The organism is Nocardioides sp. NPDC004968 (assembly GCF_040608935.1).
Classification (GTDB): domain Bacteria; phylum Actinomycetota; class Actinomycetes; order Propionibacteriales; family Nocardioidaceae; genus Nocardioides.
The window spans coordinates 57,400-98,479 of sequence record NZ_JBEXJF010000019.1; the positions used below are offsets into that span (position 1 = coordinate 57,400).

General features: G+C 70.0%; 40 protein-coding genes and 1 riboswitch (1 of these 41 cut by a window edge). Of the genes, 19 read left to right on the forward strand and 21 right to left on the reverse strand.

Features of this window, described 5'->3' with window-relative positions:
* On the reverse strand, positions 1 to 424 hold the 5' portion of the coding sequence (locus ABZU72_RS17925) for an ABC transporter ATP-binding protein (protein ID WP_355020182.1). 368 nt of this gene lie to the left of the window's left edge; only the first 424 of its 792 coding nucleotides appear in the window; its start codon is at positions 422 to 424; its stop codon lies off the left edge, out of view.
* A gap of 110 nt (positions 425 to 534) precedes the next feature.
* Here ABZU72_RS17925 and ABZU72_RS17930 point away from each other — a divergent pair, with 110 nt between their 5' ends.
* Positions 535 to 1,809 (forward strand): sensor domain-containing protein, encoded by a 1,275-nt coding sequence (locus tag ABZU72_RS17930; protein ID WP_355020183.1) that lies wholly within the window; start codon positions 535 to 537, stop codon positions 1,807 to 1,809.
* Positions 1,788 to 2,450, forward strand: a complete 663-nt coding sequence (locus ABZU72_RS17935) for a response regulator transcription factor (protein WP_355020184.1) — start codon at positions 1,788 to 1,790, stop codon at positions 2,448 to 2,450. The genes ABZU72_RS17930 and ABZU72_RS17935 overlap by 22 nt, the downstream gene beginning before the upstream one ends.
* A gap of 16 nt (positions 2,451 to 2,466) precedes the next feature.
* Here the strand turns inward: ABZU72_RS17935 and ABZU72_RS17940 are convergent, their stop codons facing one another.
* From ABZU72_RS17940 to thrS, 5 genes are all read right to left on the reverse strand, one after another.
* Entirely contained in the window at positions 2,467 to 3,528 is a 1,062-nt protein-coding gene (locus tag ABZU72_RS17940) for a M36 family metallopeptidase (protein WP_355020185.1), read from the reverse strand.
* A gap of 48 nt (positions 3,529 to 3,576) precedes the next feature.
* Positions 3,577 to 4,284 (reverse strand): TetR/AcrR family transcriptional regulator, encoded by a 708-nt coding sequence (locus ABZU72_RS17945; protein WP_355020186.1) that lies wholly within the window; start codon positions 4,282 to 4,284, stop codon positions 3,577 to 3,579.
* A 57-nt stretch (positions 4,285 to 4,341) separates the two neighbouring features.
* Positions 4,342 to 6,024 carry an FAD-dependent oxidoreductase gene (locus tag ABZU72_RS17950; RefSeq protein WP_355020187.1) on the reverse strand — a complete coding sequence of 561 codons (1,683 nt, stop codon included), beginning with the start codon at positions 6,022 to 6,024 and terminating at the stop codon, positions 4,342 to 4,344.
* Between the two features lie 37 nt (positions 6,025 to 6,061).
* Positions 6,062 to 7,057, reverse strand: coding sequence for a diiron oxygenase (locus ABZU72_RS17955; RefSeq protein ID WP_355020188.1), 996 nt, complete (start codon positions 7,055 to 7,057; stop codon positions 6,062 to 6,064).
* A gap of 193 nt (positions 7,058 to 7,250) precedes the next feature.
* The gene (thrS, locus tag ABZU72_RS17960) at positions 7,251 to 9,239 is read right to left on the reverse strand and encodes a threonine--tRNA ligase (RefSeq protein WP_355020189.1); all 1,989 of its coding nucleotides are present in this window, start codon (positions 9,237 to 9,239) and stop codon (positions 7,251 to 7,253) included.
* Between the two features lie 126 nt (positions 9,240 to 9,365).
* Between thrS and ABZU72_RS17965 the strand changes: the two genes are divergently transcribed.
* From ABZU72_RS17965 to ABZU72_RS18000, 8 genes are all read left to right on the forward strand, one after another.
* Positions 9,366 to 10,364 carry a hypothetical protein gene (locus ABZU72_RS17965; RefSeq protein ID WP_355020190.1) on the forward strand — a complete coding sequence of 333 codons (999 nt, stop codon included), beginning with the start codon at positions 9,366 to 9,368 and terminating at the stop codon, positions 10,362 to 10,364.
* Positions 10,365 to 10,424: 60 nt separating this feature from the next.
* Entirely contained in the window at positions 10,425 to 11,579 is a 1,155-nt protein-coding gene (locus ABZU72_RS17970) for a zinc-binding dehydrogenase (RefSeq protein ID WP_355020191.1), read from the forward strand.
* A 157-nt stretch (positions 11,580 to 11,736) separates the two neighbouring features.
* Entirely contained in the window at positions 11,737 to 13,035 is a 1,299-nt protein-coding gene (locus ABZU72_RS17975; protein ID WP_355020192.1) for a DEAD/DEAH box helicase, read from the forward strand.
* A 58-nt stretch (positions 13,036 to 13,093) separates the two neighbouring features.
* Positions 13,094 to 14,458: a histidine kinase gene (locus ABZU72_RS17980; protein WP_355020193.1), complete on the forward strand. Its 1,365-nt coding sequence runs from the start codon at positions 13,094 to 13,096 to the stop codon at positions 14,456 to 14,458.
* The gene (locus tag ABZU72_RS17985) at positions 14,455 to 15,126 is read left to right on the forward strand and encodes a response regulator transcription factor (RefSeq protein ID WP_355020194.1); all 672 of its coding nucleotides are present in this window, start codon (positions 14,455 to 14,457) and stop codon (positions 15,124 to 15,126) included. Before ABZU72_RS17980 ends, ABZU72_RS17985 begins: the two co-directional genes overlap by 4 nt.
* 86 nt (positions 15,127 to 15,212) lie before the next feature.
* Positions 15,213 to 16,094: an ATP-binding cassette domain-containing protein gene (locus ABZU72_RS17990; protein ID WP_355020195.1), complete on the forward strand. Its 882-nt coding sequence runs from the start codon at positions 15,213 to 15,215 to the stop codon at positions 16,092 to 16,094.
* Entirely contained in the window at positions 16,091 to 17,275 is a 1,185-nt protein-coding gene (locus ABZU72_RS17995; RefSeq protein ID WP_355020196.1) for an ABC transporter permease, read from the forward strand. The genes ABZU72_RS17990 and ABZU72_RS17995 overlap by 4 nt, the downstream gene beginning before the upstream one ends.
* Before the next feature lie 173 nt (positions 17,276 to 17,448).
* Complete coding sequence (locus ABZU72_RS18000; protein WP_355020197.1) at positions 17,449 to 18,342, forward strand: SMP-30/gluconolactonase/LRE family protein; 894 nt, start codon at positions 17,449 to 17,451, stop codon at positions 18,340 to 18,342.
* Here the strand turns inward: ABZU72_RS18000 and ABZU72_RS18005 are convergent.
* From ABZU72_RS18005 to ABZU72_RS18015, 3 genes are all read right to left on the reverse strand, one after another.
* Positions 18,339 to 19,307 (reverse strand): lipid kinase, encoded by a 969-nt coding sequence (locus ABZU72_RS18005; protein WP_355020219.1) that lies wholly within the window; start codon positions 19,305 to 19,307, stop codon positions 18,339 to 18,341. The genes ABZU72_RS18000 and ABZU72_RS18005 overlap by 4 nt on opposite strands.
* A gap of 85 nt (positions 19,308 to 19,392) precedes the next feature.
* Positions 19,393 to 20,154: an MOSC domain-containing protein gene (locus tag ABZU72_RS18010; protein ID WP_355020198.1), complete on the reverse strand. Its 762-nt coding sequence runs from the start codon at positions 20,152 to 20,154 to the stop codon at positions 19,393 to 19,395.
* Between the two features lie 8 nt (positions 20,155 to 20,162).
* On the reverse strand, positions 20,163 to 21,020 hold the full coding sequence (locus ABZU72_RS18015) for an isocitrate lyase/phosphoenolpyruvate mutase family protein (RefSeq protein ID WP_355020199.1): 858 nt from the start codon (positions 21,018 to 21,020) through the stop codon (positions 20,163 to 20,165).
* Between ABZU72_RS18015 and ABZU72_RS18020 the strand changes: the two genes are divergently transcribed.
* Complete coding sequence (locus ABZU72_RS18020; protein ID WP_355020200.1) at positions 21,013 to 21,924, forward strand: cation diffusion facilitator family transporter; 912 nt, start codon at positions 21,013 to 21,015, stop codon at positions 21,922 to 21,924. The genes ABZU72_RS18015 and ABZU72_RS18020 overlap by 8 nt on opposite strands.
* Positions 21,925 to 21,936: 12 nt before the next feature.
* Here ABZU72_RS18020 and ABZU72_RS18025 read toward each other — a convergent pair whose 3' ends face one another.
* On the reverse strand, positions 21,937 to 22,620 hold the full coding sequence (locus ABZU72_RS18025; RefSeq protein WP_160022780.1) for a helix-turn-helix domain-containing protein: 684 nt from the start codon (positions 22,618 to 22,620) through the stop codon (positions 21,937 to 21,939).
* Between the two features lie 108 nt (positions 22,621 to 22,728).
* Positions 22,729 to 23,043 carry a multidrug efflux SMR transporter gene (locus ABZU72_RS18030; protein ID WP_160022778.1) on the reverse strand — a complete coding sequence of 105 codons (315 nt, stop codon included), beginning with the start codon at positions 23,041 to 23,043 and terminating at the stop codon, positions 22,729 to 22,731.
* Positions 23,044 to 23,053: 10 nt separating this feature from the next.
* Positions 23,054 to 23,117: riboswitch (guanidine-III (ykkC-III) riboswitch) on the reverse strand.
* 104 nt (positions 23,118 to 23,221) lie between these two features.
* On the opposite strand from ABZU72_RS18030, the gene ABZU72_RS18035 reads away from it, so the two are divergent.
* The 4 genes from ABZU72_RS18035 (at position 23,222) to galK (ending at position 27,663) form a co-directional block, all read left to right on the forward strand.
* Positions 23,222 to 23,797, forward strand: coding sequence for a LysR family substrate-binding domain-containing protein (locus ABZU72_RS18035; RefSeq protein ID WP_355020201.1), 576 nt, complete (start codon positions 23,222 to 23,224; stop codon positions 23,795 to 23,797).
* A gap of 533 nt (positions 23,798 to 24,330) precedes the next feature.
* Positions 24,331 to 25,614, forward strand: coding sequence for a VWA domain-containing protein (locus ABZU72_RS18040; RefSeq protein ID WP_355020220.1), 1,284 nt, complete (start codon positions 24,331 to 24,333; stop codon positions 25,612 to 25,614).
* Entirely contained in the window at positions 25,601 to 26,431 is an 831-nt protein-coding gene (locus ABZU72_RS18045; protein WP_355020202.1) for a hypothetical protein, read from the forward strand. The genes ABZU72_RS18040 and ABZU72_RS18045 overlap by 14 nt, the downstream gene beginning before the upstream one ends.
* A gap of 47 nt (positions 26,432 to 26,478) precedes the next feature.
* A complete protein-coding gene (gene galK, locus ABZU72_RS18050; RefSeq protein WP_355020203.1) occupies positions 26,479 to 27,663 on the forward strand; it encodes a galactokinase in 1,185 nt (394 codons plus the stop codon).
* Here galK and ABZU72_RS18055 read toward each other — a convergent pair.
* From ABZU72_RS18055 to ABZU72_RS18070, 4 genes are all read right to left on the reverse strand, one after another.
* The gene (locus ABZU72_RS18055; RefSeq protein ID WP_355020204.1) at positions 27,644 to 28,570 is read right to left on the reverse strand and encodes a patatin-like phospholipase family protein; all 927 of its coding nucleotides are present in this window, start codon (positions 28,568 to 28,570) and stop codon (positions 27,644 to 27,646) included. The two genes, galK and ABZU72_RS18055, sit on opposite strands and share 20 nt — an antisense overlap.
* A gap of 74 nt (positions 28,571 to 28,644) precedes the next feature.
* The gene (locus ABZU72_RS18060) at positions 28,645 to 29,181 is read right to left on the reverse strand and encodes a nucleosidase (protein ID WP_355020205.1); all 537 of its coding nucleotides are present in this window, start codon (positions 29,179 to 29,181) and stop codon (positions 28,645 to 28,647) included.
* Positions 29,182 to 29,200: 19 nt separating this feature from the next.
* Complete coding sequence (locus ABZU72_RS18065) at positions 29,201 to 30,415, reverse strand: acyl-CoA dehydrogenase family protein (protein WP_355020206.1); 1,215 nt, start codon at positions 30,413 to 30,415, stop codon at positions 29,201 to 29,203.
* Entirely contained in the window at positions 30,415 to 31,779 is a 1,365-nt protein-coding gene (locus tag ABZU72_RS18070) for an acyl-CoA dehydrogenase family protein (RefSeq protein WP_355020207.1), read from the reverse strand. Before ABZU72_RS18070 ends, ABZU72_RS18065 begins: the two co-directional genes overlap by 1 nt.
* A 94-nt stretch (positions 31,780 to 31,873) precedes the next feature.
* On the opposite strand from ABZU72_RS18070, the gene def reads away from it, so the two are divergent.
* Complete coding sequence (def, locus tag ABZU72_RS18075; protein ID WP_355020208.1) at positions 31,874 to 32,491, forward strand: peptide deformylase; 618 nt, start codon at positions 31,874 to 31,876, stop codon at positions 32,489 to 32,491.
* Here def and ABZU72_RS18080 read toward each other — a convergent pair.
* Positions 32,449 to 33,441 carry an NmrA/HSCARG family protein gene (locus ABZU72_RS18080; RefSeq protein ID WP_355020209.1) on the reverse strand — a complete coding sequence of 331 codons (993 nt, stop codon included), beginning with the start codon at positions 33,439 to 33,441 and terminating at the stop codon, positions 32,449 to 32,451. The genes def and ABZU72_RS18080 overlap by 43 nt on opposite strands.
* 193 nt (positions 33,442 to 33,634) lie before the next feature.
* Between ABZU72_RS18080 and ABZU72_RS18085 the strand changes: the two genes are divergently transcribed.
* Positions 33,635 to 33,988 carry a metalloregulator ArsR/SmtB family transcription factor gene (locus tag ABZU72_RS18085; RefSeq protein ID WP_355020210.1) on the forward strand — a complete coding sequence of 118 codons (354 nt, stop codon included), beginning with the start codon at positions 33,635 to 33,637 and terminating at the stop codon, positions 33,986 to 33,988.
* Positions 33,989 to 34,005: 17 nt separating this feature from the next.
* On the opposite strand, the gene lhgO is transcribed toward ABZU72_RS18085, so the two are convergent.
* The 3 genes from lhgO to ABZU72_RS18100 form a co-directional block, all read right to left on the reverse strand.
* The gene (gene lhgO / locus ABZU72_RS18090; RefSeq protein ID WP_355020211.1) at positions 34,006 to 35,190 is read right to left on the reverse strand and encodes an L-2-hydroxyglutarate oxidase; all 1,185 of its coding nucleotides are present in this window, start codon (positions 35,188 to 35,190) and stop codon (positions 34,006 to 34,008) included.
* On the reverse strand, positions 35,187 to 35,534 hold the full coding sequence (locus ABZU72_RS18095; protein ID WP_355020212.1) for a YciI family protein: 348 nt from the start codon (positions 35,532 to 35,534) through the stop codon (positions 35,187 to 35,189). The genes lhgO and ABZU72_RS18095 overlap by 4 nt, the downstream gene beginning before the upstream one ends.
* Positions 35,535 to 35,643: 109 nt before the next feature.
* The gene (locus ABZU72_RS18100) at positions 35,644 to 36,537 is read right to left on the reverse strand and encodes a patatin-like phospholipase family protein (protein WP_355020213.1); all 894 of its coding nucleotides are present in this window, start codon (positions 36,535 to 36,537) and stop codon (positions 35,644 to 35,646) included.
* A gap of 228 nt (positions 36,538 to 36,765) precedes the next feature.
* Here ABZU72_RS18100 and ABZU72_RS18105 point away from each other — a divergent pair, with 228 nt between their 5' ends.
* Positions 36,766 to 37,458, forward strand: a complete 693-nt coding sequence (locus ABZU72_RS18105; RefSeq protein WP_355020221.1) for a Pr6Pr family membrane protein — start codon at positions 36,766 to 36,768, stop codon at positions 37,456 to 37,458.
* Here the strand turns inward: ABZU72_RS18105 and ABZU72_RS18110 are convergent.
* Complete coding sequence (locus ABZU72_RS18110; RefSeq protein WP_355020214.1) at positions 37,445 to 38,416, reverse strand: GNAT family N-acetyltransferase; 972 nt, start codon at positions 38,414 to 38,416, stop codon at positions 37,445 to 37,447. The genes ABZU72_RS18105 and ABZU72_RS18110 overlap by 14 nt on opposite strands.
* Before the next feature lie 41 nt (positions 38,417 to 38,457).
* A complete protein-coding gene (locus ABZU72_RS18115) occupies positions 38,458 to 39,609 on the reverse strand; it encodes a substrate-binding domain-containing protein (RefSeq protein ID WP_355020215.1) in 1,152 nt (383 codons plus the stop codon).
* Between the two features lie 46 nt (positions 39,610 to 39,655).
* On the opposite strand from ABZU72_RS18115, the gene ABZU72_RS18120 reads away from it, so the two are divergent.
* Positions 39,656 to 40,924 (forward strand): extracellular solute-binding protein, encoded by a 1,269-nt coding sequence (locus ABZU72_RS18120; RefSeq protein WP_355020216.1) that lies wholly within the window; start codon positions 39,656 to 39,658, stop codon positions 40,922 to 40,924.
* Positions 40,925 to 41,080 lie beyond the last annotated feature (156 nt).

The following is a 41,080-nucleotide window of genomic DNA, read 5'->3' on the forward strand; positions in this document are numbered from 1 at the left end:
GCGCCCCGACCACCTCGGCGCGATCCGGACGCCGCCCGGCGAGGCGGGTGGGAAGGGCGACGTTGTCGTACGCGGTGAGAGCGTCCAGCAGGTTGTACTGCTGGAACACGAAGCCCATCATCTGTCGGCGCAGCTTCGTCAGCGTCGTCCGGTTCAGGCCGGCCAGGGCGGTGCCCGCGACCCGGACGGTGCCCCGGGTGGGCCGGTCCAGGCCGGCGGCGATCTGCATCAGCGTGGACTTGCCCGATCCCGACGGGCCCATGATCGCGGTGAACGTCCCGGAGGCGAAGGCATGGCTCACGCCGCGCAGGGCGTCGACCTTGCCGGAGCGGGAGCGATAGGTGCGGGTGACGTCGTCGAGAACGACGGCGGGCGGGCCGGGCGGCCGAGGCGCGTGGACGGCGTCCGGGATGGTGGCGGTCATGGTTTCCAGCAAACGCCTCGTACGCGGCGCGCACACGGGCGCAGACGCCACGGCGAGGTAGCGCGTGCGCTACCCCACCGCGGGGTCACAAGTGCCTAGGCTCGAGAGTCATGAGACCTCCACCCGACGTCTGGGCCGCGCTGCGCTCCTCCCCCTGGCGGCTGCTTGCCTCCAGCTGGCCCTGGCGCGCCCTGGCCTACCTGGCCTCCGGCGCTCTGATCGGTCTCGTAGTCGCCTTCCTCCTGTTCGTGCTGATCGGCGTCGGACTGCTCACCCTGGTCCTCCTGGTCGGGGTGCTGGTCCTGGCCGGTATCCCGCTGCTGGCGGCGCTCGTCGCCGACGTGGAACGGGTACGCCTCCGGCTGATCCTCCCCGAGGTCCGCCCAGGACCCGCCGAGCCGCTGGAGCCGATCGCCTGGAGCGACCGCCTCCGGGCGCTGCGCCGGCTCCGGGTCTCCGGACCCGAGGTCGGCTACACCGTGCTGGTCGCCACGGTGCTGTGGGTGGTCGACGCCGTCGTGCTCAACCTGATCATCACCATCCCGGGTGTGCTCGTGCTCGCCCCGGTCCTGGTCCGACTCGACGCTCCCGTCTCCTTCGGCCCCTGGCAGCTCACCACGCCCACCGAGGCCTGGATCGCCGTGGCCCCTGGGCTGGTGCTGCTGATCGCCGGCCTGTACGCCGCGACTCTCCTCGCCGCCGCCCAGGCCAGCCTGGCGCGGCTCCTGCTCGAACCGGCGCAGACCCGGATGGCCGCAGCCGTCGCCGACCTGCGCCGGTCCCGGGTGGACCTCGTCGACGCCTTCGAGACCGAGCGCAGCCGGATCGAGCGCGACCTCCACGACGGCGCGCAGCAGCGGCTGGTCGCGCTGACCATGACCCTCGGACTGGCCGAGCTGGAGGTGCCCGAGGGTTCCGGGCTCGACCTCGTCCGGCAGGCGCACACCCAGGCCGAGACGGCGCTGGCCGAGCTCCGCGCCACCGTCCGCGGGATCCATCCGCGGGTGCTGGTCGACCACGGGCTCACCGCTGCCGTCCGCGAGCTCGCCGACGCCGCCGGGCTGCCGGTCTCGGTCGATCTGCAGATGGGCGGCCGGCTGCCGGCGCCGGTCGAGGCCGCGGCGTACTTCGTGGTCGCCGAGGCGCTCACCAACGCGGTCCGCCATGCCGGTGCCCGATCGGCCCGCGTCCAGGGGCAGGTCACCGGTGGCCGGCTGGAGGTCGGCGTACGCGATGATGGGGTCGGCGGCGCCACCCTGCGTCCCGGGGGCGGGCTCGCCGGTCTGGCCACGCGTCTGGCCGCCCTGGACGGCCACCTGGAGGTCACCAGCCCACCGGGCGGACCGACGGAAGTGAGGATGACGTGCCCGACCGTGCTCCCCTGAGGATCGTCCTGGCCGAGGACGCCGCGCTGCTGCGCGAGGGCCTCCTCGCCATCCTCGAGCGAGCCGGCCATGAGGTCATCGCCGCGGTCGGCGACGCGGAAGCCCTGCTCGCGTTCACCGACCACACCCGCCCCGACGTGGTCATCACCGACATCCGGATGCCGCCGACCCACACCGACGAGGGGCTGCGCGCCGCCGCCGAGCTGCGGCGGCGGCACCGCGACCTGGCCGTCCTGGTGCTCTCGGCATATGTCGCCGACGCCTACCTCGCCGAGCTCCTCGACACCACCGGTGGCGGCGGCATCGGCTACCTGCTCAAGGACAGGGTCGGCCACGTCCGGGACTTCCTCGACAGCCTGGACCGGGTGGCCGGCGGCGAGACGGTCGTCGACCCCCAGGTCGTACGCGGCCTCCTCAGCCGGCACCAGCCCGACGGTCCGCTCGACGTGCTCTCGGAGCGCGAGCGCGAGGTCCTCGCCCTGATGGCCGAGGGCCGCACCAACGGCAGCATCGCCGCCGCACTCTTCGTCTCCGAGGCTGCCGTACGCAAGCACGTCGGCAACATCTTCGCCAAGCTCCGGCTCGACCCCACCACCGACCGACGCGTCTCCGCCGTCCTCGCCTACCTGCGCGAGGCCTAGCGGAGCCGCGTGATGATCAGAAGGTGATCCCCCGGGCGGCGAACCGGTCGCGGACCAGGTCGGCGGCGGCCTGGCCGTCGCGAGCGGCCGCTGCGGCGTACGTCTCGGCGGCCGCGGCCTGGAAGCTGGTGTCCGGGGCGTAGGAGAACTGGGAGTAGATCAGTGTGGTGTCCCAGTCGCGGGTGGAGAGGCCGAGTGCCTCGTAGCCCTCGCGGATCTCCCACAGCGCCTGGCTCCAGATCTGGCCGTCGTAGTGGACCTGGTTGCGGCGGTCCTCGAGGGTGAGGTCGAGGTGGAAGCTGCGGATGCAGTGCGGGGCGTCGGTGTAGGAGGTCGCGTCCCAGTCCATCGGGCAGGAGGGGTCGGCGGCGACCGGCCAGCCGTACTCCGAGGCGGCGTCGAGCCCGACGGTGACGGCGAGGTAGTCGCCGAACGACTCCCCGATCGCGCCGGCGTCCAGGCTGCTGCCGTAGCCGGGCACCTGGCTGGCGTGGACGGCGTGGCCGTACTCGTGGACGATCACCTCGGCGTCCTCGGCGTCGTCGACACCACCCTTGCCCAGCCGGATCCGGAAGGGCTTGTCGGTCTGGTAGGAGTTGTCGCCGCCGTACTGGTTGATCTTGACCGAGAACGGCTGGTTCAGGACGCCCGGGAGCGTCTCGCCGAAGCCGAGGGTGTGCAGGTAGGTCTGCGCGCGGGTGACCCAGAAGTAGCCCATGACCTGCTCGAACTGGTCCTGGTGGCGGTCGTAGGAGTAGCTGTTGGTCGTGGAGTACGCCGGCGTGCCGGTGCTCGACTCGACGACGGCGTAGTCGCCGCGGAGGTAGCCCGAGCCGTCCAGGTGGGTGAGCGGAACCTGGGCATAGGCGCTGTCCGGGACGGCGCTCGCGGCGTCCTTCTGGTCGGTCAGGCCCTGGTCGTTGCTGGACTGGACCGGGTTGACCATGAAGACGCTGGCCGTGCCCTCGGAGGAGCCGCTGCCCGGAGCCGCGGTCACCGGGCTCAGCGGGACGGCGAACCCGGCGGTGGCCGCCAGACCGGCGGTGACGGCGATCGAGAGTCTGCGCATGTGGGGCATGTCTTCTCCTGGGCTGAACGGCCGTGCGGCCGGGCGATACCCGAGAGGCTATACGGCCAAGATGTCCTTGGTGAGGAGTTCCTCTAGAGGCAGGTCGGGGTCGAGCTCGATCCCGAAACCGCGGGCGTGGCCGTCGATGACATACCAGATGGACTGGGCGGTGAGCCGCTCCAGCGTCTCGGCGGGCAGGCGCTCGCCGGTGCGGGTCAGCCAGCGGCGTACGGCACCGAAGACGGCGCCGACCAGGCCGTAGATCAGCGGGTCGAGAGCCTCGGCCTCCTCCTCGGTGGGCTTGCCACCGAGAGCGAGGACGGCGGTGCCGACGATCGCCGCGATCCGGCCGGCGAGCTGCTCCATCCCCTGCTGGAAGGGACCGTCGTCGCCGCCGTCGATGTCGTGGTCGGCGGCGAGGTGGAGCGCCGGATGGGCCCGGGCCCAGCGGACGTAGGTGCCGATGATGCGTTCGATGATCTCCGGCACGGTGCCGTCGAGGGTGATCCCGGGCATCAGGTCGGACCAGAGCCCGTCGAGGATCGCCTGCTGTACGGCTCGGTCGAGGTCGGCGCGGTCCTCGAAGTGGCGGTAGATGACCGTGCGGGAAAGTCCGGCGCGAACCGCGATCTGCTGCACCTGCACGTCGCCGCCGGGCTCACCGGCCTCGATCACCGCGATCGCGGCATCGATGATCTGCTGGCGGCGCTGCTCGTTGTGCTTGCTCCACCGGTCCTGCCGACCATCGCGCTTCTCCCCGGCCACCTGCTTCTCTCCCCCTGCTCCCGTGCTCCCCGAATTCAACCCGGTGTCGAGAGCGTCTCAGCGCTCCTTGCGACGCCCAAGAGAGTATCGGGGTTTCCGCGACTTCGCGGCGATGCCCCGCATCTCCTCGACATCGGTGATCTTCACCCGTGGACGGCCGGACTCGGCCCCACGTCGCTTCTCCTCGCGGTCGATCGCCTGCCAGCCGGCCAGGTCGACCATGCCGGGCTGGCGGCTGCGTACGACCGCGGTGATCTCGCCGGCGTCACCGACCGGGGCCGGGATGCGGTCCGTGTCGAGATCGTCGAGCACCTGCTCGACCGTCTCCTCGGCGTCGGACTTGTTGGTGCCGATGAAACCGTTGGGACCGCGCTTGACCCAGCCCGCGACGTAGACGCCCGGGAGCACCCGGCCGCGCTCGTTGGGGACGGTGCCGGTCGCGGCGTCGTAGGGAAGGTCGGCCACGGGCAGGCCCTTGTAGCCGACCGCGCGCAGCAGCATCCCGGTCTCGAGGACCTCGGTCTCGCCGGTGGGGACCGCTCGGACGATGCCGTTCTCGTCGCGCTGGAGGCGGTTGCGGCCGACCTCCACCCCGGTGACCCGGCCCTCACCCAGCACGCGAACCGGCGAGCTGAGGAAGCGAAGGACGATCGTACGCAGCTCCGGGCGCACCTCGCGGCCGGCGAGCTCGCGCAGCAGCCGGGTGGTGGTCCCACCGCCGGCGAGCGCCTCCTCGATCGGCAGGTCTCCGGTGTCGACGACGACGTTGATCCCGGTGTGCCCCATCAGCCCGACCAGCTCCGGCACGGTGAAGGCCGCCTCCTCGGGCCCCCTGCGCCCGAGGACGACGACCTCCCGCACCGCGCTGTCGCGCAGGACCGCCAGCGGTCCCTCGGCGATGTCGGTGCCGGCCAGCCGCTCCGGGTCCTCGGCGAGGATCCGGGCGCAGTCGAGCGCCACGTTGCCGTTGCCGACCAGGACGACCCGCCCAGACGGGAGTGACTCCGGGTCGAGGTGAACGGGCAGGTCCTGCTTGTCCGGGTGGCCGTTGTACCAGCCGACGAAGTCGGTCGCGCTCAGCGAGCCGGGCAGGTCGTCGCCCTGGATCCCGAGAGCACGGTCGCTCGCCGCGCCGACGGTGTAGACGACCGCGTGGTAGCGAGCGGTCAGCTCGGCGTGGGAGACGTCCTTGCCGACCTCGACTCCGAGGAAGTAGCGGAACCCGGGCTGCGACTCGATCTGCGCGAAGAGCCTCTCGATCTGCTTGGTGTTCTGGTGGTCGGGCGCGACGCCGGCCCGGACCAGGCCGTACGGCGTAGGCAGCCGGTCGAAGACGTCGACGGTGATCTCGGGGTGCTTGAGCAGCTCGTCGGCGGTGTACATCCCCGCCGGCCCTGCACCGACCACCGCGACCCGGAACGGTCCGGTGCGGGTCAGACGACGCTGGGGGTGGACCAGGGCGAGCGGGGTGCGGTCCTTGTGCGGAAAGACCTCGAAGTACTCCGCGTTGATCGCCAGGAACGGCGTCTGCGCGGCCGTCAGGGTCGTGTGCGGGACGATCGCGTCAGCCGGGCAGGCCGTGACGCAGGCTCCGCAGTCGACGCAGCTCTTGGCGTCGACGTAGAGCATCTCGGCCTCGCCGAAGCCGGGCTCGCCCGGGGCGGGGTGGATGCAGTTGACCGGGCAGGCGACCACGCACGAGGCGTCCGCACAGCACGACTGAGTGACGACGTGAGGCACTTTGTGACTACCGTTCTAGGGCGTCGGGGCTCGGGGATCAGTAGGACGCCGCACGCGGCTCGGCGCGGAAGCGCGAGGCGCGACCGTCGATGCCGGTCATCCTCCACAGCAGCTTGGCCGGGCCCTTGCGGATGCCGAGGTTGTCGGCCAGGAGGCGTACGTCACCGAAGAGGTCACGCAGCAGCTTCTCGGACTCCTCCGACTTCCACCAGATCTCGCGTGCGACCTCGTCCGGGATGCCCATGTCGTGGCGGGCCTGCTTGCTCGGGACCATGATCACGTCGCAGAGCAGTCGCATGATGATCGGGAAGATGTAGGCCAGCAGCGTCTTCTTCACGCGGCCCAGCTCGGGCACGTGCTGCTCGAGGTACTGGTGGGCGAAGCCGATGTGGCGGGCCTCCTCGGCGATGTGGATCTGCATGATCCGGTTGGCCGCGGGGTGGCTCCCGCCGGAGCGCATCGCGCCCTTCTGCAGGTGGTCGATCGGCTCTTCGCCGGCGAGGATGCCGGTGAAGAACGCCTCCGGGAAGAACGCACCCGCCGAGGCCATGAAGGGCACCAGGACCTTGAAGTAGGTCGGCGCGCCCGCCACGTCGGGGTTCACCCGGTTGACGAACTCCTGGAACATCTGGGTGTGGTGGGTCTCCTCGGTCACCTCGTGAGTCGCGTAGCGGAACTCCGGGTTGTTGTTCTTCGACCAGACCAGGTGGTTCATGACACCGCCGATGAGCAGCTGCTCGAACTGCAGACCGACCTTGGCGACCTGGGCCCAGCGGTACATCCCGATCTCGATCTGGCGCTCCTTGGACAGCGCCTTGTACCAAGGGTGGGCACCGATCTCGTCGGCGTCATTGAGGATCCAGCGCTCGTCGTCGGGCAGCACCGCGAGCTCGTCGGAGTCCCAGTCGATGTCCTTGAACGGGTCGAAGTGCACCTCCACCGAGGCCTCGGACAGCGTACGAAGCGTGTCGAGGTAGGCCTGCTTGCCCTGGCGGACGTATCCAGTGGACTTCTCATCCTGAACGGCGGTCATGACGATCGCTCCTTCACCGTTGAGTTCTACGTTGAGCTGCTAACGACGTGACTCACGTTACCCGGACACGCGTCCCGATAACAAGAGTACGCGCGACTTCGTGTCACGTTTATCTTCTCGTCTCTCAGAACCGTCCGGAAATGCCGCGAGGGCGATGCGTGACATTCACGCACCGCCCTCGAGAGGTTTCGGGTCAGACTTGCTCGTGCGACTCCACGGCGGCGACGATCCGCTCGATGGCCTCGTCGACCGGGATGCCGTTCTCCTGGTGGCCGTCGCGGTAGCGGAAGCTGACCGCGCCCTTCTCGACGTCCTCGCCACCGGCGATCAGCATGAAGGGGATCTTCTGGAGCTGGGCGTTGCGGATCTTCTTCTGGAAGCGGTCGTCGGACTCGTCGACCTCGACCCGGATGCCCTTGGCCTTCAGCTTGGCGGCGACCTCGTAGAGGTAGTCGTCGAACGCGTCGGCGACCGGGATGCCGACGACCTGGACCGGGGCGAGCCACGGCGGCATGGCGCCGGCGTAGTGCTCGACCAGCACACCCAGGAACCGCTCGATCGAACCGAACTTCGCCGAGTGGATCATCACCGGCTGCTGGCGGGTGCCGTCGGCGGCCTGGTACTCCAGGTTGAACCGGTCCGCGGCGGGCTGGTTGAAGTCGTACTGCACCGTGCCCATCTGCCAGGTCCGGCCGATGGCGTCCTTGGTCTGGACGGAGATCTTCGGACCGTAGAACGCCGCACCACCCGGGTCGGGCACGAGGTCGAGACCGGTCTCGGCCGCGACGTCCTCGAGGATCTTGGTCGCCTCGGCCCAGTCCTCGTCACTGCCGACGAACTTGTCCTTGTTGGAGTCGTCGCGGGTCGACATCTCCAGGTAGAAGTCGTCGAGACCGAAGTCCTTGAGCACGGTCAGCATGAAGTCGAGCAGGTGCTTGACCTCGGCCGGCGCCTGCTCCTTGGTGCAGTAGGAGTGGGAGTCGTCCTGGGCGAAGCCACGCACACGGGTGAGGCCGTGGATGACGCCCGACTTCTCGTTGCGGTAGACCGACCCGAACTCGAACAGGCGCAGCGGCAGCTCGCGGTAGGAGCGCCCGCGCGAACGGAAGATCAGGTTGTGCATCGGGCAGTTCATCGCCTTGAGGCGGTAGTCCTGGCCGTCCACGTCCAGCGCCGGGAACATGCCGTCGCCGTAGTAGGGCAGGTGGCCCGAGGTGTGGAAGAGCTGCTCACGCGCGATGTGCGGGGTGCCGACGTACTCGAAGCCGTGCTCGATGTGCTTGGCGCGTACGTAGTCCTCCATCTCCCGCTTGATGATCCCGCCCTTGGGGTGGAAGACCGGGAGGCCGGAACCGATCTCGTCCGGGAAGGAGAAGAGGTCGAGCTCGCGGCCGAGCTTGCGGTGGTCGCGGCGCTCGGCCTCCTCGATCCGGACCAGGTGGGCGTCGAGCGCCTCCTTGGACTCCCAGGCGGTGCCGTAGATGCGCTGGAGCTGCTTGTTCTTCTCGTCGCCGCGCCAGTACGCCGCGGCGCTGCGCATCAGCTTGAAGGCCGGGATCCGCTTGGTGGTGGGCAGGTGCGGGCCGCGGCACAGGTCCTTCCACGCGATCTCGCCGTTGCGGTCGAGGTTGTCGTAGATGGTCAGCTCGCCGCCGCCAACCTCGGCGCTGGCGCCTTCGGCAGCGTCAGCGGCCGACCCCTTGAGGCCGATCAGCTCGAGCTTGTAGGGCTCGTCGGCCAGCTCGACACGGGCGTCGTCGTCGGTGGTGACCCGGCGGGAGAACTTCTGGTTGGCCTTGATGATCTTCTTCATCCGGGACTCGATCTTGACGAGATCATCCGGGTGGAACGGGGTCTCGACGTCGAAGTCGTAGTAGAACCCGTCGGTGATCGGCGGGCCGATGCCGAGCTTGGCCTCCGGGAAGAGCTCCTGCACCGCCTGCGCCATCACGTGCGCGGTCGAGTGACGCAGGATGTCGTGGCCGTCCTTGGAGTCGATCAGGACGCCCTCGACCTCGTCGCCGTCGGCGAGCTCGTAGGCGAGGTCCTTGAGGTCGGAACCGACCCTCGCAGCAATCACCTCGGGGGTATCCTGGAACAGCTCCCAGGCCTTCGTGCCCGTAGTGACCGTCCGCTCCTCGCGCCCGTCGGGGGTGAGTACGGCGATCTTGATCTCGGACACGATCTCTCCTGTGGTCAGGTCGGTGATTCGGACGCGTCGATCGTATCCGCAGGAAAGCCCCCGACGCTCATCGGTATTTGCCCACTACACTCCACCGTTCGAATCCGCTCCACCGTGAAAGGCCCCGTGCTCCCCACCACCGGACCCAAGTCCCGTCTCATCGACCCGTCTCGCCGGGTGCGCCGGCTACAGCGGCGTACGTCGATGGCAACCGTCCTGATCACCCTGGGCCTCGGCGCGCTGGCGATGCTGTTCCCGGCCACCGCCATGGCCCAGCAGGCCGCTGACCGGTGGAACAGCGGGCAGTGGGCGGAGGTGAGCGTGGTGGAGCGGTGCGAGTTCGACAGCGGCACCGGCGAGATCACCTCCTGCCGGGGCCAGTGGCGGGTCGACGGCGAGCGGGTCACCGGAAGCATCCACGGCACCCTGCGCGACATCGGCCGAGACCCCGACCCCTCGAAGGCGACCTTCCGGATGTGGGTGGTCGACTCCGATGCGTACGGCGAGCATGCGATCAACCCGTGGCCGGCCCGCATCGTCGGGATGGGCCGCGACCCGGTGCTCTGGGGCGGGATCGCGCTCACCGTGCTCGGGCTGGTGGTGCTGCCGAGGCGGCGGACGTGGCTGCGTACGCCGGGCGAGGAGACGCTCAGCGAGGACCTCGGCATCAGGCTGAGCACCCACCCTGCGCACGGACGGGCGTGGCTCGCGCCGGTCGGGCTGGTCCTCGGCCCGGCGCTCATCGCGCTCGGCGCCTGGGTCGCCACCCGGCCACAGCTGCCGATGGTGCTCGTGCTGGGCGGTTGTCTGCTTGCGCTCACCGGGCTCATTCTGGGGTTCCGGCTGGCGTGGCTCGGGCTGCAGCGCCCGTTCGCGGTGGACCTCGGGCTCTACGAAGGCGGCCTGGTCCTGGAGTATGCCCGGCACACCGACGTCATCCTCTGGGAGGACGTGACCAGCATCGACACCGGTGTCGTCGACGAGCGCAAGGCCAACCCGCGCATCGACGTCACGCTGCACCTGGTCACCGGCGCCGCGCTGCGGCTGCCGCGCGTCGACCACCAGCACTCGTTCACCGCCCACCTGCACCGGATCACCTCAGACGGATCGCTGCCGACTGGGTGAGCCCGGGGTGAGGTCGGGGTGAGGTCGGGGTGAGGTCGGGGTGAGGTAGCGTCGGCGCCGATGAACCAGATGCGCGCAACCGTGGTCCACAAGGGCGAGCTCTCCGTGCGGTCGGTCCCGCGTCCCGAGCCCGGACCGGGACAGCTGCTGATCAAGGTGCTGCGCGCCGGCATCTGCGGCTCGGACCTGCATGTCCGAGAGCACGCCGACGAGCTCAACGAGGTGGTCACCGAGATCGGCTACACCACCGCGATGAAGCCCGAGCAGGAGATCGTGCTCGGACACGAGATCCTGGGCTCGGTCGTCGCCTACGGCCCGGAGACCCGCGGCCGCTGGGAGCCGGGCACCTCGGTGACGGCGCTGCCGGTGCTGCGTACGGACGGGGCGGTCCACATGGTCGGCTTCGACGTCGACTCCCCCGGCGGTTTCGCGGAGTACTGCGTCGTCCAGGAGGCCTTCACCTTCCCGGTGCCCGACGGCGTCTCGCCCGACCGGGCCGTGTTCACCGAGCCGCTGGCCGTCGCCTTCCACGCCGTACGCCGCGGGGCGGTCTCCGCACGGCGCCCGGCCGTGGTCATCGGCTGCGGCCCGATCGGGCTGGCCGTCATCCTCATGCTCAAGGCACAGGGGGTGAAGACGGTGGTCGCCTCCGACCTCTCCCCCGCCCGGCGCGCTCTCGCGGTGAAGTGCGGTGCTGACGTGGTCGTCGACCCCCGCGAGTCCTCGCCGTGGGACGCCTACAAGCAGCGCGGTCCGGTGACGTCGCTGACCGACTATCTGGGCTTCGGGATCGACGCGATGCAGGTCGTACGCCGCATCCCGCTGCTCCCCTGGGAGACCGTGCTGCTCAACGCCGACCGCCTCGGGCAGTCGCCCGCAGGTCCGGTCGTCTTCGAGTGCGTCGGGGTGCCGGGGATGCTCGAGCAGATCATGACCGCGGCGCCGCTGCACACGCGCGTCGTGGTGGTCGGGGTGTGCATGGAGCCGGACACGATCCGGCCGGCGATCGCGATCCACAAGGAGATCGACCTGCGGTTCGTGTTCGGCTACGACCCTGCCGAGTTCGCGCGCACGCTGGAGCTGATCGCCGGCGGGAAGGTCGACCCCTCGCCACTGCACACCGGCACCGTCGGACTCGACGGGGTCGCCCAGGCCTTCTCGGATCTGGCCGACCCGGAGACGCACGCGAAGATCCTCGTCGATCCGTGGGCGTGACGCGAGACACGGCACCGTCGATTCTGGTGGACGGATCACCTACCAGTAGTATCTGATCCACCAGCGGCCCGTTCCGGTCTTGCCCCCGGCCGCTCTCGCCGAACTTTGGACTCGGTAACTCATTATGGCGAGACACCTCGCTTGAAAAGTTGACTCCTTGTCTCAGCAGAGCTTCAGCGCGCTCGGCGTGCCCGCAGACCTCACCGCCGTCCTCGATCACCACGGCATCACCTCCCCCACCCCGATCCAGGCCGCGACCCTGCCGGACTCCCTCGCCGGGCGCGATGTGCTCGGTCGCGGGCGGACCGGGTCGGGCAAGACGTACGCCTTCCTGCTTCCGCTCGTCGCCCGCCTCGCGGGTGGCACCAGGGCGAAGGCGGGCAAGCCGCGGGCGCTCGTGCTCGCCCCGACCCGTGAGCTGGTCCGCCAGATCGAGGAAGCGCTGCGTCCGCTCGCCGCGGAGGCCGGCCTCACCATGCAGACCGTCTTCGGTGGCGTCGGGCAGAACCCGCAGGTCATCGGCCTGCGCAAGGGTGCCGACGTCGTCCTCGCCTGCCCCGGCCGGCTCGAGGACCTGATCGCGCAGCGCCACGCCGACCTGTCCTCGATCGAGGTCACCGTCCTGGACGAGGCCGACCACATGGCCGACCTCGGCTTCCTGCCCGCCGTGCGCCGCCTGCTGGCGATGACGCCGAAGGGCAGCCAGCGTCTCCTGTTCAGCGCCACGCTCGACAAGGGCGTCAACGTGCTGGTCAAGCAGTTCCTCCAGCAGCCGGTCGTCCACGAGGCCGACTCCGCGCAGTCGCCGGTGGCCGAGATGGAGCACCACGTGCTCCACCTCTCCGCCCGCGAGCACCGCATCCCCGTGCTCGCCGACCTGGCCGCCGCTCCGGGCCGCACCGTCGTCTTCACCCGCACCAAGCACGGCGCCAAGGGCGTCGCCCGCCAGCTCGGCCGCGCCGGCATCCCGGCTGTCGAGCTCCACGGCGACCTCTCCCAGAACGCCCGCGTGCGCAACCTGGAGGCCTTCCACTCCGGCCGGGCGACCACCCTGGTGGCCACCGACATCGCCGCCCGCGGGATCCACGTCGACGACGTCACCCTCGTCGTCCACGCCGACCCGCCCGCCGAGCACAAGGCCTACCTGCACCGCTCCGGTCGTACGGCACGCGCCGGTGCCTCCGGCACCGTCGTCACCCTGATGCTGCCTGACCAGGTCAAGGACGTCCGCACCCTGACCCGGGCCGCCGGGATCAAGCCGACCACCACTCGTCTCGACGGGCCCTCGCACCCGATCCTGGGCGAGCTGGCACCCGGCGAGCGCAGCCGCCCCGGCCCGTTCGTGCCCGTCGTCGCCCAGCCCCCGCGCCGCCCCGCCGGCGAGGGCACCGGCAACCGGAAGAGCCGCCCCGGCTCGCGCGCCCGCAAGCGTCAGCGCGCCACCGGCAGCCGCTGACCCCAACTCCGACTCGAGACTGAGGACGGCGCCCGACCCTGGAACTAGGGTTGGCCGGGTGACTGTGCACGACGACGGCTCCTCCGGCCGGCTGGCGACGTTCTTCGCGACCGACGACGACTGGGAGCGAGAAGGCTCGATCACGCTCGGCGACTGGCTGGTCGGCGCGGTCGTGCTGGTCGCGAGCCTGGCCACCTTGGAGCTGATCCGGGGAGTCGGGACGCTCGACTCCAGCGACGCACCGACCTGGGTCGAGTGGATGGCCGTGGTCATCGGTGCGGCGCTGCTCGTCTTCAGGCGGCGCTTCCCGCTCACGATCGCGCTTCTGGCCGGGCTGCACATGTTCGTCACCGGGGTGTGGCTCCCGACCGTGATGGGGCTGCTGCCGATGCAGATCATCTACTTCGTGGCCTTCTTCGCCGGAGCCGCCTGGGCGCGGCGCCGGCGGGACATGGTGGTCGTGATGGGGCTCATCACCCTGTTCATGTTCGCCTGGCTCTCCTGGCAGTTCGCGGTCGGCAGCGGTATCGACGAGATCCGCGAGGCGACCGCCGACGCGGAAGGCTCCTCGCTCATCGGCCCGGTGACCGCCTACGTGCTGCTCACCACGATGATGAACCTGCTCTACTTCGCCGGCGCGATCGTCGGGGGCCAGGTCGCCTGGCGGGGCGCACGGCAGAAGGCCGAGCTGGCCGAGCAAGCCGCGACCATCGCGGCCCAGTCGGGGCAGCTCCAGCGCCGCGCCGTGATCGACGAACGCCTGCGGATCGCCCGCGAGCTGCACGACGTGGTCGCCCACCACGTCGCGGTCGTCGGCGTCCAGGCCGCCGCCGGGCGCAAGCTGCTCGAACGCGGCCGTCCCGGTGACATCGAGGGCGCCGCCGAGGCGCTCGGCAACGTCGAGGCCTCCGCGCGCGAGGGAGTCACCCAGATGCGCTCGCTGCTCGGCACCCTGCGCGACCCGGCCGGCGACGCGGAGACGAAGGGACCGGAGCGCCGCCCGGAGCCGCGACTCGAGGACCTGCCCGCGCTCCTGGACGAGATACGCGAGAGCGGGCTGCGGGTCGACTACCAGGCCGTCGGTCCGGTCGAGAGCCTCTCGCTGCCGCTGGCGCACTCGGTCTACCGGATCGTCCAGGAGGCGCTGGCCAACGTACGCCGCCACTCCACCGCCGACCGCGCCCAGGTCGTCCTCCGCGTCGACCGGGCGGCAGCCGCGCCGTACGCCGAGGTCGAGATCACCGACAACGGCCGGCCCCGGCACGGCACCTCCGGCAGCGGCCTGGGGCTGCTCGGCGTACGCGAACGAGCAGCCGTCCGGAAGGCGGAGGTCGACATCGGGCCCAGGGCCGTGCAGGGGTTCCGGGTGCGGGTGCGGTTCCCGCTCGACTCCCCCGTCGCGTCGGCGGGAGCGGCGCGATGATCCGGGTGCTGCTCGCCGACGACCAGCAGCTGGTGCGCTCGGGATTCCGTCTCATCCTCTCGATGGAGGACGACATCTCGGTGGTCGGCGAGGCCTCCGACGGCGCCGACGCGATCGCGAAGGCGCGCGAGCTGCGGCCCGACGTGGTGCTGATGGACGTACAGATGCCCGGCACCGACGGCATCGAGGCGACACGCACGGTGGTCGCCGAGGGGCACGCCAAGGTGATCATCCTGACCACCTTCGACCGCGACGACTACCTCTTCGACGCACTGGCCGCCGGCGCGAGCGGCTTCCTGCTCAAGAACGCCGACCCCGACTCCCTGGCCGAAGCGGTGCGGGCCGCCGCCGACGGGCACGCCCTGCTCGCCCCGGAGGTCACGATGCGCGTGATCGGCCGGGTGACCGGCGACAACGCCCCGTCGGCGCCGAGACCGAAGCCACCCAGAGAGCTCGACCTGCTCACCGCTCGGGAACGGGAGGTGCTGGTGCTCATCGGCGAGGGACTGAGCAACAACGAGATCGCCCGCCGGCTGTTCCTCACCGAGGCGACCGTGAAGACCCACGTGTCGGCCTGCCTGGCCAAGCTGCAGCTGCGCGACCGGGTGCAGACCGTGGTCTTCATCCACCGTCACGGCCTGCTCCCGGCCGGCCCGCCCAACGGGTGAGGCCGAGCTCATCCTCGCGACGGATCCGCCCGGCGCGGCACTGAAATAGCGTGGGTCCCGTTCGTTTCCAACGCAGAGGAGATTCGATGCTCGAGGTCAGCGGGCTGACCCGCCGCTTCGGTGAGATGGTCGCCGTCGACGACGTGTCCTTCCCGGTCCCGTCCGGTGGGCTCACCGGGTTCGTGGGCGGCAACGGTGCCGGGAAGACCACCACCATGCGGATGATCATGGGGGTGCTGGCCGCGCACGCCGGAACGGTGTCCTGGCAGGGGCACGAGGTCACCCGCGAGGACCGGCGCCGGTTCGGCTACATGCCCGAGGAGCGCGGTCTCTACCCGAAGCAGCCGATCCTGGACCAGCTGGTCTACCTGGCTCGGCTGCGCGGCATGTCCACCGCCGACGCGCGCCGGGAGATCACCGTGCTGCTGGAGCGGTTCGGCCTCGGCGGTCGCATGAAGGACCCGCTGGAGAAGCTGTCCCTGGGCAACCAGCAGCGGGTCCAGATCATCGCCGCGCTCGTCCCCGCGCCGATGGCGCTGATCCTCGACGAGCCCTTCTCCGGGCTCGATCCCGACGCCATCGACGCGATGGCGGATCTGCTGCGCGAGCACGCTCGCGACGGCGTACCCGTGGTCTTCTCCTCCCACCAGCTCGATCTCGTCGACCGGCTGTGCGACCGGCTGGTGGTGATGGCCCGCGGCCGGGTGGTCACCCAAGGAACGGGCGAGGAGCTGCGCGCCGACGCCGCGCTCCGCTACCGGGTCGTCCTCGACGGCGACGCCGGCTGGGTACGCGACCTGCCGGGGCTCCACGTCCGCGACGTCTCCGGTCCCGAGGCCGAGATCGAGGTCGTCTCCGCCGGTGCCGAGCAGAAGCTGCTCACCGAGGCCACCAGCCGCGGCAACGTGCTCGACTTCCACCGCGTCGTACCCCGTCTGTCCGAGATCTACCGGGAGGTCACCGCATGAGCGTGAAGACATCGGGCCAGCCCGTCTGGCAGATCGTCGCGCGTCGCGAGATCGCGGTCCGCGCCACCGACAAGTCGACCCTGATCGGCACCGCGGTCATGCTCGCGGTGATCGTGGGCGCACTCGGCTTCTCCGCGTGGAACGCGAGCAAGGAGAAGACGTACGACCTCGCCTACTCCTCCACGGCCTCGCAGGCGATGGTCGAGGGCATCGCCGAGCGCGCCTCCGACATCGACGAGAAGGTACGCATCGTGCCGGTCGCCGTCGACGACGCGGACGCCGCCCGGCACGCGCTCGAGGAGGAGCAGGCCGACGCCTATCTGCGCCCGGACACCGACGGCTGGACCCTGGTCACCCTCGAGGACGCCGACTCCGAGCTGCGCGACGTGGTCAGCCAGTCGGTCGAGGCGATCGTCCTGGCCGGCAACGCCGACGCAGCCGGCACCACGGCGGCCGAGCTGACAGAGGGCTCGGCGGTCGGAGTCGAACAGCTCGAGGGCGACAGCGAGCTGTCCGCGATCCGCTGGGTGGTCGGGTACGCGCTCGCGATCGTCTTCTACTTCGCCTCGATCATGTTCGGGATGACGCTGGCCAACAGCGTCGTGGAGGAGAAGCAGTCGCGGATCGTGGAGATGATCGCCGCCGCCGTACCACTGCGGCAGCTCCTCGCCGGCAAGATTATCGGCAACGCCGTCATCGCCGTCGGGCAGATGCTCATCTATGTGGCCGTCGGACTGGTCGGGCTGAGTCTCACCGACTTCAGCTTCGCCCTGCCGGCGCTATCCGGAGCGATCGGCTGGTTCGTGGTCTTCTTCCTGATCGGCTTCGTGGTGCTCTCGACCCTGTGGGCGGTAGCGGGCGCGCTCGCCTCGCGCACCGAGGACCTGCAGTCCTCCTCCACCCCGATCACGATGCTGCTCATGGTGATGTTCTTCGGCGCCCTCTACCTCGACGGGGTCGGCGAGGTGATCGGCTCCTACATCCCGCCCCTCTCGGCGGTCCTGATGCCGATGCGCCTCGTCGACGGCACCGCGGCCTGGTGGGAGCCGATCATCGCCGTGGTCCTGCTCCTCGCCTGCGGCGTCGCCCTCGTACGCCTCGCCGAGCGCCTCTACAGCCGCGCCCTGCTCCAGACCGGCGGCCAGCTCTCCCTCAAGGCGGCCTGGCGGCTCGAGGAGTAGCCGAGGCGTCACCCCCGTCGGGCGAGGCGTCACCCCCGTCGGGCGAGGCGTCACGCGCGTCGGCCGAGAAGCCACCTCTGTGCCATCTCGATTCGCGTCAGTGACTTCTCGCCCGACGTACCTGACTTCTCGGCATGATGGGGGCAGTCGACGACGACCCGAGGAGCACAGACATGGCCCGAGAGATCACCACCGTTGTGGAGGACCTGCACTATCTGGAGTGCCCGCGGTGGCACCAGGACCGGATCTGGTTCGTGGACTTCTACTCTCACAAGGTCTACTCGGCGCAAGAGGACGGGTCGGACCTGAAGGTCGAGGCGGAGGTGCCGGGGCAGCCGTCGGGGCTGGGCTGGCTTCCCGACGGCCACCTCCTGGTCGTCTCGATGCGCGATCGCCGGATCCTGCGTCGTGAGTCGGACGGCTCGCTGGTGACCCATGCCGACCTCAGCGCTCATGTCAGCCACCACCTCAACGACATGGTGGTGGACGAGGAGGGCAGGGCGTACGTCGGGAACTTCGGCTTCGACATCATGGCCGGCGCCGACGTAGCGCCGACGGTGCTGCTGCGCGTCGACCCGGACGGGACGGTGACCGAGGTCGCCGACGACATGTGGTTCCCCAACGGCAGCGTGATCACCGACGACGGCACGCTCATCGTCGACGAGACCTGCGGCAACCGGATCAGCGCCTTCGACATCGCGGAGGACGGGTCGCTGAGCAACCGGCGTACGTGGGCGAAGTTCGGTGAGCTCAGCACGCACACCGCCTTCGCGGAGGCGATGGGCGATGCCGTGCTCGCGCCTGACGGCTGCTGCCTGGACGCCGAGGGCGCCGTGTGGACCGCCGACGCGGTCTTCGGCCGGCTGGTCAGGGTCGCCGAGGGCGGCGAGATCCTCGAGCAGATCGAGCCGGGCGGCGGCGTCTTCGCGTGCATGCTGGGCGGCAGCGACGGGAAGACGCTGTACGTCTGCGCCGCGCCCGACTTCTTCGAGGAGGCACGCAAGGCAAACACCGAGGCACGGCTGCTGGCCATCCGGGTCGACGTGCCCCGGGCGGGACGCCCTTAGTCCCGGTCGTCCTGCACGTCCGGCGGCGGACCGTCCAGGCGGCCGGCGCGGCTGCGGATCGGCACCGCGACGTGGAGCGCGTTGCTCTCGAGGGTGAAGTCGGTCGGTGTCTCGGTGACGATCTCCCCGTCGAGGTTGACCGGCATCGCCTCGTCGGTCGTGATCCGCACCGCCGAGGTGGTCACGTGGTGCACGTGGTCATGCTCGATGAAGTGGCCGCTCCTGAGCAGCCGCGCGATGGAGACGTGGTCGCGCATACGGCCCCGGACGATGGCGTAGACGTCGAGGAGGTCGTCGTCCACCGAGGCGGTGGGCGAGACGGTGTTGCCGCCGCCGTAGTGACGGCCGTTGCCGACCGCGACCTGGAGCAGGTCGTCGAGCTCGACCGTGTCGTGGTCGCCCTCTGGGAACTCCAGGCGCGCGGTGAAGGGCCTGTGGTGGCGGTAGGCCTGCAGCGTCGCCACGGGGTAGGCCGCCGGCCCGATGAGCTTCTTCAGGCGCGGGTTCAGGGCCTCGGTCACCGCGACGGAGAGACCGAAGGAGGCGACGTTGAGGTAGGCGTGGCCGTTGGCCCGCCCGATGTCGACGTTGATGATCTTTCCCTCGAGCATCTGCTGGACCGCGGTCTGCGGGTCCTGGTCGAGCTCGAGCGTGCGGGCGAAGTCGTTGGCGGTGCCGAGCGGCAGCACCGCCAGCACGACGTCGCTGCCGGCGATCCGGGCCGCGGCGGCACCCACCGATCCGTCGCCCCCGCCGATGACGAGCAGATCGGGCTTGTCGGCAGCGACCTCGTCGAGAGTGGTCTCCAGCTCCTCACCCGAGTGGACTGCGTAGGAGCGCACGTCCTCGATCCCCGCGGACCGCAACATCTCCTCCGACGAGGCCAGCGCGTCCTGTCCGCGGCGTGAGCCGGCGTTGACGACGAGGGCGACCTTCACGGAGTCGCGTGACAACAGCGATTGCATATCCACCCTCAGGAGGGTACGCACTCCACCTGAGTCCGCGCTGGGGTGTTCTTGTGCGTGGCCTGTGAGTGGCCTGTGCGGCCGGCTACCGGCCGACAGCGCCGGGCGTGACCACCTCGGCGAAGACCCCGAACGCAGGCTCCCCGGCCCGGTTGAGCGGGCGGTGTGAGGCGAGCGTCTTCAGCAGGCGTACATCCCGCTCCCCCGTCTCCGGCCGGACGTCGATCACGGCGCAGCGCGGGATGGGTACGCCGATCCGGAGCGTCGCCTCGCCGACCCGGATCTCCCGGCCGAGCCAGGTCTCCTCGACGTAGGGCTCGTCGGTCTCGACCACCAGGTTCGGCCGGAAGCGCGCCGCGTCCAAGGCGTTCGCGCCCGCCTGCCGGGCGAGGTCGCGCAGCGACGCCGTGGTCACCACCGACACCGAACCGGCGAAGACGACGTCACCGCGACGGGCACGGGCCAGCCGCACGGGCCGGTCGAGCCACCTCGAGAACAGCCCCGTGTGCGGGCCGCCGAGCAGCTCCAGCTCGACCTCGCGGCCCCAGTAGTCGCAGGTGATTCGCTCACCCGTGGCGGCCGGCTCCGCCGCAGCGGTCTCGCCGTCGGGCAGCTCGACCTCGAGCCGGTCGCCGGCCAGTTCCGCCCGCACCGCGACCAGCGAGGGGTGCTGCACGGTCCGCAGCACCCGCCCGCGGGCGGGGTCGGTCTCGTCGACCGACACCAGCGCGAAGCCGCGGTCTCCCACGACCCCCTGGGCGTCGAGCACGACTCGGTCGTGGGCCAGGTGTCTGGTCCCCTTGATCGGCGCGAACCCCGCCCGCACGACCTTCAGCTCATCGATCACGGGGCCAGTCAACCAGCACTGCGAAACGCCTTGGCACCCTCGGCCGCCAGCTCCGAGTAGCCGGTCGTGCCGGCGCCGAGCAGCTCCTCCGCGGCCCGCTTGACCGCACCGAGGGCAGCGAACGCGAACGCCCCGCCGACCGAGATGCGCGCCGCGCCCGCCTCGGCCAGCTCCGGCACCGACGGGCCGCCGGGCAGCAGCAGGACGTTGACCGGGCGGTCGACGGCGTCGACCAGGCGGCGTACGTCCTCGACGGCGATGACGCCGGGCGCGAAGAGCACATCGGCGCCGGCCTCCTGATAGGCCTGGAGGCGGGCGATCGTGTCGTCCAGATCGTCGCGGCCACGGATGTGGTTCTCGGCCCTGGCGGTGAGGACGAACTGGTCACCAGCGGCCCCGGCCGCGGCGGCGACCCGCTCGGCGGCCTCTCCGACGGAGTAGATCGTGTCCTTCTCGATCCCGGCGTAGTCCTCGATGGACCCGCCCGCCAGGCCGGCGGCCACGGCGAGCCGGAACGTCTCCTCGACCTCGGCCGTGGTGCCTGCGAAGCCCGCCTCCAGGTCGGCCGATACCGGCACATCGACCGCCTCGACGAGCGCGGTGGCGTGCGCGATCACCTCGTCGCGGGTGACCTGGCCGTCGAGGCGGCCCAGGGTCGCGGCGTACCCGCTGCTGGTCGTGGCCAGCGCCGGGAAACCCAGCGAGGCCAGGACCTTGGCAGAGCCCGCGTCCCAGGCGTTGGGCATCAGCAGCGGGCGTCCGGGCAGGTGCAGCGACAGGAAGTTCTCGGCGAGCGACATGCCGGTCACCCTGCCACGGGACGGCGCGGCCGAGAACCGGATTTCCGGCTTAGGATCGATGAACATGGGCCACGATCACGAGCACATCTCTCCGGCGGCGGACCGGCGATACCTGATCGCCGCGATGTCGCTCCTGGGTGTGTTCCTGATCGGCGAGGTGACGGTCGCGATCCTCGCCGACTCGCTCGCGCTGCTGGCCGACGCCGGCCACATGCTGACCGATGTCGGGGCGATCGCGGCGGCGCTGTGGGCGATGCGGCTGGCGGCGCGGCCGGCGCACGGCCAGTGGACCTACGGCTGGAAGCGCGCCGAGATCCTCTCCGCGGCGCTCAACGGCATCACCCTGCTCGTCTTCGCCGCGGTCGTCGGCGTGGAGGCGGTCCGGCGCCTGATCGACCCGCCCGACGCCGAGGGATGGCCGATGTTCGTGGTCGCGCTGGTCGGCTGCGGCGTCAACATCGTCGCGGCGGCGCTGATGGCGCGCGCCAATCGCACCTCGCTCAACGTCGAGGGCGCCTATCAGCACGTCCTCTCCGACCTCTACGGCTTCATCGGCACCTTCGTCGCCGCGATCGTCATCCTGCTCACCGGCTGGACCCGCGCGGACCCGGTCGCCTCGCTCGTGGTCGTCGCCCTGATGACGTACGCCGGTGTCTGTCTGCTCCGCGACAGCGGCCGGATCCTGCTCGAGGGTGCGCCGGCCGAGGTCGACGTCGAGGACCTGCGCCGGCACCTGCTCGAGGTCGACCATGTCGTCGAGGTGCACGACCTGCACGCCTGGACGGTCACCTCGGGCCTGCCCGCGGTCTCCGCCCACCTGACCCTGCGCCCGGAGTGCTTCCTCGACGGCAGCGCACCGAAGGTCCTCGACCGGGTCCAGGCCTGCCTGGCCGGTCACTTCGACGTCGAGCACTCCACCTTCCAGCTCGAGCCAGAGACGCACCTGGCCCACGAGCCCGGGATGCACTGAGCCCGGCTGAGGTCAGGCCCGCGCGAGCGCGGTGAGAGCCGCCTCCCGCGCCTGCTCGATCGCGTCCTCGGCGACCCCACACAGTCGCAGGCAGGCCGAGGCGATCGTGGCGACGGTCGTGCTGCCGACCCGATCCTCGCGGCGAAGGCTGACCACGCTCTCGACCATCTGCACGAGGAGCTCGCCGAGCCCGGGCTCGCCGCTGCTCGCCGAGACCCGCTCCCCCGCGGCGCGCTCCGCGACCCGGCTGTAGCCGGCGACGAGGTCACCGCGCAGATGGCCGTAGCGGTCATAGACGGGTGAGGCGATCACGTCGGGCAGACGGTAGAGCATGCCGATGTTGTAGGGCATGGCGACCAGCGCGCTCATGTCGCTCACGGCGAGGGCGTAGAGGCCGACGTCGGGTGTGACCGACCCCATCCCGGCCTCGATCTTCCCGGCCTGCTCGACCCGGTCTTGGACCGAGCGCTCGAGCAGCACCGCGAGGATCTCCTCCTTGCTCCCGAAGTGGTAGTAGATGGAGGCCTGTCTCAGCCCGGCACCGTCCGCGATCTCGCGGGTGGTGGTGCCGGCATAGCCGCGGCTCACGAAGAGCTCGGCAGCGGCAGCGAGGATCTGATCTCGGGGGTTCGCCGCAATCTTTCCGGGGAGCAGCCGTGGACGGCCGCGACCCGGACGCGGCGAGATCTGTGACACCGTGGCATCGCCTTTTTCTGTCGTGCGATAGATAACATTGGAGAGGGTAAGTTTCGCACTCATATCGAAAGAGTCAAGCGCCAGAGGACGTGTCCACCCCCAAACCGGTCAGTGCGTGAGCTTGAGCCCGACCACACAGCCGACGAGCGCGACGATCAGCACGACGCGTACGGGGCTGATCGCCTCGTCTCCCGCCACCATCGAATAGCCGACGGTGAGCGCGGCGCCGATCCCGACCCAGACCGCGTAGGCGGTGCCGATCGGCAGGGTGCGCATGGCCATCGCGAGGCCCACCAGGCTGCCGATCAGGGCGACGCCGAAGACGATCGAGGGGACCAGCCGCGAGAACCCCTCGGTGCGACCGAGGGCGAGCGCCCACACGGCCTCGAGGACGCCGGATACCACAAGAAAAAGCCAGGACATGACCACTCCAGACGGCCGTCTTGTCGCGCTTCCGGGTACGGCTCCCTCGTCCGGCAGCCGGTCTCGGCTGACGTCTTCGACCTTAGCAAACCTGTCACACGATAGAAACTTCCCGGCAACAAGGAACGCCGCGTTCTTCAGCACGGGATTCGGCGCCGATCGATGAGAGGATGCGCAGGTGACCTTCACCGTCGGCTTCGTCACCGGAGCCACCCCTGACAAGTGGGCCCGGACCTGGCGAGAGCGCAGCCGTGAGCGGCTCGAGCTGGTCCCGGTCACCGAGGAGGACCAGGAGCGGCTGCTGCGCGAGGGCGAGCTCGACATGTGTCTCGTACGCCTCCCCGTGGACCGCGACGGCCTCCACTGCATCCCGCTCTACGAGGAGCAGCCGGTCGCCGTGATGGGCCACGAGCACCTGCTCTCCCTGCTCGAGGAGGTCACCCTCGACGACATCGCCGAGGAGCAGCTGGTGACCCCAGAGCGCGGGGGCTGGAAGCCGTCCGCGGAGCAGATGAAGTGGCCCGCGATGAGCGAGAAGGACGCGGTCGAGACGGTCGCGGCCGGCACCGGGATCGCGATCCTGCCCATGTCGATCGCCCGGCTCTACCACCGCAAGGACGCCGTCTCCCGGCCGGTGACCGGAATCGAGCCCACCACCGTCGGTCTGGCCTGGCTGATCGACAACGACGACGAGCGGGTGCAGACCTTCATCGGCATCGTCCGCGGCCGCTCGCGGAACTCCTCTCGCCACTGAGCTCCGCCGTCCGGCAAATGCCGGGTGAACGCCTGGCGACATCTGCCTCGCCCGGGTCCCATTCCAGCCGGGGTCCCCCTGCTCGTCCCTAGACTCTGCCCGATCCAGACAGAAGGCAGGCGTTTACGGGTGAACCGCACGGGGTGGACGACCGTCGTCGCAGGAAGCCTGGGGCTGGTCCTGCTCGCCTGGTTCCTGGTCGCGAACGCACTCCCGGGCCGTTCGGAGCCGGACAAGCTGGCCGACCCGGTGACCCTGAAGGTGGCGGCCGGCTCTGAGCTCGACGACGTCCTGTGCGCCGGCGGCACCAGCAAGGCCGAGGAGTCGACCGGTACACCGGTGCGCTGTGAGCCGAGCGCGCTCGTGAAGCGGCTCCGGGAGGAGACCAACGTCGCGCTCGAGCCTGAGTTCATCGGCACCCTCGAGGCCGCCGACGCGATCGTCGCCGACCCGGACCGCTACGACGCCGCGCCGCCTGGTTCGCCTCCGACGACTATCTGCGCCTCGCCCTGGCGGCCAAGGGCACCGACGACCTGGCCTCCTCCGACCCGATCATGCGCTCACCGGTGGTGCTCGGCGTGCACCACGATGTCGCCACCCGGCTGGGCTGGACCGGCGATGCCGAGGTCTCCTGGGAGGAGATCGCCCGCCGCGCCGGCGACGGCGAGCTCGGCTTCCTGATGACCAGCCCCGCCTCCTCCAACTCCGGCCTGTCCACCCTCGCCGGTGTGGCCACCGCCTTCGACGCCGAGCCACCGTTGCAGAGCGAGGACGTCGGCCTGGTCCAGGAGGACGTACGCCAGCTCTTCAGCGGCCAGCTCGGCCGCGCGGCCAGCTCCGGATGGCTCTCGGACACCTTCCGCGAGAACCCCACCGCCTACGACGCGATCTTCAACTACGAGTCCGAGCTGCTGACGCTCGCAGAGCAGGTCGACGATCTCGACATCGTCTACCCCAGCGACGGCACCACCGAGGCCACCTACCCGCTCACGCTCGTCGACGCCGAGAAGCAGAAGGCGTACGAGACGGCGGTCGCATGGCTGCGTACGGCCGAGGTCCAGGAGGAGCTGAGCGAGAAGAGTGGTCGCCGCCCGGGTCGCACGGGCGTGACGCCCTCCCCCGGCGTACCCGACAACGACGTCAAGACGCTCCCGCTGCCAGACGATCTCGGCACCATCGACGAGCTGATCTTCACCTACTTCGACGAGTTCGCACCCAAGACGCGGACGACCTACCTGCTCGACACCTCCGCCTCGATGGACGAGATCAAGATGAACCAGCTGCGGCGGGCGTTCGAGGGGCTGGCCGGCGACAACACCTCGATCTGCGGCCAGTTCAAGCGCTTCCGCAAGGGCGAGCGGCTCTCGGTCTACACCTACGCCGACGAGACGGAGTCTCTCGGGTCGCTCGTCGTCGAGGACCAGCCGGAGCGGGACGAGGCGCTCAACGACCTCATCGACCGTGTCGGCGAGCTGACCGGCCACGGCGGCACCGCCTACTACGACGCCATCGACACCGCGTACGCCGCCATCAAGGCCTCGCCCGAGGAGGGCGCCACCACCTCGATCGTGCTGATGACCGACGGCGAGCAGAACGGCGGGCAGTCCCATGCCCAGCTCAGCAAGAAGTACGAGGCGGCCTACCGCAACCTCGGGGTGCCGCTCTACGTGGTGCTCGTCGGCGATGCCGCCACCTCGGCCGACGCGAGCATCGAGCAGCTGGTCGACTTCGCCGAGCACACCGGCGGCCGCGACGTCGTCGCCGAGGACGCCGCCGACCTCCGCAAGATCTTCCAGGAGATCCGTGACTACCAGTAGGCCCGAGTCGACGCTCGCCACCATCATCAACTCCGGATTCACCACCGCCGGAGCGGTCCTCGCCGTGCCGCTGGCCGGCGCGGCCGTCGCGACGAGCGCATGGGGCTGGGCCGTCGGCGCGGTCGGCGCGCTCACGATCGGCGCCGGCACAGCGGCCGCCCGCGCGAACCGACGCCCTCGGCCCTGGCACCAGCCGCCGCCACCGCGTGGGATCGAGGGGCGACCGATCCACACCTACTACTTCCTCTCCGAGACCCGCATCGCGATGCTGCACGCCCAGCTCTTCCGCGGCGAGGTCGGAACCGTCCTCCGCGAGGTCGTCAGGAGCTCCTCCGGCAGCGCGGAGGCCGGGCTCGACGTACCGCCGGTCAAAGCGGTGACAAAGTACGCCCGCGACGTCGCCAGGAAGTACGCCCAGGAGGCTCGACCCACCCGGGAGACCCTGGTCGGCGACGTGCTGGCCGAACTGCAGCAACGCGGGCTGCTGCACGAGCCCGACGGCGAGCTCGACCGGGTCGCCGGCCTGGTCGCGCAGACCGCTTCCGACGACCAGTTCCTCCAGTTCACCGTCGCCGGGCCGGACGTACGCCAGGCGATCCTCGCGGTCCCCGCGCCGGCCACTGACGGGCGCGACAACACCGGGACGCTGGAGCAGAAGAGCCATGGGCTCACCATCACCATGCACGTTGGCAGTCGCGGGAAGCAGGAGGACTTCGACGAGCTCGAGCACCGCGACAACGTGGTCGTGGTGGGCGTGCTCCGCAACCTCAGCACCGCCGACCGGACCGCGACCGTCCGGGTGATCGCGGTCTACTGAGCGACCCGGGTCCGCGCGGGCCGCACGCACGCGGCAGACTTTGCACCATGCTCGAACCGACCGACCTCACCGCGCGCGCGATCGAGGCGCTACGTACCACCTTCGGCGCCGAGGCCACGGTGGTCGGGAGGGCGCCGGGACGGGTCAACCTGATCGGCGAGCACACCGACTACAACGCCGGGCTGGTGCTGCCGGTCGCACTCCCCCACGCCACCTACGCCGCGGCCGCGCCGCGCACCGACGGCGTCATCCGGATCACCTCGGGCCAGGAGCCGGAGCCGTTCACCGGCCACATCGACGAGCTCGGTCCGGAGATCGAGGGCTGGGCCGCGTACGTCGCGGGGGTGCTCTGGACGCTGCGCGAGGCCGGCCTGGTGACCGATGGCCTGGACATGCACCTGGAGTCGTCGGTCCCGCTCGGCGCGGGCCTGTCCTCGTCCGCCTCGGTCGAGTGCGCCACCGCGGTGGCGGCGCTCGGCGTCGCCGGGCGGACTCTCGACGAGGATCTGCAGCGGGCGGTCGTCGCGGCCGGGATCCGGGCCGAGACCGAGGTCGCCAAGGCGCCGACCGGCGGGATGGACCAGTCGGTCGCGGTCTTCGCCGAGGCGGGCGGTGCCCTGCTGATCGACTTCGACTCCGGTGCCCACCGCAACGTCCCGCTCGCCCTCGGCGAGCGCACGATCCTGGTCACCGACACCCGGGTCAAGCACCAGCTCACCGACGGCGGCTACGCCTCCCGGCGCGCCCAGTGCGAGAAGGCCGCCGCCGACCTCGGGCTGCGCTCGCTGCGCGAGGCCACCCTGGACCAGGTCGAGTCACTCGGCGACGAGGTCGTACGCCGCCGGGCGCGCCACATCGTCACCGAGATCGCCCGCGTCGAGCCGACCGTGAGCGCGCTCGGTAGCGGCGACTGGGCCGCGATCGGTGACCTCTTCGCCGCCTCGCACGCCTCGATGCGCGACGACTTCGAGATCTCCGTCCCCGAGCTCGACCTGGCCGTCGCGACCGCGGTCGGCGCCGGCGCCGACGGCGCCCGGATGACCGGTGGCGGCTTCGGCGGCTCGATCGTCTCGATCCTCCCTCTTGACGCCGTGGACTCGGTCAGCGCGGCCATCGACAAGGCCTTCGCCGAAGCCGGCTACGGCGCTCCGGGGCACCTGATCGCCAGCCCGTCAGCAGGCGCGATGTTCACCGAGTTACCCTTCGACAAGCTCAGGACATCGCCTCGGTGAGCATCCGGGTCGCGGTGTCGGCCGCGGCCTGACGCGCCGCGCGAAGAAGATCGACGTCGGTCTCGGTGCGACCCGGGATCGGGTCGGCCGCATCGGGCGCGAACGTGAGCGTATGTACGCCCGCGTGGTTCCCGGCCCTCATCTCGGCGACCGAGGCCCGGTACCGGTCCGGGCGGCTGTGGTAGAGATCGCCGAGCTCGGGGTTGACCCGGCGCAGGTAGCGCTCAATGACACGGTCGGCCGACCCATACGCCGGCGCCGTGCCGAACGGTCGGGTCACCAGCACGATCGCGTGTGTCGCCCCGAGTGCCGCCGCCGAGGCCACCGGCACGGCCTCGACCAGCCCGCCGTCGAGCCAGCGGCGGCCGCGTACGGTCACCGGGAGCCCTCCGGCCAGGGGCAGCTGGCTCGAGGCGATCACCGAGTCGGCGAGGTCCGTGGGATCGGTGAAGTCGGTGAGCGGGACCGCCTTCGCGGTCACCACGTCGGTGGCCACCGCCGCCAGCCGCGGCGCCCCGTCATGCAGCGCGAGCGACCACTCGAACAGCTCCGCCGAACGTGCGGTGATCCCGCGGGTGTCCACCATCGACTTGCGCCGCAGCATCCGCCCGGCGCCGATGTACTCGGGCGAGGCGAAGACCGAGGCGTACGACTCGCTGAAGGCGCCGATCGTTCCGGCCGCCACCGCGGTCGCGTTGGCCGCGCCGGCGGAGGTGCCGACCACCAGGTCGACCGCATCCACCAGGCCCTGGTCGGCAAGCACCGCGGCCATCGTCGCCGACAGCATCCCGCGCATCCCGCCACCTTCGATCACGAGGGCCAGAGTCGCCCCGTCATCCTTGTTCCCACTGTCCCCGCCGCGACGGGACCGGAGCAGCTCGACCACTCCCGATTGCAATGCGTCCACATCTGGATTGTGACGCTACTGGCGAGTAGGGCGTGGCATCGGGTCGCTCCGACACGCCCGGGCAGGGGCGCACGTCACACGTTGGCGGTGAGCCACGCCCCCAGGTCGCGGGCGGAGCGGTCGACGACGCTGGCCCAGTCGAGGGCACTCTCGTCGGCGTTGTCGGAGACGTGCTTGACGACGCGTGCCGGGACGCCGGCCTCGCGGGAGGCCCAGGCGACGGCGAAGGCCTCCATGTCGACCAGGTGAGCGCGCTGGGCGAGCTCGGCGCGTACGACCGTGTCGGTGACGAAGAGGTCGCCGGTGGCGCAGACGATGTCCGACTCGCCGACCTCCAGCGCGTCTTCGACCGGGTGACCCAGCGCCCGGATGGCGGCGGACGAGAAGTCGTGGTTGAGCACGGTGCCGACCTCGTAGATCCCGGTGTGGCCGTCGCGCAGCGCGCCGCAGGAGCCGATGTTGACGACCTGACGGATCGTCTTGTCGGCAGCGAGCACACGCGAGACGGCCGAGGCGGACGCCACCTTCCCCATCCCGGTGATCACCACCTTGAGCCCGGAAGGAACATGGGCCGCCTCGGCCTTGGTCGCCGACACCACGAGAACACTCATGCCGCCGAACCCTACTGACCTACTTGAGCTCCGCCGACGAGAGCCCGAGGACCCGTCGCGCCACGATCAGCTGCTGGATCTGCTGGGTGCCCTCGAAGATGTCGAGGATCTTCGAGTCGCGGGCCCACTTCTCCAGCAGCTCACCTTCGGAGTAGCCGATGGTGCCGGCCAGCTCGACACAGGACAGGGTCACGTCCGAGCCCATCCGGCCGGCCTTCGCCTTGGCCATCGAGGCTTCCTTGGAGTTGGGCTGGCGGTTGTCGGCCATCCAGGCCGCCTGGAGCATGAGGAGATAGGCGCCCTCGTAGTCCGACTCGAGCTGGATGAACTTCGCCGCGGCCGCCGACTGCAGGTGAGCCGGCCGGTCGTAGTCGATCTCGACGCCGGCCTTCTCGAGCAGGTCGCGGGTGTAGTCGAGGGCCGCGCGGGCGCAGCCGACCGCCATCGAGGCGACCAGAGGACGGGTGTTGTCGAAGGTGGCCATCGCACCGGCGAAGCCCTCCTTGACGTTGATCTCCGGGCTGCCGAGAAGGTTCTCCGCAGGCACCCGGCAGTCGGTGAAGATGATCGTGGCCGTGTCCGAGGCCTTGATCCCGAGCTTGTGCTCGAGACGCTCGACCTTCATCCCCGGCGTGCCCTTCTCGACCACGAACGACTTGATCGCCGCCTTGCCGAGCTCCTTGTCGAGCGTCGCCCACACCACGACCGCATCGGCACGGTCACCGGAGGTGACGAAGATCTTCTCGCCGTTGAGCACGTAGTGGTCGCCGTCGAGCGTGGCGGTCGTCTTGATGTTGGCCGAGTCCGAGCCGGTGCCGGGCTCGGTGATCGCCATCGCAGCCCAGACGCCGTCGAAGCGCTCGTGCTGCTCGTCGTTGGCGACCGAGGCGATGGCCGAGTTGCCCAGGCCCTGACGCGGCATCGCGAGCGTGAGGCCGACGTCGCCCCAGCACATCTCGTTGACGGAGAGGACCGAGGACATGTTGGCGCCGTTCTTGACCTTGCCGTCGTCGGGCTTGGAGTCGCGGCGTACGCCGGTGGCACCCGCGCCCTCACCCTGCCCGGACTCGGCCAGACCGTCGGCCATGGCGGCGAGCATGTCGAGCTCGGTGGGGTACTCGTGCTCGGCCTTGTCGTACTTGCGCGAGATCGGTCGCAGCATGTTCATCGCGACCTGGTGCACCTGCTCGCGCAGCGGCTTGAGTTTCTTGGGGTCTTCCAGATTGATGGCCATCAGACCAGCACCGTGCCTTCCATGATCCCGATCGCACGCAGGTCGCGGTACCACCGCTCCACCGGGTGCTCCTTGACGAAGCCGTGGCCACCGAGCAGCTGGACGCCGTCGAGGCCGATCTGCATGCCCTTGTCGGCACACAGCTTGCGAGCCAGCGCGATCTCGCGGGTCGCGTCGATGCCCTGGGCCACCCGGCTGGCGGCCTTGTAGGTCACCAGGCGCATCGCCTGCAGCTCGATCGCGATGTTGGCGACCATGAACGCCACCGACTGGCGGTGGGCGATCGGCTCGCCGAAGGCCTCGCGCTCCTTGACGTAGGGCGTCACGTAGTCGAGGACGGCCTGGCCGACCCCGATGGACAGGGCGCACCAGGCGAGGCGGGAGAGGCGTACGGCCTCGGTGTAGGTCGAGCCGTCGGTCTCGCCGAGGACCGCCGTTGCCGGGACCTTCACGTCGGTCAGGGTCAGCTTGGTCAGCGAGGCGGCGCGTACGCCCATCGCCGGCTCGGACTCGATGCTCAGACCGTCGGTCGAGGACTCGATGAGGAACAGGACCGGCTTGCCGTCGAGGACGGCACCGACCACGAAGAGCTCGGCCTCGGCACCGCGCGCGACCAGCGACTTGGCGCCGTTGATGACGTAGCCGTCGGCGGTCCGGGTCGCCGTGGTCGACGGGGAGAGCACGTCGAAGAGGACCTTGTCCTCGTTGAGGGCGAAGGCCGCGGCCGGAACGGACCCTTCGGTGAACGCCGGCAGGTACGTCTGCTGTTGCTCGTCGGTGCCCCACAGGCCCAGCGCGGTCGCGACCGAGCCGGGCGCGAGGGCGGCGACGGCCAGACCGAGGTCGCCCTTGGCGAGCGCCTCGGCGACCAGGGTGCCGGCGACCGCGGAGCGGGTCTCGGAGATGCCGCCGAGCTCCTCGGGGACACCCAGGATCGGCAGCCCGATCTCAAGGCTCGACTTGAGCAGCTCCTCCGGCGCGGCGCAGGCCTCGTCGGCCTCGGCCGCGGCCGGACGTACGACCTCGGCGGCGAACTCGGTGACCACGTCGACGAGCATCTGCTCGTCCTCGCTCGGAGTCAGGTCGAAGACGCCCTGGGGGATGGCGTTGGGCACGCGTACGCCCGGGACGCCCCGCTTGCCCTTCTTCTTGAACGCACGGCTGGTCGCCGCGATCGTCTTGAACCCGCTGCGGGTCACCGTGAAGACGACCTGCTCGGTCTGCTTGCGGACACCGAGCCGGTCGAGCGCAGGGCTCTGCGAGAGCTTGCGCAGACCGGCCACGGCGAACCCGATCGGATCACGCGACTCGCCGGACGGGACGCCGTTCGCGATCCCGCCACGTAGGCCTTGGAGGATACTCATGGGTAGAACTGTAACTGGGAGTTACAACGCGGTCTACACTTCGGGGGGTGATGGCGGTAACAAACCACGCACGACTTATTTATAGGCTTGGCACATGGCCGACTCCTCGCTCGAATCCGCTCCTCCGATCGCGCCCCACGGCGCCCTGCCCGAGGGCGGGAAGGTGCGTCCGATGACGCGCTGGGGCACCCCGGTCATGCACCGGCCCAAGAAGAAGGTCGAGGTCTTCGACGCGGCGCTGGCCGAGTTGGCCGCCGACATGGTCGCGACGATGTACGCCGCCGAGGGTGTGGGCCTGGCCGCCGACCAGATCGGTGAGGACGTCGCGATCTTCGTCTTCGACTGCCCCGATGCCACCGGGCAGCGCACCGTCGGCATCGTCTGCAACCCGGTCCTGACCCTGCCCGAGGGAGATGACCGCCAGCTCGACGTCGATCTGGAGGGCTGCCTCTCATTCCCCGGCGCCTTCGTGGACTGCGCCCGGCCCGACTGGGCCGCCGTCGACGGTCTCGGCCTCGACGGGGAGCCGGTCCACTTCGAGGGCAACGGCCTGCTGGCCCGGTGTCTCCAGCACGAGACCGACCACACCAACGGCACCGTCTTCGGCGACCGCATCTCCGCCAAGGCGCGCAAGAAGCTCACCAAGGAGCACGACCGCCTGGCCAAGGACTACCCCGCCGAGTGGCCTGCCGCGGGAGACTCCACAGCCTGACCCCCGAAGGAGATCCGCTCGCCGCGCCAACCTGACCTACGGAGAAACTGCTCCCAGCTCAGCGCGCCGGGATCGATGCGTCGACTCCACTCCATGTCGCGGTCATTGCCGAAGTATCCGAACTCCACTGCGTACTCGGCCATCCCGAGGATCTCGTCAACCAGCAGAGGGTTCTCTCCGAACTCGGGGAAACACGTCAGCAGGCCCTCCCGAGAGTAGGCGCTGCGGTACTCGGCCTTGAGGCCGGTGACACGGGAGAACGCGTCGACCATCTCCCTGGGGGAGATGACATCACCGACCACAGGCAGCGCGGCGCCGAGGTAGGCGTCCGGATTCGACAACACCTCCAGGACGGCAGGTCCGGTCGCGGTGAGCGGGTCCACGAACGGGGCGCGGAAGTCTTCAGGGAGATAGAAGGGCATGTGCACGCTGTCGCCTTCGATGCGAGGAGCGTAGTACTCCAGCGCGTTGGTGTAGAAGAACGAGAGCATGACGAAGGTGTGCCCGATCGGCAGGGTCCGAATGTGCTCGGTGACGAGCGCCTTGTCAGTGAAGTGCGGGGCGTACTTGGTGCCCGATGACCTCTCGTCGACGTTCTCGAGTGCACTGAAGACGAGGTGCCCCACACCTGCCTCGACCGCAGCATCGGCGAGCTGGCACCCGAGGGGGAACTCATCGGTGGATGGCGGCGCAACCGGCGGCGTCATCAGGAAGGCCCCGTCAGCCGATCCGAATGCCCGCACGAGCTCGCGCTGATGTCCCGGTTCCAGGGGAACCGTGACGATCTGTGCGCCCATTCTCGCGAGGTTCCGGGCCTGGGCAGAGTCGGCTGCTCTGGTCAGGGCTCGCACCCGAAACCGCCCGCTGTCGAGCAGGGAGGCGACAACACTCCTTCCCTGCTTGCTGGTCGCACCCGCGACGACGATCAACGGCTTTCTGGCATCAGACATCGTGCTTCCTTCTCTTGTGGGCCCGATGCCGTGCGAGCCGCCAACAGCAGCGTCGGCCGCGCCCTGCACCGAGCGTGAGCAGGTTCCGATCATATCGTTACATCGCGATATGTAAATACATGCTGTCGAGAGCGCGGGGCTCAAAGCGTCACATCGGGATATGATGGTGCGTAGATGCGAGGAAGAGGAGACCGTGGCTAAGTCACACGCAACAGACCCAGGGAACATCAGCCCTCTGGAGGCGGTCGAGGGCCTGAAGGCTCTGGCGCACCCCGCGCGGTTGCAGATCATGGACTGGCTGCGGGACCCGCATGGCGAGTTCTCGCAGTGGGAGCCGATCGCTGATCGGGACGAGGTCGGGGTCTGCGTCAGCCATCTGCAGGCCAAGTCAGGGCTGGCCCAATCAACGGTCTCGTCGTACATGGCAACGCTGGAGCGGGCCGGTCTCGTCCGGTCCACGCGCATCGGCAAGTGGATCCACTACAGACGCGACGAGGACGTGATGTCCCAGCTCGCGGAGGTGCTCCGCGGCGCACAGCGCCCGTGAAGTCTCTTGTTCGCGAGCTAGGACATCCGGTCCACGACGTACTCGGCGATGGCGAGGCTGGAGGTCGCGGCCGGGCTCGGCGCGTTGCGCACCGAGGTGATGCCGTCGGCATGGTGGATGACGAAGTCGTCGACCAATGACCCGTCGCGCTCGACGGCCTGGGCCCGCAGCCCCAGCCCCGCGCGGGTGACGTCCTCCGCGCCGATCTCCGGCACGTAGCGCTGGGCCTCGCGCATGTAGGCCTGCTTCGACAGTACGCCGCGAAGCTCGGTGATTCCGGTGCGCCAGTGCTCTGCGGCGAACCGCCAGAACCCCGGCCACGCCAGCGTGTCGACGAGGTCGCGCGGGGTCAGCGACGTCCGACCGTAGCGCCGGCGACTGAGCGCCAGGAAGGCGTTGGGACCGACCTCGAGACCACCGCTCACCCGGCGGGTGAAGTGCACCCCGAGGAACGGGTAGCGCGGGTCGGGGACCGGATAGACCATGCCACGGACGAGATCCTGCTTCGCGGCACTGACCTGCATGTACTCACCGCGGAACGGGACGATCCGGGGCGCCTTCGGGCCGCCGGTCAGCTCACCGAGCCGGTCGGACTCCAGGCCACCGCAGACGACCAGGTGGTCGACCCGGGTCCGGCCGGCGGGCGTCTCGACCTCGATTCCACCCGTGACGCGGTGGATGCCGGTCACCTCCTCGCCGAGGCGTACCTCTCCCCCGGCTTCCTTGACGCTTCCGCCCAGCGCCTCGGCGACGGCGACGTAGTCGATGATCGCCGTTCTCGGGGAGTGGAGGGCGGCCAACCCCGCCGCGTACGGCTCGATCTCCGTGATCTCCTCGGGGCCGACTCGTCGCAGGCCCGGCACGCCGTTCTCCGTCGCCGTCTTCTCCAGCGCGTCGAAGCGCCCCATCTCTGACTCGTCGACCGCGACGACGAGCTTTCCGCACTCCTCGAACGGGACCTGGTGCTCGGCGGCGAAGTCCTTGAGCAGGTCACGGCCGCGCGTGCAGAGCTGCGCCTTGAGGCTGCCGGGGCGGTAGTAGATCCCGGCGTGGACGACGCCCGAGTTGTGGCCGGTCTGGTGGGCGCCGAGCCTGGCCTCCTTCTCGAAGACGATCACCGTCCCGGCCGGGCGGCGGCGCAGGATCTCCCGCGCCACCGCCAGCCCGACGATCCCGCCGCCGACGACTCCGGTCGTGGTCAACGCGCCTCGGCCCCGGAGAGAAGCTCGCGGACCTGCATGGTGGCTCGGCATGCCGCGGCACACTTCCCCGCCCACTTCAGCGCATCCTCGAGGGTTTCGACGTCGACGATGATGAAGCCGCCGAGGTGCTCCTTGCTCTCCGGGTAGGGACCGTCGGTGACCACGCCGGCCTCGTCGACGGTCCAGGCGTCCTCGAGACCGCCCTTGATCCCACCGCCGAAGACGAACACGCCCGCCGCGATGGCCTCGCGGGTCATCGCCGAGGATGCTTCGGCGATGTCTGCCACGTCCTCGTCGCGGTAGTCCACCGCTTCGTCGCGGAACGAGATCAGATACTTGGTCATCTACAACCTCCTGTTTCGGGCAGCGCTCGTCGCCACCCCTCACTCGCTCCACGAACGGGTTCAGCCACTTTCGACAGATCCTCGGAAAGAACGTACGCCGCGGCTGGCCTCATCGCCCCCAGAACCCGGCGAACTTCTCGGCAAGGCGAAGCCCCTGGCGATGGCCCGCCCGAGCCGCGGGCGGTCGCGTGGCCGGGTTCATCATGTTGTCACCGAAGGCCTCTCTCGAGTCGGCGTCAGGGAGGATCGTCTCCACCCTGCTGCCGCCCATGCGCAGCTCGTCGACCTGTGCGGAGAGATCGCTGCGCCAACCGGCCGGATGCCGAGTCCGGCCACCCAGCGGCGACAGCACGAGCACCCTCCCGTACCCCACCGCCAGGTCGGCGTTCTCGCTCGAGCGCCGGTAGCCACCGTCGATGTAGCGACGCCCGCCGATCGCGTACGCCGGGCCTCCCGCACAGCTCGCGGCGACGGCGTCGACCAGGTCGACGCCGCTGTTGCGGTCGAGCTCGACGGGTTCACCGGTCTCGGCGTCCACAACGGTGAGGAGGATCCTGCTCTCCGGCCAGTGCGGGCTCGGCAGCCGGGCGGCGACGGTCTCGCGCCAGCGCTCCCGCCCGGCCGCGCCCGCGGCCTCAGCGAGCTCGATCGCGTCCGCGCCGATCCGGCGCCGCATGTCGGTCAGGTCTGCTGATGCCGCGATGATGGCGTTGGTCCGCTCGAGATGGGTCGACGTGATGGGACGGAATCCGCGTGACCCTGTCGGAGGCTGGAGCGGCGGTGCCGAGAGGATGTTGGCGAGAAGATCGGCCGGACTCGACCCGCAGATCTGTGCCGCCGCAGTCGCGCCGGCGGAGGTGCCGATGATGAGATCTGCCCCGGTCACATCGAGTCCGCTCTCGTGGAGGCCGGCGATGACACCGATCAGCCAGGCATTGCCGGCCGATCCGCCACCGCCGAGGACGAGTGCGCGCTCGCTGATGGGCTGGGTTCTCGTGTTCATGGGAGTCGCCTTTCGGAAGGTTCCGCAGGCGCTCCCGGTGGCTCAGCCCTGAATCGGGCTCAGCCGCACGATCGTGGCTGGCGGGGAGCACCCGCTGTGGACGTTGCGTACACGGGTCTCACCTCCTGCCGTCGGATCACGATCGCGACGACGCTAGCACGGGACACGGCGCGGCTCACTCCGAATACCGTCACGATCAAGGGTCTGTGGCTTTACGGTGAGCGAGTGATGAAGACCTGGTCGATCCTGCGCCTCGCGATGGCCGTGCTGATCCTCGCCGCGATGACGGCGGAGTTCCGGGGCGCGATGAGCACGACACCCGCCGAAGGCTCCAGCATGGCGACGGTGGTGGTGAACTACTTCAGCTACTTCACGATCGAGTCGAACCTTCTCGCGGCGGTGGCGCTCATCGCCGCAGGGGTATGGGCGCTGACCCGCGACGCTCAGGAACCGACCTGGATGGCGGTGCTGATGGCGGCGGCGACAACGTTCATGGCCATCACCGGGCTGGTCTACAACCTGCTGCTGCGCGGCCTCGTTCCGGCCGCACACCCGTGGGCCAACGAGATCCTGCATCTCATCGGCCCGTTGTTCCTGATCATCGACCTCTTGGTCGCTCCCCCGCGCCGACGCTTGCCGTGGCGGGCTGTCGGGGCCGTCGTCGCGTTCCCGATCGTGTGGGCGATCTACACCCTGGTCCGCGGCGAGCACGTCGTCAGCCCTCTGACCGGCGACGGGTGGTGGTACCCCTACCCGTTCCTCAACAACCACCTGCATGGCTACGGGGTCGTCTTCGCGTACGTCGTCGGCATCGCGGCTGCGTTCACCCTGGTCGCCTGGGGTGTCGTCGCGGTCGGGCGCCGTCGGTCCCCCGAGACGGCCTACGCCGATGACGAGGACGCCGGGCTCAGCGCTGCCTGATCATCCAGCGCTCGGGCGCGTCAAGCGGCTCCCAGCCGTACTTCGCGTAGAGCTCGTGGGCGTCCTCGGTGGCGAGCAGGGTCCGGCGGATCCGGTAGGGCTCAAGGTCGGCGAGGATGCCCTCGATCAGCAGCTTGCCGATCCCCTGGCCGCGGGCGCCCGGGTCGACGATCACGTCGCACAGCCAGGCGAAGGCGGCGAAGTCGCTGACCACGCGGGCGAAGGCGACCTGGTTCCCGGCCGCGTCGTAGACGCCGTAGCAGCGGGACCCCTTGTTGGCCGCGTCCTGCACCTCCCGCGTCCGGTCGCTGGCCCAGTAGGACTGCGCGAGCATCCGGTGCACCCAGTCGGGGTCGATCCGGCTCTGGTCGGCGGAGAAGGCGTACGCCGCGGGCTTCTCGCTCGTCGCCGGCTCGGCGCTCAGCAGGCCGAGCAGGTCGTCCGGCTCGGGCTCGGGCCGCGCGACCTGGGGCGCGACGGCGGGCGCCTCGACGGCCCCCGCGAAACCCGGACCGGGGTCCGGCGTACGGCCCTGCTGGTAGGCCAGGGCGGCACCGTTGGCGAGCCTGTCGGCGGCCTCGTTAAGCGGGTGTCCGGAGTGGCCCTTGATCCACTCGAACCGGACGTTGCGGCCCTGCATCGCCGCGTCGAGATCCTTCATGATCTCGACGTTGAGGACGGGCTTGCCGTCGGCCTTCTTCCAGCCCTTGCGCTTCCAGCCGGCCATCCACTTGGTGACCGAGTTGATGACGTACTTGGAGTCGCAGTAGACCAGCAGCGGCTCGCCGGTGTGCGCCGTCTGCCGCAGCAGATCGAGGACCGCGGTCAGCTCGCCCTGGTTGTTGGTGCCGTGCGGCCAGCCGCCACAGGCCCAGGTGGACTCGTCCACATACCAACCCCACCCCGCGGGCCCCGGGTTCCCGAGCGCCGAACCATCAGCAGCAGCCACAATCGTCACGCGCCCATCCTGCCAGCCGCGTGCCGGCCCGCTCCGGGCGGTCAGGGGTTGACGCGCGGACCGGACGCGGTGGAGCCGCGGACGACCAGCTCGGGGTGGAAGACGAACTCCGAATGCGGCGTTCCGGTGCCGGCGATCTCGTCGAGGATGGCGCGGACGGCGGCCTGGCCCATCGCGTGGACCGGCTTGCGGACGGTGGTCAGCGGCGGGTCGGTGAAGGCGATGAGCTGGGAGTCGTCGTAGCCGACCACGGAGACGTCCTCGGGGACCCGCAGGCCGCGCGACCGGGCGGCACGGATGGCGCCCAGCGCCATCATGTCGCTCGCGCAGACGATCGCGGTGAAGCCTTCGTCGAGGAGCGCGGAGGCAGCAGCCTGGCCGCCCTCGAGGGTGAAGAGGGAGTCGCGGATGTGGCCCTTCTCGATCTCCTCGGCGCTCAGCCCGAAGCGGTCGGCCATCGTGGCCACGAAGCCCTCGATCTTGCGCTGGACCGGGACGAAGCGGCGGGGGCCGACGGCCAGGCCGATCTTGGAGTGGCCGAGCGTGGCGAGGTGGGTGACCGCCAGCTGCATCGCCTCGCGGTCGTCGGGCGAGATGAACGGCGCCTTGATGTCGGGGGTGAACCCGTCGAGGAGGACGTACGGGACGCCCTGGGCGCGCAGCTTCTCGTAGCGCGTCATGTCGGCGGTGGTGTCCGCGTGCAGACCGGAGACGAAGATGATCCCGGTGACGCCGCGGTCGACGAGCATCTCGGTGAGCTCGTCCTCGGTCGAGCCGCCGGGGGTCTGCGTGGCGAGCACCGGGGTGTAGCCCTGCCGGGTCAGCCCCTGCGCGATGACCTGCGCGAGCGCGGGGAAGATCGGGTTGTCGAGCTCGGGCGTGATCAGGCCGACCAGCCCCTCGCTGCGCTGGCGCAGCTTCACCGGGCGCTCGTAGCCGTGGACGTCGATCGCCGCCAGCACCGCCTCCCGCGTGGCCGCGGCGACCCCGGGCTTGCCGTTGAGGACGCGACTGACCGTCGCCTCACTCACGCCCGCATGGGCCGCGATGTCAGCAAGACGGGCAGAGGCTGGTGTTATGGGCACGGTCACATCATGCCCCCTCCCTACGCGGCCTGCAAGAACTTTCAGCAAGTTTGCAACTTTTGCTGAAAGGCTCTTACATTCTCCTCGACGCGGGGTTACCTTCGTCACACCACCGGGCGGACTCCTCGCCCGGCCCCATATCGAAGGAGAACTCATGCGACGTGGCATCGTGGCCACCGCAGTGGCGGCATCGCTCGCCCTGGCGGCAACGGCATGTGGCGGTGGCAGCGGCGACAGCAGCGACGGCCCGGTCACCATCACGTGGTGGGACACCTCGAACGCAACCAACGAGGCGCCGACGTACCAGGCCCTCGTCAAGGACTTCGAGAAGGCCAACCCGGACATCAAGGTCAAGTACGTCAACGTGCCCTTCGACCAGGCACAGAACAAGTTCGACACCGCGGCCGGCGCCAGCGGTGCTCCCGACGTACTGCGCGCCGAGGTCGGCTGGACGCCAGCGTTCGCGCAGAAGGGCTTCCTCGCTCCCCTCGACGACACCGAGGCGCTCGAGGAGAAGGACGCCTTCCAGCCCAACCTGATCAAGCAGGCCGAGTTCGACGGCAAGACCTACGGCGTCCCGTTCGTCACCGACACCCTCGCGCTGGTCTACAACAAGGCGCTCTTCGAGAAGGCCGGCATCACCGAGGCCCCCACGACCTGGGACGAGCTCAAGGCCGACGCCGCGACGATCAAGTCCAAGACCGGTGTCGACGGCTACTGGGGCTCGACCTCGGCCTACTACGCGCAGCCGTTCCTCTACGGCGAGGGCACCGACACCGTCGACGCCGAGGCCAAGAAGATCACCATCTCCTCCCCGGAGGCCAAGAAGGGCCTGACCACCTGGCAGGGTCTCTTCGACGGCGAGGGCCTGCACAAGGCGGACACCACCGCCGACGCGTACGCCCACATCCAGGACGCCTTCGTCAACGGCAAGGTCGCTGCGATCATCCAGGGGCCCTGGGAGATCACGAACTTCTACAAGGGCTCGGCGTTCCAGGACAAGAACAACCTCGGCATCGCCACCGTCCCGGCCGGCTCGACCGGTGAGGCCGGCGCCCCGACCGGCGGGCACAACCTGTCGATCTACGCCGGTTCGGACGAGGCGCACCAGGAGGCCTCGGCGGCGTTCGTGAAGTTCATGACCTCGGCCGACACTCAGGCCCAGATCGCCCTGAAGAACTCCACGCTGCCGACCCGCGACGACGCCTACACCGACGAGGTCAAGGCCGACCCGGGCATCGCCGGCTTCCAGACGGTGCTCCCGGCCGCCCAGCCGCGACCCGAGCTGCCCGAGTACTCCTCGCTGTGGGGTCCGATGGACCAGGAGCTGCCGAAGATCGCCTCCGGCGCCGAGACCCTCGACAAGGGTCTGGCCACGCTGGAGACGGCGTTCGCCGACCTGCTGCCCGACTTCTCGAAGTGAACCTGAGCCAGGAAGACCACGTCATCCGATGACTCTGACAGCACCAGCGCCCGCCGCCGAGACCCCGCGGACCGGCCAGCCCGACCAGTCGCCCGAGGCCTTCGAACCCTTCCTGAAGGTGATCAAGCAGCGCTCGAACTGCGTCATCAACATCAC

Bases quoted from the DNA above. Each gene is read 5' to 3' on its own strand.
- ABZU72_RS18100 (WP_355020213.1), bottom strand. From the start codon at position 36,537: ATGAACACGAGAACCCAGCCCATCAGCGAGCGCGCACTCGTCCTCGGC.
- ABZU72_RS17990 (WP_355020195.1), top strand. From the start codon at position 15,213: ATGCTCGAGGTCAGCGGGCTGACCCGCCGCTTCGGTGAGATGGTCGCC.
- ABZU72_RS18000 (WP_355020197.1), top strand. From the start codon at position 17,449: ATGGCCCGAGAGATCACCACCGTTGTGGAGGACCTGCACTATCTGGAG.
- ABZU72_RS18005 (WP_355020219.1), bottom strand. From the start codon at position 19,307: ATGCAATCGCTGTTGTCACGCGACTCCGTGAAGGTCGCCCTCGTCGTC.
- ABZU72_RS18095 (WP_355020212.1), bottom strand. From the start codon at position 35,534: ATGACCAAGTATCTGATCTCGTTCCGCGACGAAGCGGTGGACTACCGC.
- def (WP_355020208.1), top strand. From the start codon at position 31,874: ATGGCCGACTCCTCGCTCGAATCCGCTCCTCCGATCGCGCCCCACGGC.
- ABZU72_RS18020 (WP_355020200.1), top strand. From the start codon at position 21,013: ATGAACATGGGCCACGATCACGAGCACATCTCTCCGGCGGCGGACCGG.
- galK (WP_355020203.1), top strand. From the start codon at position 26,479: ATGCTCGAACCGACCGACCTCACCGCGCGCGCGATCGAGGCGCTACGT.
- ABZU72_RS17995 (WP_355020196.1), top strand. From the start codon at position 16,091: ATGAGCGTGAAGACATCGGGCCAGCCCGTCTGGCAGATCGTCGCGCGT.
- ABZU72_RS18120 (WP_355020216.1), top strand. From the start codon at position 39,656: ATGCGACGTGGCATCGTGGCCACCGCAGTGGCGGCATCGCTCGCCCTG.
- ABZU72_RS18030 (WP_160022778.1), bottom strand. From the start codon at position 23,043: ATGTCCTGGCTTTTTCTTGTGGTATCCGGCGTCCTCGAGGCCGTGTGG.
- ABZU72_RS18065 (WP_355020206.1), bottom strand. From the start codon at position 30,415: ATGGCCATCAATCTGGAAGACCCCAAGAAACTCAAGCCGCTGCGCGAG.
- ABZU72_RS17970 (WP_355020191.1), top strand. From the start codon at position 10,425: ATGAACCAGATGCGCGCAACCGTGGTCCACAAGGGCGAGCTCTCCGTG.
- ABZU72_RS18105 (WP_355020221.1), top strand. From the start codon at position 36,766: ATGAAGACCTGGTCGATCCTGCGCCTCGCGATGGCCGTGCTGATCCTC.
- ABZU72_RS17955 (WP_355020188.1), bottom strand. From the start codon at position 7,057: ATGACCGCCGTTCAGGATGAGAAGTCCACTGGATACGTCCGCCAGGGC.
- ABZU72_RS17940 (WP_355020185.1), bottom strand. From the start codon at position 3,528: ATGCCCCACATGCGCAGACTCTCGATCGCCGTCACCGCCGGTCTGGCG.
- ABZU72_RS17930 (WP_355020183.1), top strand. From the start codon at position 535: ATGAGACCTCCACCCGACGTCTGGGCCGCGCTGCGCTCCTCCCCCTGG.
- ABZU72_RS18015 (WP_355020199.1), bottom strand. From the start codon at position 21,020: ATGTTCATCGATCCTAAGCCGGAAATCCGGTTCTCGGCCGCGCCGTCC.
- ABZU72_RS18070 (WP_355020207.1), bottom strand. From the start codon at position 31,779: ATGAGTATCCTCCAAGGCCTACGTGGCGGGATCGCGAACGGCGTCCCG.
- ABZU72_RS18060 (WP_355020205.1), bottom strand. From the start codon at position 29,181: ATGAGTGTTCTCGTGGTGTCGGCGACCAAGGCCGAGGCGGCCCATGTT.
- ABZU72_RS18080 (WP_355020209.1), bottom strand. From the start codon at position 33,441: ATGTCTGATGCCAGAAAGCCGTTGATCGTCGTCGCGGGTGCGACCAGC.
- ABZU72_RS17985 (WP_355020194.1), top strand. From the start codon at position 14,455: ATGATCCGGGTGCTGCTCGCCGACGACCAGCAGCTGGTGCGCTCGGGA.